Annotated in this window: 50 protein-coding genes and 1 pseudogene; 27 read left to right on the top strand and 24 right to left on the bottom strand. The window is 63.5% G+C overall.

The window, feature by feature from the left end:
* From E7T06_RS14390 to E7T06_RS14375, 4 genes are all read right to left on the bottom strand, one after another.
* Positions 1-633: pilus assembly PilX N-terminal domain-containing protein (locus tag E7T06_RS14390; protein ID WP_205750937.1), on the bottom strand; the 633-nt coding region annotated here is incomplete at its 3' end.
* Between the two features lie 190 nt (positions 634-823).
* Entirely contained in the window at positions 824-2290 is a 1467-nt protein-coding gene (locus E7T06_RS14385; RefSeq protein WP_136366477.1) for a type II secretion system protein, read from the bottom strand.
* Between the two features lie 31 nt (positions 2291-2321).
* Complete coding sequence (locus E7T06_RS14380; protein ID WP_136366472.1) at positions 2322-2666, bottom strand: hypothetical protein; 345 nt, start codon at positions 2664-2666, stop codon at positions 2322-2324.
* 99 nt (positions 2667-2765) lie between these two features.
* Positions 2766-4175 carry an IS66 family transposase gene (locus tag E7T06_RS14375; RefSeq protein ID WP_240741077.1) on the bottom strand — a complete coding sequence of 470 codons (1410 nt, stop codon included), beginning with the start codon at positions 4173-4175 and terminating at the stop codon, positions 2766-2768.
* 255 nt (positions 4176-4430) lie between these two features.
* Between E7T06_RS14375 and E7T06_RS14370 the strand changes: the two genes are divergently transcribed.
* The 4 genes from E7T06_RS14370 to E7T06_RS14350 all read left to right on the top strand — a co-directional run bounded on the left by E7T06_RS14370 (position 4431) and on the right by E7T06_RS14350 (position 11081).
* Positions 4431-5375, top strand: coding sequence for a transposase (locus tag E7T06_RS14370; RefSeq protein ID WP_136366471.1), 945 nt, complete (start codon positions 4431-4433; stop codon positions 5373-5375).
* Positions 5376-6352: 977 nt separating this feature from the next.
* Positions 6353-6949, top strand: coding sequence for a glycerol-3-phosphate acyltransferase (locus E7T06_RS14360; protein WP_136366469.1), 597 nt, complete (start codon positions 6353-6355; stop codon positions 6947-6949).
* Positions 6946-9084: a hypothetical protein gene (locus E7T06_RS14355; protein ID WP_240741076.1), complete on the top strand. Its 2139-nt coding sequence runs from the start codon at positions 6946-6948 to the stop codon at positions 9082-9084. The genes E7T06_RS14360 and E7T06_RS14355 overlap by 4 nt, the downstream gene beginning before the upstream one ends.
* Positions 9085-9293: 209 nt before the next feature.
* Positions 9294-11081: a stalk domain-containing protein gene (locus E7T06_RS14350; RefSeq protein WP_136366468.1), complete on the top strand. Its 1788-nt coding sequence runs from the start codon at positions 9294-9296 to the stop codon at positions 11079-11081.
* 73 nt (positions 11082-11154) lie between these two features.
* Here the strand turns inward: E7T06_RS14350 and E7T06_RS14345 are convergent, their stop codons facing one another.
* The gene (locus E7T06_RS14345) at positions 11155-12012 is read right to left on the bottom strand and encodes a 4-(cytidine 5'-diphospho)-2-C-methyl-D-erythritol kinase (RefSeq protein WP_240741075.1); all 858 of its coding nucleotides are present in this window, start codon (positions 12010-12012) and stop codon (positions 11155-11157) included.
* A gap of 784 nt (positions 12013-12796) precedes the next feature.
* Between E7T06_RS14345 and E7T06_RS14340 the strand changes: the two genes are divergently transcribed.
* Complete coding sequence (locus E7T06_RS14340; protein WP_205750935.1) at positions 12797-13936, top strand: transposase; 1140 nt, start codon at positions 12797-12799, stop codon at positions 13934-13936.
* 285 nt (positions 13937-14221) lie between these two features.
* On the opposite strand, the gene E7T06_RS14335 is transcribed toward E7T06_RS14340, so the two are convergent.
* Together E7T06_RS14335 and E7T06_RS14330 are read right to left on the bottom strand one after the other, a co-directional pair.
* The gene (locus E7T06_RS14335) at positions 14222-14962 is read right to left on the bottom strand and encodes an RNase H family protein (protein ID WP_136366466.1); all 741 of its coding nucleotides are present in this window, start codon (positions 14960-14962) and stop codon (positions 14222-14224) included.
* 116 nt (positions 14963-15078) lie between these two features.
* On the bottom strand, positions 15079-15285 hold the full coding sequence (locus tag E7T06_RS14330) for a helix-turn-helix transcriptional regulator (protein ID WP_136366465.1): 207 nt from the start codon (positions 15283-15285) through the stop codon (positions 15079-15081).
* Positions 15286-15335: 50 nt separating this feature from the next.
* On the opposite strand from E7T06_RS14330, the gene pyrE reads away from it, so the two are divergent.
* The 7 genes from pyrE (at position 15336) to E7T06_RS14295 (ending at position 22069) form a co-directional block, all read left to right on the top strand.
* Positions 15336-15908, top strand: a complete 573-nt coding sequence (pyrE, locus tag E7T06_RS14325) for an orotate phosphoribosyltransferase (RefSeq protein ID WP_136366464.1) — start codon at positions 15336-15338, stop codon at positions 15906-15908.
* A gap of 643 nt (positions 15909-16551) precedes the next feature.
* Positions 16552-17583 (top strand): LacI family DNA-binding transcriptional regulator, encoded by a 1032-nt coding sequence (locus E7T06_RS14320; protein WP_136366463.1) that lies wholly within the window; start codon positions 16552-16554, stop codon positions 17581-17583.
* A gap of 66 nt (positions 17584-17649) precedes the next feature.
* Complete coding sequence (locus tag E7T06_RS14315; RefSeq protein WP_136366462.1) at positions 17650-18663, top strand: sugar ABC transporter substrate-binding protein; 1014 nt, start codon at positions 17650-17652, stop codon at positions 18661-18663.
* A 184-nt stretch (positions 18664-18847) separates the two neighbouring features.
* Positions 18848-19828 (top strand): ABC transporter permease, encoded by a 981-nt coding sequence (locus E7T06_RS14310; RefSeq protein WP_136366461.1) that lies wholly within the window; start codon positions 18848-18850, stop codon positions 19826-19828.
* A gap of 4 nt (positions 19829-19832) precedes the next feature.
* On the top strand, positions 19833-20657 hold the full coding sequence (locus tag E7T06_RS14305; RefSeq protein ID WP_240741074.1) for an ATP-binding cassette domain-containing protein: 825 nt from the start codon (positions 19833-19835) through the stop codon (positions 20655-20657).
* A 301-nt stretch (positions 20658-20958) separates the two neighbouring features.
* Positions 20959-21612: a TetR/AcrR family transcriptional regulator gene (locus tag E7T06_RS14300; protein ID WP_136366460.1), complete on the top strand. Its 654-nt coding sequence runs from the start codon at positions 20959-20961 to the stop codon at positions 21610-21612.
* Between the two features lie 133 nt (positions 21613-21745).
* A complete protein-coding gene (locus E7T06_RS14295) occupies positions 21746-22069 on the top strand; it encodes a hypothetical protein (protein ID WP_136366459.1) in 324 nt (107 codons plus the stop codon).
* A gap of 80 nt (positions 22070-22149) precedes the next feature.
* Here E7T06_RS14295 and E7T06_RS14290 read toward each other — a convergent pair whose 3' ends face one another.
* From E7T06_RS14290 to E7T06_RS14260, 7 genes are all read right to left on the bottom strand, one after another.
* Entirely contained in the window at positions 22150-22797 is a 648-nt protein-coding gene (locus tag E7T06_RS14290) for an SRPBCC family protein (RefSeq protein WP_136366458.1), read from the bottom strand.
* 245 nt (positions 22798-23042) lie between these two features.
* Positions 23043-23918, bottom strand: coding sequence for a neutral zinc metallopeptidase (locus E7T06_RS14285; protein ID WP_136366457.1), 876 nt, complete (start codon positions 23916-23918; stop codon positions 23043-23045).
* A gap of 355 nt (positions 23919-24273) precedes the next feature.
* Positions 24274-27729, bottom strand: coding sequence for an efflux RND transporter permease subunit (locus tag E7T06_RS14280; RefSeq protein WP_136366456.1), 3456 nt, complete (start codon positions 27727-27729; stop codon positions 24274-24276).
* Positions 27726-29036, bottom strand: a complete 1311-nt coding sequence (locus E7T06_RS14275) for an HlyD family efflux transporter periplasmic adaptor subunit (RefSeq protein WP_136366455.1) — start codon at positions 29034-29036, stop codon at positions 27726-27728. The genes E7T06_RS14280 and E7T06_RS14275 overlap by 4 nt, the downstream gene beginning before the upstream one ends.
* Positions 29037-29041: 5 nt before the next feature.
* Positions 29042-30097 carry a TolC family protein gene (locus E7T06_RS14270; protein ID WP_136366454.1) on the bottom strand — a complete coding sequence of 352 codons (1056 nt, stop codon included), beginning with the start codon at positions 30095-30097 and terminating at the stop codon, positions 29042-29044.
* Positions 30098-30231: 134 nt separating this feature from the next.
* Positions 30232-31659 (bottom strand): TolC family protein, encoded by a 1428-nt coding sequence (locus E7T06_RS14265; protein ID WP_136366453.1) that lies wholly within the window; start codon positions 31657-31659, stop codon positions 30232-30234.
* A gap of 180 nt (positions 31660-31839) precedes the next feature.
* On the bottom strand, positions 31840-32424 hold the full coding sequence (locus tag E7T06_RS14260) for a TetR/AcrR family transcriptional regulator (RefSeq protein ID WP_136366452.1): 585 nt from the start codon (positions 32422-32424) through the stop codon (positions 31840-31842).
* 116 nt (positions 32425-32540) lie between these two features.
* On the opposite strand from E7T06_RS14260, the gene E7T06_RS14255 reads away from it, so the two are divergent.
* The gene (locus tag E7T06_RS14255) at positions 32541-32735 is read left to right on the top strand and encodes a hypothetical protein (protein ID WP_136366451.1); all 195 of its coding nucleotides are present in this window, start codon (positions 32541-32543) and stop codon (positions 32733-32735) included.
* Between the two features lie 84 nt (positions 32736-32819).
* Here the strand turns inward: E7T06_RS14255 and E7T06_RS14250 are convergent, their stop codons facing one another.
* From E7T06_RS14250 to E7T06_RS14225, 6 genes are all read right to left on the bottom strand, one after another.
* Complete coding sequence (locus E7T06_RS14250) at positions 32820-33260, bottom strand: hypothetical protein (RefSeq protein WP_240741073.1); 441 nt, start codon at positions 33258-33260, stop codon at positions 32820-32822.
* Between the two features lie 29 nt (positions 33261-33289).
* The gene (locus tag E7T06_RS14245) at positions 33290-34465 is read right to left on the bottom strand and encodes a DUF1501 domain-containing protein (RefSeq protein ID WP_136366449.1); all 1176 of its coding nucleotides are present in this window, start codon (positions 34463-34465) and stop codon (positions 33290-33292) included.
* Positions 34466-34609: 144 nt separating this feature from the next.
* Positions 34610-35875, bottom strand: a complete 1266-nt coding sequence (locus E7T06_RS14240) for a DUF1800 domain-containing protein (RefSeq protein WP_136366448.1) — start codon at positions 35873-35875, stop codon at positions 34610-34612.
* Between the two features lie 200 nt (positions 35876-36075).
* Positions 36076-36861 carry a transcriptional regulator gene (locus E7T06_RS14235; protein ID WP_240741072.1) on the bottom strand — a complete coding sequence of 262 codons (786 nt, stop codon included), beginning with the start codon at positions 36859-36861 and terminating at the stop codon, positions 36076-36078.
* On the bottom strand, positions 36858-37208 hold the full coding sequence (locus E7T06_RS14230; protein ID WP_136366447.1) for a hypothetical protein: 351 nt from the start codon (positions 37206-37208) through the stop codon (positions 36858-36860). The genes E7T06_RS14235 and E7T06_RS14230 overlap by 4 nt, the downstream gene beginning before the upstream one ends.
* Complete coding sequence (locus tag E7T06_RS14225; protein WP_136366446.1) at positions 37205-37777, bottom strand: sigma-70 family RNA polymerase sigma factor; 573 nt, start codon at positions 37775-37777, stop codon at positions 37205-37207. The genes E7T06_RS14230 and E7T06_RS14225 overlap by 4 nt, the downstream gene beginning before the upstream one ends.
* A 201-nt stretch (positions 37778-37978) precedes the next feature.
* On the opposite strand from E7T06_RS14225, the gene E7T06_RS14220 reads away from it, so the two are divergent.
* From E7T06_RS14220 to cobU, 5 genes are read left to right on the top strand one after another with little or no spacing between them, the layout of a single operon-like run.
* On the top strand, positions 37979-38737 hold the full coding sequence (locus E7T06_RS14220; RefSeq protein WP_136366445.1) for a metal-dependent transcriptional regulator: 759 nt from the start codon (positions 37979-37981) through the stop codon (positions 38735-38737).
* Positions 38734-39465 carry an adenosylcobinamide-GDP ribazoletransferase gene (locus tag E7T06_RS14215; RefSeq protein WP_136366444.1) on the top strand — a complete coding sequence of 244 codons (732 nt, stop codon included), beginning with the start codon at positions 38734-38736 and terminating at the stop codon, positions 39463-39465. The genes E7T06_RS14220 and E7T06_RS14215 overlap by 4 nt, the downstream gene beginning before the upstream one ends.
* A complete protein-coding gene (locus E7T06_RS14210; protein WP_346763211.1) occupies positions 39462-40076 on the top strand; it encodes a histidine phosphatase family protein in 615 nt (204 codons plus the stop codon). Before E7T06_RS14215 ends, E7T06_RS14210 begins: the two co-directional genes overlap by 4 nt.
* Before the next feature lie 9 nt (positions 40077-40085).
* Positions 40086-40874, top strand: coding sequence for an NAD(P)H-binding protein (locus E7T06_RS14205; protein ID WP_136366442.1), 789 nt, complete (start codon positions 40086-40088; stop codon positions 40872-40874).
* Positions 40871-41383: a bifunctional adenosylcobinamide kinase/adenosylcobinamide-phosphate guanylyltransferase gene (gene cobU / locus E7T06_RS14200; protein ID WP_136366441.1), complete on the top strand. Its 513-nt coding sequence runs from the start codon at positions 40871-40873 to the stop codon at positions 41381-41383. Before E7T06_RS14205 ends, cobU begins: the two co-directional genes overlap by 4 nt.
* 82 nt (positions 41384-41465) lie before the next feature.
* Here cobU and E7T06_RS14195 read toward each other — a convergent pair whose 3' ends face one another.
* Both E7T06_RS14195 and E7T06_RS14190 read right to left on the bottom strand, forming a co-directional pair.
* Positions 41466-41894 (bottom strand): hypothetical protein, encoded by a 429-nt coding sequence (locus tag E7T06_RS14195; protein WP_136366440.1) that lies wholly within the window; start codon positions 41892-41894, stop codon positions 41466-41468.
* Between the two features lie 56 nt (positions 41895-41950).
* A complete protein-coding gene (locus E7T06_RS14190) occupies positions 41951-42154 on the bottom strand; it encodes a hypothetical protein (protein WP_136366439.1) in 204 nt (67 codons plus the stop codon).
* 120 nt (positions 42155-42274) lie between these two features.
* On the opposite strand from E7T06_RS14190, the gene E7T06_RS14185 reads away from it, so the two are divergent.
* The 8 genes and pseudogenes from E7T06_RS14185 (at position 42275) to bshB1 (ending at position 50647) form a co-directional block, all read left to right on the top strand.
* A complete protein-coding gene (locus E7T06_RS14185; RefSeq protein ID WP_136366438.1) occupies positions 42275-43837 on the top strand; it encodes an NAD(P)/FAD-dependent oxidoreductase in 1563 nt (520 codons plus the stop codon).
* Positions 43834-44778, top strand: coding sequence for a carotenoid biosynthesis protein (locus E7T06_RS14180; protein WP_136366437.1), 945 nt, complete (start codon positions 43834-43836; stop codon positions 44776-44778). The genes E7T06_RS14185 and E7T06_RS14180 overlap by 4 nt, the downstream gene beginning before the upstream one ends.
* Entirely contained in the window at positions 44771-45451 is a 681-nt protein-coding gene (locus E7T06_RS14175; protein ID WP_136366436.1) for a lysophospholipid acyltransferase family protein, read from the top strand. Before E7T06_RS14180 ends, E7T06_RS14175 begins: the two co-directional genes overlap by 8 nt.
* Positions 45452-45546: 95 nt before the next feature.
* Positions 45547-46554 (top strand): glycosyltransferase, encoded by a 1008-nt coding sequence (locus E7T06_RS14170; RefSeq protein WP_136366435.1) that lies wholly within the window; start codon positions 45547-45549, stop codon positions 46552-46554.
* Positions 46555-46648: 94 nt separating this feature from the next.
* Complete coding sequence (locus E7T06_RS14165) at positions 46649-48067, top strand: NAD(P)/FAD-dependent oxidoreductase (RefSeq protein ID WP_136366434.1); 1419 nt, start codon at positions 46649-46651, stop codon at positions 48065-48067.
* Positions 48057-49247, top strand: a complete 1191-nt coding sequence (locus tag E7T06_RS14160) for a cytochrome P450 (protein WP_136366433.1) — start codon at positions 48057-48059, stop codon at positions 49245-49247. The genes E7T06_RS14165 and E7T06_RS14160 overlap by 11 nt, the downstream gene beginning before the upstream one ends.
* 140 nt (positions 49248-49387) lie before the next feature.
* Positions 49388-49909 (top strand): annotated as a pseudogene (locus E7T06_RS21865) (GrpB family protein).
* Positions 49910-49918: 9 nt separating this feature from the next.
* Entirely contained in the window at positions 49919-50647 is a 729-nt protein-coding gene (bshB1, locus tag E7T06_RS14145; RefSeq protein ID WP_136366430.1) for a bacillithiol biosynthesis deacetylase BshB1, read from the top strand.
* Between the two features lie 195 nt (positions 50648-50842).
* Here bshB1 and E7T06_RS14140 read toward each other — a convergent pair whose 3' ends face one another.
* Positions 50843-52012 carry an MFS transporter gene (locus E7T06_RS14140; protein ID WP_136366429.1) on the bottom strand — a complete coding sequence of 390 codons (1170 nt, stop codon included), beginning with the start codon at positions 52010-52012 and terminating at the stop codon, positions 50843-50845.
* Between the two features lie 254 nt (positions 52013-52266).
* Here E7T06_RS14140 and E7T06_RS14135 point away from each other — a divergent pair, with 254 nt between their 5' ends.
* Complete coding sequence (locus tag E7T06_RS14135) at positions 52267-52644, top strand: hypothetical protein (RefSeq protein WP_136366428.1); 378 nt, start codon at positions 52267-52269, stop codon at positions 52642-52644.
* Positions 52645-52762: 118 nt separating this feature from the next.
* On the opposite strand, the gene E7T06_RS14130 is transcribed toward E7T06_RS14135, so the two are convergent.
* Positions 52763-53062, bottom strand: coding sequence for a transposase (locus E7T06_RS14130; RefSeq protein WP_136366427.1), 300 nt, complete (start codon positions 53060-53062; stop codon positions 52763-52765).
* Between the last annotated feature and the right edge of the window lie 57 nt (positions 53063-53119).

Here is a 53119-nt window from a genome sequence, read left to right as displayed (position 1 = left end):
CTGTACCTGAGCCGAGTCTCTACTCGAAGTCGTCCAAACATTGGGGCCAGCCCACAGCGTGGCGGTGTTGGTAAACTTTAGGTCTTTATCAAAAAAGACGGCAAACTGGAACAATGGCACCAAACGGCTATGAAAAGTCAGGCTGGCAATGGCTTCAGGGGTGTTGTTTGGGCCGATGGCTTGCCCAGACACCGTAAAGTTGGTTTCTTGGGCACTCAGGTTCTCGAAGAGTTCCCCGGCTGGAATTTTGATCTCTCTGGAAGTGCCCTTGGTCACGTAGCTCGTCACGTTGCGAGCGCCCACAACGTCGGTTTTGCAAGCAAAGTCGCCTAAGCCGGAAGTCACGTTGGGCAAGCAACTGGCGGGCGTGGTGCCGTCCGGCGTTTCGAAGCCCTTGAACTTGACCCGAATCTGCTCGGCACGGGCATTCAGCGAGGCTTCGGCGGCGTAAAAGCCCGCGCTGGCGTTGGCACTGCTGCGGCTGGTTTTGGTGTTGCTGACCGTAACTAGAGAATAAGTCGTGAGAACGACGGCCAGAATAGCCACCAAGCTGAGAGCCACCACCAGCGCGTAGCCGGAGTCGCGGCGCTGCATGGCGCTAGGTCGGGCATGTGGGAGAACAGATCGGTTCATACGGCTCCTGTATTTGCAGAGGGCGTGCTTGCGGCGGGCGTGTGCCTGACGGGTGCGAAGATGAGCTGAGTCGAGCGCGTTGGCAGCGTTGGGCTGAACTGCATGAAGAACGGCGCTGTGTCTTTGGGACGCTGCTTGTTTTGAACACGACGTGTTGATCTGGCGGGGGCCAGCAGCAATGGGGCAGACATCAGCGGGCCTGCTCGATGTTGCGGGGAAAGACGGTGGCCGTAAACGAGCGAGGTTTGTTGCTGCCCTGCCCAGCGCTGCCCGAAGTCATGGTGACGGCCACCGATTTGATCCTTGCCCAAGGGCCAGTCAGGGTCATGCTGGTGGCCGTTGCCAGAGGATTGACCAAGTTGCTGTTGACACTCAGGTCGGTAACGCCGTAAGCCACCACTTGCGCCTGAGCGTCGGTTTGGCCGCCTATTGCCAGCAGGAGATCGCTGCCCACCACTTTGTATCTGCGCTGATCTACCAACACCAACAAGCTGCCGTTGGTGGCGGTGGAGTCGCCGGGAACCGTGCTGCCGAGGCTGACGCTGGTGCGGTAGATGAAGCTTGCACCCGAACCGCTGGTCATGGGGGCCAGCATCGCTGTAACGATCACCGGATCGACTTTGAGGGTTTGGGTAGTGGTGGCCGGGCGGAACAGCAGGGCAGTTTGGGCTTGGTTACCCTGTGCGGCAAAGTAGGCCCGCCAATCGGCGATGTTGGTGGGATCAATGCCTGCGGTGGGCGCGTTATAAGCGCAGGAACCTGTCGCCGCCCCCGGTGTGGTGGCCGCAGGCGGTGGCCCACTGACCTGAATGATGCTGCCACTAACGGCACACAGGGGCAGGCGCTGCACTCGTGTAACCCCCCGGCGCACGGTCACTGTTTTGCCCGAACTGTTGAACTCTAGGCCCGACACGCCCAAGTCCAGCGACAAGTCTTCGCCTGCCTGACGCACATCGGCGGAGAGAATATCCAGCGCCGATTGCACGTTTTGGCTGGCCATCACGCGCCCGGTGTCGGCTTCTACCAGTTTGTTGCTGCTGGAAAAGGCATTGAAGGCAATGGTCAGAACCACCAAAAACAGCCCCATCGCCACCAGCAGTTCTACCAGCGTAAAGCCTGCGTTCTTGGCTCCCGCTTTTACTCCAGTCACGGCCCTCCTGTTCACACGCTTACTCACTGCCGAACGACGTGTAGTACTACAGTCGCAGTTGTGCAGGCTTCTTCGATTCCATCGACTTTGCCCTCGCGCAAGAACCGATAGAAGCGCCGTGTGCGTCGCAGCTGTATGGCAAGTGCGACTGTAGTAGTAGTAGGTGTCTGCCTTGTGCAAAACCTTGTTGCCATACTTCACCTCCAGACGGATGTACACGGCGCTGCTGCTGCACACCATGCTGAGAGGAGCGTCGGGGGGGCAGAAGGTAGACACGGCAGTGAAGGGGATGTTGCCGCTGGTGACGGTGTCGGTGCGGGTAGTTCTGAGCGCACCGTAATTGCCCGCTTGCCGGTAGCCTTCCAGCACCACTTCACTGACCCGGATCGCCTCGGCGCGGCGGCTGACATCGGTGTTCAGGGCGGTATTGGAGAGCATGGCGCTGAGAAGGGCGGTAAGGGCGATACCCAGCACCACAAAGGCCACCAAGACCTCGATTAGGCTCATGCCTGCGGTGTGCGGCCCAGAAATCGGCGGCTTAGGAACCACTGGTTCTCACCCCGCCGCCGAGAGCCACATCCACGTGAAGAGTTCGCGTGCCCTCTCTGAGCGTCAGTCGCCCATTGGGTGCTGCCAACCCGCGCGAGGTAAAGCACACCACCACAGGGTTGGGGCCGGGAGTGAGCGTAGAAAGCAGCACCGTCCGGCCATAAGAGTTGAGGGTCAGAGGAACCGTACCCAAATCCGTCCATTTGCTGGCATTGGTTTCGCTGCACCGCACCGCACTTTGCAACACCAATTGCTGAGAGCTGTTGAGGATCATGCGGCGGGCCTGTGTATTGGACACCGCGCCGCTGCGAAGTTGAAACAGGCTGGCATGCACGGTACGGGCGGCGTCGCGGGCAGGGTTGCGCGTAGATAAGTAACTGTCTGTGATTAGCGATGCCCTGGTTCCCTAGCCGAAAGACGAGCAACCAGGGCGTCAGCGGGTCAGGCTGATCAGAACCGCGACGGGGTCTTGACCGCGCAACCGCGCGGTCTCCACGGCGGACTTGATCCGCATATACGTCTGCGCGCCCACGGCGTTCTTGCTGCACTGCGAGACTTTCCTCGCCATCACGATGGTTCGCAGACTCCGTTCCGCCGCGTTGTTCGTTGGTGGAATATCCGGATCCTTCAGAAACCGCCACAACCGATCCAGCACGTGTTGCTTCAGGAGGCCCAGTCGGAGTCGCTCGTTCGCTTTCGACTTCAGCGGTGCCCGGTTGAGCAGGGTGTCCAGGCGCAGGGTGAGTCCCTCACCCTGCTGCGCGTATTCCTCTCGCGTGCACACGCCCGTCGTCACGTCCCGGTGCAGTCGAATGCCCTCCCGGAAGACCTGTGCAACCCGTTGTCCGTACAGTTCTCCACGCCCGGGGCGGCACTGCTCCGCGGCGGCGACCTCATCCGCGTTGCGGATCAGGTGCGCCAGGCACTTTTGCTGCCGGACGTCCTGCAGGAAACGGCTGTCATACGAGGAGAAACGGTCGCTGACCAGCACGCCCGCGAAGTTCTGTCCCAGCCCTTGGCGGACTTCCACGTTGGTGTGCCGCAGATTCGCGCGGAAGACCACGGTGTCCGCGCTGCGGAACGCGCCCACCCAGGCATTCTGAGTGCCGATCCGCCAGCCGGTGTCGTCGTGATGCACGAACGGAGCGTGTTGCACGTGTGCTTGAAGAGCCTCGACGTGCGCGGCAAGGGGACGGCCGTCGGCGGCAAGCCGCTGTGCAGCTTGCGTGATCGTACCTTGCGTGACCTGCACGCCGCTGAGGAGAGTCATGACCCGACCGATTCGGCGAACCGGCAAGCCAAGCTCGTGATGCAGGGTCTGAAGGGTGGCGTGCAGGACGGGTCCGAGTCGATGAGCGGTGGCGCCTCTCTGATCGGCTTGCAGGGCGGGATGGTCGCCACGCACCGCGTGGTGACACTGGGGGCAGTCCATGACGGGCACGTGGTACTCGGTGATCTGCACGGCGTTCTGAGGGACAAGTTCCGTGATCCAGGCTTTGTCGTGACGGGTAAAGATCAGCGGTCCTGTGAAACCACACCGAGGGCAGGTGTTCGGTGTGTCGACCTGTACGGTCTCGGTGACCTGTTGCGGTAGGGGTGGCGACTTGTGCGCGAAGAGACCTTCACCAGGACGGCGTCCTGGTGATTTGGGTTGGGCCGTCCGCGTCTCCCGACTGAAGGGTGCGGCGTACTTGCGGGCCCGTCGTTCCAGCTCTTCAATCCGCTTCTTCAAGCGGGCATTCTCAGCCTGAAGCGCTTTGTTCTCCGCGATCAACTGGTAGATCTGCTCAGACTGGCGACGGATGATCTCGAAGAGATCTTTCTCAGTCACCTCGGAGCCCATGAACAGCATGGTAACGGCAAGGGCGCCCGGCCGGAAGCCGGGCACCCAGGGGGCCGCTTGTATGTTGGAGGCGGGACTGAGACTCGGTAGATCGTGGGCCGCGTGGTCAGAAAGACCGTTGATTCGCTGTGATCGCCGAGTCACACCCGTTCTGACCGACAGGCCGAACAATTGCTTGAACCCTGGAGTTCGCATGAGCAAGCTTGGCGCTGGCCAGAACCCTGTCCCACACGACAATTCTGGAGGTGTACCTGTATGTCAGACCAGACGTTCGTCGGTATTGATGTCTCGAAAGCCCGCCTCGATGTCGCGGTGCTGCCGAGCGGGGAAGTCTTCGCCATCGACAACACCGCACCTGGCCTCACCGAACTGCTGATCCGTCTCTCGGATGTTCAGCCCCAACTGGTCGTGATGGAAGCGACCGGCGGCCTGGAACAGGCCGCCATGTTGGCCCTGCATGAGGCCGGGGTGCCAGTCACGGTCTTGAACCCACGGCAGGTTCGTCATTTCTCTCGTGCACTTGGTCAGCGCGCAAAAACAGACCGAATGGATGCCATGCTGCTGGCTCGGTTTGCTCAGACCCTGCAGCCCGAAGCCCAAGTGCCCGGAGATGCGTCGCAACGCGCGCTGGAAGCATTGCTGGCCCGTCGACGCCAGGTCGTGGATCTCTTGACGATGGAGCGCAACCGACTGCACAGCAGTCGGGATCCGTATGTACAGGCTGATCTGCAAGAGATGATCCACTATCTCGAAGGCCGCCGAGAGCAACTCGACCATGCCCTCCAACACGCGGTGCAGGGCCATCCGAAGTTCCAGGCGACGTACACCGTATTGACGTCGGCCCCAGGGGTTGGTCCGGTCATGGCCTTCACGTTGCTGGCCCAACTCCCGGAGTTGGGCTCGCTCTCTAGGCAGAAAATAGCTAACCTGGTGGGGGTTGCCCCACTCAACCGGGACAGTGGCACAGCCCGTGGTCACCGAAAAATCTGGGGTGGACGTGCTGAGGTGCGTCAAGTGCTCTACATGTCGGCGGTCTCCGCGGTGCGCTGGAATCCAACGCTCAAGACCGTCTTTGATCAGTTGATCCACAAGGGTAAACCGACGAAAGTTGCTCTGGTCGCCTGTATGCGCAAATTGCTCGTTTACCTGAATGCCATGGTGCGTGATCAGATCCCTTGGCATGTTCAACCCGCTGCCTGAATCCTGGTCGACATCACGCCTGGCCGCCTTCAGGGCCGAGGAGGTGGGTCGTGCGTTGTACCGGCACGTTGTGTGTGCCGGTGCAACCACTGCCCACCTCCTCGGCCTTTCCCCCTGGGCAAGCAACCCCAGTGCCCAGCCGTGACCTTATGACCCGCACCTGAAGGCAATGCTAGCCTTGAGTGGCCAGCCTCTTTTGAGCCTCAAGAGCTCGTGCAGGCCCGTTGAGGGACCTTGCCTGGGGCTGGCTGCTCTTGTCTTGGGCCGCATCCCTCATGTCCCACTTGACGATCAACACAATTGCTAATCACAGACAAGTAACTTTGCACGCCCAGCGCCGTCAAGATCCCAATGATAGCCATGACGATCAGGAGTTCGGTGATAGTGAACCCTGCCGCCTTACTAACCGCGCGGGATTTTAAATGTGACTTCATGAGCTTTTCTCCTTAGGGCAGACAAGTGCTTCCAGAAAAGATCCTTTGGGTAATCGCTTGTCTCGATAGCTCAGAATCGCGCATGGCCTCTTACAGATATTTACTTTGCGCCCTGCAAATCCTTATCTTTTCCACGCTGAATCTTCTTCTTAACCTAAGACGAGAGAAAGGCAATAGAAATCACCCAATTGGGTGTGTCTCTTTCATTAACTGATGAGAAGATGTTCACCTAATTTGGTATGAATGCAACGCTATAGGGAATGTTTGTAAAATATTTAACAGATTCATTTCGACTCCAGCTTCATGAAGGATTCATAGTTATCTTGCCACCCGGACTATTAAGGCGGGTCTGGTCTGTAGACAGACTGGTCAGCTGTCTATCAAAGCCAGTTGTGACCCAGAAGCGTGGTGCTTTATGAAGGAGGGGCGCGGGTATCAAGCACGCTCTCTGTTGAAACCGCAAGCGCCTTGCCTCTGGCTCTGGCAAACGCTGGCAGTCCCACGCAGCCCCGCCCCAACCTCTTGCCCTAGAATGGGGGTGTTATGCCCGTCCTCGTTGCCGCCGTCGCCTATCTGCTGGGATCGTTGGTGGCGGGCATTCTCTATTCACGCGCCCTCGGCCAAGACATCCGAGACCGTGACCTGCCCGGCGGAAGCGGCACGGTGCGGCAATACGGGCGCTGGGCGGGCATCGCCGTCACGCTGGCCGACACCCTCAAGGGACTGGCCGCCGTATGGCTGACCCACATGCTGGCCCCCCCATGGACAGCAGTAGCCGCGTTTTTCGTGGTGCTGGGACACTGTTACCCGGTGTTTTTCAGGTTTCGGGGCGGCGTGGGCATCGGGCCGTTTATGGGGGCGCTGCTGGCGGTGGCCCCGGTCACCATTTTGGGCATCGTGGGTCTGGGACTGGTCATCATGCCGCTGTACAAAGCCACCCTGCAACAGCGTCTGAAACTGAATGCCGTGCCGTTTGCCACCGTGATCGTGTTGCCTCTGGGCGTGCTGCTGGCGCTGCGGTACGGCGGCCTGCCCGAACTGCTGGCGGGTGCGGCGGCCATGACCATCCGCACCGTTCACCTGATGATCGCGCCGCCTGTGCGTCCGGGCTTAGACAGTCAGCGCGAGACCAAAGCGTGAGCCGAAGCCGTTCCAAATTCGTTTATCTGTCCGGCCTGCTTGCCCTCCTGACCCTGCCCGGTTTGGCCGCCGCCGACGCGGTGTTGGAAGGCCGCACCCTGCGCTATGAAGACGGGCCGCGCCTGCTGTGGCAGCGCACTTATCCGGCGGCATTGGGCGACCTGACCGGGCCGCTGAACGTGGGCAACCTGACCTACCTCGGCGTGGGGCCGGAAGTGTACGTGCTGAATGCCGACAGCACGGTGCAGGCCCGAGTTGACCTGCCCGGCTTGGTTGCGTCGCTGGATGCCAGCAGCGGCACAGTGCGCGTGACCACGCAGGGCGACGGCTACACCGAGCGGTTTACCTTGGGCGACGCCGCACAGGGCGCACCGGTACAGGAGCGGGTGGTGCCGCCACCCAATCCTGAAATTACCGGTTGGCTGGCCCGCGCCGCCGACGCCGTCCCTCAGTCCGAACTGGCGCAGGCCGCTGCCCAAGACCCCACCAATCCCTTTCTGGCGCTGCGCCAAGCCAGACTGGTGGGCATTCAGGGCGATACTTTTTCGGCGCTGAGTGCGGTGCGGCGTGCCCTGAGTGCCGAGATGCCTTTTCCGGCGTGGGTGATGCTGGCGGGGCGGCTGGACACTGCGGGCTTTCCGGCGGCGGCGAATTTGGCGTTAGACCGCGCCAAGCGGGACGCGGCCGAGCGAGGCTTCGACCCCGAAATCAGTGTGAGCCGGGACACCCTGAGCGCCTACGGCAATCCCAGCGGCTACGTGGGCACGCTGCTGGCCCAAAGCCGCCTCACGCGGGCGGGCGCGTGGCTGGCTTATCTGCGGGAACTGCATCCCCGCTTCGAGGGTGGCCCAGCGCTGTACCTGCGCTACGCCGCCCTACTGGACGCTCAAGGGCGCGGCGGCGAGGCCGAGGAATGGCGGCAATTTACCCGCACCTTGCGGTCAGGTACGCTGTACAACTTGGGGCCAGACGGCACAGGCCAAGTGCGCGACGCGGCCCGGTTGGTTACGTTGGCGTTGCTGCTAGCGTTGGCGGCCTCTTTTGCGGCGCTGGTAGCGCGGGCGTGGCGCGTGCAGGGCGAGGACACCCGGCCGCTAGGGGGCCGGTTCCGCTCTTTGCTGCGCCGTCCGTTGTCGCGGGCGCGGCGCACCACACTGGCCTACGCCTCGTTTGGGGAGCGGCTGGCCTTGGTTACGCTGGCGCTGGGGCTGGTGGCAGCGGTGGGCGGCTGGCAGTGGACGAATCACACCGGGCAAGGCCTCCGGGCGGCGGCGCTCACATCGGGGACGTATGGGGGCGGCTGGGTCACGGCCCGCCTGAGCGACCTGAACTTACGCCCCAGCCCCGACGCGGCGCTGTTGGCAGGCCTGTCTGCCCAACTGGACGGAGACGACGGCGTGGCCCGCGCCCAGTACACCCGCGCCCAAACCACTGGGGCTGGGCAAGAGGCCTGCGCCCTGAACAACCTAGGTGTCATTGCGGCCCAGCGCGGCGACGTGCCCCAGTCCCGCGAAAGCTACCGCGCGGCGCTGGCCATCCGGCCCGATCTGGCCGCCGCCGCCTTCAATCTGGGCCTCAATCCCGGCACCCCCAGCACGGCGTTTCAGCAGCAGTACCGCCCCGGCCAACCCCGCCTGTGTTACCCCGACCAGCGCAGCTTGGCCCGCGCCGTCAGCGGCGACCTCAGCGTGACCCTGCGCCGCGACCTGCAACAGCCGTTGGCCCTCCTGAACGACGCCCCCGGCCAGAGTGCCCGCCTCGGTGCGGCCCTGCTGGGAGCGTTGGCGCTGCTGGCAGCCATTGCCTTTACCCTGCTGATTCCACGCGCCGCCACCGACGCCCGCCTGCGCCGCCCCGCCGTTTACCGTGTGCTGGCGCTGCTGCTGCCCGGTGCCGCCCTCCTAGAAGGCGCGTGGGGCGGCGTGCTGCTGCTGGCGTGGGGCGCAACGCTGGCGGCACTGGCTCCACTGACTGGCCTGATTTCCTATGCAGGGCTACTGAATCCTGCCCAAGTCACTACGCGCAATCTGCTGCTGGCTGTGCTGATCGGGGTATACGCCCTCAATACGCTGGCGTTTGCCCTGATAGAGCTGCGCCACGCCCGTAATACACGCAGGGAGCGGGCAGAGCGGTAAGGGGCGGGCGAATGATAAAAGCGATTGCCCCTCACCACCATTCATGCTCCACAAGCCCTCGTCCTTCTTAGACCCTTCGACCCTAGACCCTTAAACCAGCGCCGAACCGGCTGAGATGCCCCCCGTTCCCTTCACCGTTCCTCCAGCCAACGGGTGCAAGCGGGACACCCCGGCAGATACAGATCAGCTTGGGCGGGCATACTCCCCGGATGCCTGTGGTTACTCTGCCTGTCCTCCGATTTCCTTTACTGCACCGCCGACGAACCCGCTCCGTGTGGGCCGCGCTGACCCTGCTGCTCGCGCCTGCCCTTGCCCCAGCCTCTGCCGCTTCGGTGGGGGCCGCCCAACTGACCGTGACCACCGACCAGACCGCCGCGTACCTGAACGGCGAGAGTACCAAGCTGACCAATTCTCCGCGTCTGATCGGAGGGCGCACCATGCTGCCTCTGCGCGAAATGGCGGCGTTGCTGGGCCAACCCCTAGTCATCGGCACGGGACAGATAGGAGCCGGGCAACTGCAACTCGGCAAATTGGTCATCGATACCCGCACCAACTCGGCCACCCTCGCAGGCCAGCTTCAGCCTGAAGGCAACGTAGTAAGCGCGGCGGGCACGCTCTATGTCACGGCCCGCCTGATTTCCGACGCGCTGAATGCCAACATGAGCGTGGACGATTCGGGGCGTACCCTGACCCTAACCGCCCTGCGCGACGGGGGCAATCCGCTGGCCCCGCAGGCCCGCTTTTCTACCGACAAGAACGTATACGCGCCCGGCGAACGGGTCATCTTCACCGATTATCCCTTCGACCCGGACGGCTCCGACATCGTGGCCCGGCGCTGGACAGGACGGCAAGACGCCTATTTTCAGCCCGGAACCTACACGGTGGGGCTGCAAGTCACCAATGCGCGGGGGCTGCAAAGCACGGCCTTTACGCGCACTATCCGGGTAGAGGGGCTGCCTATAGATTCGCCCCTGACCTACGCCCTGAAATATGCCGACCCCGGCGATACTTTTCCTGATCCGGCGGTGGTGAATTACCCGGCAGTGACGCCGCAAGTCGTAGACGGCCCCAGCATTCCGCTCCTCTTCAGCGACAACCCAGAGGCGCCCACTCAGAGCGGCGTGCTGTACCAAGACAGTGTATCGGGCCGCGCCCGCCTGCTGGCCTACCACCTGAACGCGCTGGGCAAACCCGCCCGCCTGTACGTGCTGGCCCGCAACACCGAAAACCGCCCGGTAGAAGTGAGAACCGAGCGACTAGGCGAAACCGCGCCCACCCGCATCGAAGGCATTTTGGGGCAGGTCACGCTGCTGGATTACTTTGCTTACACGGGCAGCCAAACTCTGACGCTGGCCCCCGGCCAAAGCGCTGCCGTGTACGCCAGCCCCACGCTGGGCATGGGCAGCGGCGTGAACCTGATGCAAGACGTGGCCACCACAGGCCGCGTGGAACTGACCTTCCTGATGTTGGAAGATACCTTGCCCGTCAGCGGCCAACTCGTACAGCAATTGCCTTATCTGCCCACCGATGGCCGCCATGTACGCGGTACTTTTCCAGACGCGGTGCGAACCTTGCGCGTGAACCTGACCAGCCTGCCTGCCCGAATCGTCATTGGTGACGGCATGCTTGACCCGGCCATCACTGGAACCGATATGCTGACCGGCCAAGCGGTGCGCTTGATGGGCAATTACGGCGTGCTGTACGACCTAGAAGTGAACGGCGCGGCAGGCACGGCGGTAGCCCTCAGCCCACGCGGGGGCCTCTACCGGGGAGCCATGAACGTCACCGACGGCCCCTTGATGCAGACCATCAAACTGCCGCGCACCGGGGCGGCCCTCGCGCCCAACCAACCCGTGATGCTGTGGCGGCCCCAAACAGACCGCCTGAACATTGATTTTGTGCCTGCCAGTGGCAGCAATCTGCCGATCAGTCTGGTGTTTTATAAGACGAAAGTGCAGAGCGGGTTCGGCGGGATCATCAAGACGTATCAGCCGTAGGCGATTGATCGTGGATTGTGGAACGTGGATCGTGGGGCAAGCGCCAAACCACGATCCACGTTCTACATTCTGCTTACAGCGTTTGCGTCGCCTGCACCCACCATCCCGGCTTGTGCCGCGCAATCGCCCGCGCCGCGTCGTGGGCTTGATCGTCGGTGGCGGCCAGTGCAAAACAGGTGCTGCCCGATCCACTCATCAGGGGCGAGCGCAGGCCAGCTTCGGCCAGCAAATTCAGGGCCTCCTGAACCGGGGGGTGGCGCAGGGCCACATGCGGTTGCAGCGCGTTCAGGTAGGGCACGGGGCGTCCGGTGGTCAGGGCGTCCAGAATGGCTTCTATGTCCAGTGCGGGCGAGAATTCTTCTTCGTCGTCCAGCCAGCGGTAGGCGTCGGCGGCGCTGACTTCTACCCCCGGATTTACCAGCACGAGTGGCACACGCGGCACAGGCAGCGGCGTCAGGATTTCTCCTACGCCCTCGGCAATGGCCGCCTGTCCGATCAAAAAGAACGGCACATCGGCCCCCAGTTTCAACGCCAGTTTGGGCAAATCCACCCCCGCCGGAAAGAGCCGGGCCAAGGCCATCAGGGTGGTGGCCGCGTCACTGCTGCCGCCGCCCAAGCCCGACGCGAGGGGCAGCCGTTTGGTCAATGTGATCTGCACGCCTGTGCTTATGCCCGCCGCATCGAGGTAAGCGCGTGCGGCCCGGAACACCAAGTTTTTGGCGTCGGTGGGCAGGTCTGCACCTTCTACCGCCAGCGTCAGCGTCGGCGCGGGCTGAATCTGGAGGTCATCGCCCACGTTCAGCGGCACCATGATGGTATGCAGTTCGTGGTAGCCGCCCTGCCGCAGCCCGCGCACACTGAGGCCCAAATTCACCTTCGCCGGGGCGAAATAGGTGGTGGGCTGGGTGCGGATGGGGGCAACTTGTGTCATCAGGGTCAGCATCCCACACCGGGGCGGGGGGTGTAAGGGGCGGGTTAGGGGGGTTACTTCATGAGGGGGAGAGGTTGCGATTAGGGCGGGGTTTCTGGTTTTGTCCCACGTTGAATTCCCCCACCCCCACACTTGCAAAGCTCCGCAGGAGAGGGTGCAGGGGAGTTGTCGTTGCACTAGGCAGGATTGATCTTGTCGCATCCACACTTGGCTTGTTCGTTCATCTGAAGCGGAATTGCCAGTCGTCTTGAGAATGGAATTGGCCCGCCCACTGCGTGGACGACGGCCTCACACGCAGTTGGGCGGGAACGGTTTGAGGTTGCGTTGTCCCTCTCCCCTTGCGGGGGAGGGCGCTGCGTAGCAGCGGGAGGGGGTGAGTGAGCGTCAGCGATTGCCTTTCCCACATTCCACGATCTACCCCCACTCTTCCTTAGTACTACAGTTGCACTTGCCCTACAGACGCGACGCACATGGTGTTTATCGTGGTTCTTACGTCGGGGCAAAGTTGATGGAATCGAGGAAGCCTGCACAAGTGCGGCTGTAGTATTAGAGCGTGTTTATAAAGGGTCGGCAGTTTTTCCAAGCTGCGTGCAGAAGGATATTCGCTGTGCTCACTCCCCCCTCCCCAGCCCTCCCCCGCAAGGGGAGAGGGAGCAACAGCTCGACAAATACGGCATTTCTAGGATGCTGAGACATCTAAGCACCACTTTATAAACACGCTCTTAGCTGGACTTTAGCCATTGACAGAGGGAGCAGCCTACTGCTCCCTCTGTCAAACTTGAGCATGACACGGCTTCCGAAGTGGTTCACTGCGGTTCTGGAAGGATTCGCTCCGTTATTCTCGGCGCGCATCTGGCCGCAGGTGCAACTCTTGGTGGTCGGGGCGCTACTCTCTCCTGGAAAACGGACAGTGACCGCGGCGTTGCGGGTGCTCGGTTTGGCAGACGATCCGAGGTTCGGGACGTTTCACCGCCTTTTGAATCGGGCGCGCTGGTCCAGTCTCCAAGCCAGTCGCGTGCTGCTCGGTCTACTGCTGATGGCCTTGGTGCCCTCAGGGCCGCTCGTCCTCGGTTTGGACGACACCATAGAACGACGCACTGGAGCCAAGATCAGTGCCAAGGGCATTTACCGGGATCCAGTACGGTCCAGCCACGGGCATTTCGTCAAAGCCAGCGGGCTCCGCTGGCTGAGCTTGATGCTGCTGACCCCCATTCCCTGGGCCCAACGCGTCTGGGCGCTGCCATTCCTGACGGCACTGGTGCCGTCACAGCGGTACCACGAAGAACGCGGTCACCGGCACAAGACCCTGACCGACTGGGCTCGGCAGATGCTGCGCGTGGTACAGCGGTGGTGTCCTGGACGGCCACTGATCGTGGTGGCAGACGGCGCGTATGCCAGTATTGCTTGGCTCCATGACCTCCAGCAGGGCCAGCCGATCACAGTCATCACCCGTCTTCGCTTGGATGCAGCTCTCTACGACCCCGCATCAGAACGCGGGGCCGGCCAGATGGGCCGGCCCCGGCTGAAAGGCAACCGCCTCCCAACCCTGGCCTCCCTGCTTCAAGATCCAGAGACGCGCTGGGAGCGCGTCCAGGTGGGCTGCTGGTATGGGGAGAACCGCCGCGAGGTCGAGATCGTTTCTCGAACCGCGGTCTGGTATCACACCGGTCTCCCACCCCTTCCGGTGCGCTGGGTGCTGATCCGTGATCCCAAAGGGAGATGCTCCACTCAAGCGCTGCTGTGTACGGATCTTTTGCAGACCCCCATCCAGATCCTGGAGCACTTTGTGCAGCGTTGGCAACTTGAGGTCACTTTGAAGAGGTTCGAGCACACCTGGGCGTGGAAACACAGCGGCAGTGGACTGATCTGGCCATTGCCAGAACAACCCCAGCGTTGCTGGGGCTGTTCTCTCGCGTCACCCTGATGGCCCACGAACGCTGGAAGAGTCATCCCGTCAGGGTTCGTCGAGCCGCCTGGTATGCCAAGACTCTGCCGACCTTCGTTGATGCGCTCGCTGAGGTTCGGCGAGCCTTGTGGAAGGTGCCGACTGTTCGCACATCTGCACCAGAACGCGAAGTGGTTCAAGTCCCACTTGAGTTCATCGAGCGCCTCACAGACGCGCTCTGCTATGCCGCCTGACCCTCCTCAATGGCCAAAGTCGAGTTAAGACCAAGCCCCCGAAAACTCAGCCCCTTCCAACCCCTTTCGCCTACCCAACCCCCTGAAACTGCACCAACACCCCTTGCCTATCTGCCGCTTGCCGCGCCTGTGTCAGTTGGGCATGTGCGCCCACCAACAAAGCCCGCTCAGGCCGTTGCCACAGCGCCTGCGCGATTTTGCTGGCGCGGCGTACCAGTAGTGTTTCTCCGGGTAGGGCCAACGTGACGGCGGCCAACAATGCCTGTGCGCTGGGCGGCACATCCGACAGAGGATCGAGGTTCACGTGGGCCGTCACGCGCTCGCTGCCTCGGCGCAGGCTGACGCGGGCTTGGGGGGCGCTGTGCCGCTGCTCTATCAGCACGTCGGCATGGGGCGAATCTAGCCCCGGCGTACTTAGGCCGCGCCGCGCATCGTTGGCGAGGTGATGGGCGTCTTGCATATGCCGCCGCGTGCGTGTCACGTAGTCCACGCGCAGCGCAATAGCCCGCGCTTCGGCCTCATCCTGCACTTCGCGGGCGGCGTCGGCCAGCAGCGAAGGCCCCCGCCCCCGCGCGACAGAGGCGATCACGGCTTCGTTGTCGGTATGCACGCTCAGCGGTTGGCCGTCCGGCGCGTGCCGCAAGGCTTCTAGCACGGCCCGCAGTTCGGCGGCGTTGTTGTCGGGCGCTTCCAGTTGGCCCTGAAAGCGGGAGGGCAAATTGCCGGGCCTCAGCAGCACCAACCCCCAGCCGCCCACGCCGCGCCCGTCCGGTAATTCGTGCCAACTGGCATCCACGAACGCATGGTTCATCAGAGGTTGTCCTTTAGGAGTAAGACCTGTGGAAGTACGAAAAGATGGCTCAGAAAGCAGAGTCTAGGGCGTGTGGCGCGGCCAAATGGTGTGCGCCGCCCGTATCAGCCCTAGGCTTAAAGGCTGATGTCGAGGACTCGCCCCAGCACCCGCTGAGCCTGCAAATGCAGACTTCGGGGATCGTATTCTCCGCGCTCTACGGCAGCCAACACTTCCGGCGACAGGCCCGCTTCCTGCGCCATCGTCTTCAGTGAAATGCCCAGCAGACGGCGGCGCACACCGATGGCATGGGGGGGTGCAGTGGGTGTGCCGGGAATGTCCATAGACCATTTTGCCGTACCTGCCCTGCCCGGAATGCGATACTGCTTTCATCATGGATGTACTCGCGCTGTACAAGGAAGCGGGCGCTTACCACGAGGGGCATTTTTTGCTCGCCTCGGGTCGCCATTCACCCAAGTTTTTGCAGTCTACGACGGTCTTGCAGTATCCGCACCTGACCGAGCGGATTGGGCAGGCTATTGCCGAAAAGCTGCGAGAAGCCCACATCGGGGCGCGGCTGGTAGTTGGCCCCGCGATGGGCGGCGTGGTGCTGGCCTACGAAGTGGCCCGCCACACCGGAGGCCGCGCCATCTTTTCGGAAAAAGTGCAGATGGAAGGCGGCAGCAACGCCATGAAAATCCGCGAGGCCTTCACCCTCTCGCCGGGTGAGCCGTTTGTGGCGGTAGAGGACGTGCTGACCACCGGCGGCAGCGTTCTGAAAGCCGTGCGGGCCACCGAAGCGGCAGGCGGGCGCTGTGTGGGCATTGCCTGCATCGTTGACCGCCGTAAAGAGGACGGCCCGCTGGAAGGCTATCCGCTGATCGCCCTTACGCGCCTGACCTTCGATACCTACGCGCCAGCCGACGTGCCGGACTGGTTGGCCGAGCGGCCTTTGCAGGAGATTTAGGACGCTGTAGACGAGGCTGCTGCTCTCGCATCTTGCGACAGATTTGATGCAGTCTTTCTGCTTGCTCCCACGTTCTCCCCCACCCCCCAGCCCCCGCCCCCACAGGGGTCAGGGGAGTTGGTCGCTCCGTTCGGGAGGATTGATCTTGTCGCGTTATAAGTCGGCTAGATCGTCCTACTGAAGCGGAACTGCCAGTTCATTCCGAGATGGAGTTGGCCCACTCGCTGCGCGGATGACGGCCTTACACGGATGGGGGCGGGGACGTTATGGGGTGTCGGGGTTTTTGCTCCCTCACCCTTGAGGGGGGACTCGCAGAGCTGCGAAGCAGAGGGGGTGAGTGAGCAACGCGATTGCCCTCTCTCCCCGGCCTCAACCGAGTACAAAAATTTTCCCGCTTCACCGTACCTGAAATCTAGGTACGGTTTTTTGCTGTCCTGTACAGACTTTTAAAGCTTCCCGTGCTGAATCATCCCGATCTTGTGGGGCTATCCCACCGCGGAGAAGCGGCCTTCATGAAGGTTGACATCAAGCTGATGAATGGCGCACACTCTCCTTGTCCTAATGTAATCGTTTGCAAGCACCGCTTCTCGTCTGGCAGCGGCCCACAGTTTCAAATTCGTCCATAAAGGTGTAATCGATTGCAATGTCGAGTATCCAAGATGTCGCCACCCTTGCCAATGTGTCTGCTGCAACTGCATCTCGTGCGCTGAGTCGCCCGGATATGGTGGCCCAGACCACCCGCGAACGTGTCCTGCACGCCGCGCAGCAGTTGGGCTACCAACCCAATATGCTGGCCCGCAGCCTGCGCCAACGCGAAACGCGCACCATCGGCGTCATCGTGACCGATATTCTGAACCACTTTCACGCCACACTCGCCAAAGGCGTGCAGGACGCCGCAGACCGTCACGGCTACACGGCTTTTTTGTTCAATACCGACGAAGACGCGGGCAAAGAGCGCCGGGCGATGGATACCTTGCGTGGGCATGTGCCGCAAGGCCTGATCGTAGTTCCTACCGCCCACACCCGCGAGAACCTGAAACTCGTTCCCAATTTGCCCATCGTGGAGCTAGACCGGGTCACGGGCAATCCGGGCGTGACCACCGTAACCGTAGACAACATCGGCGGGGCGCGGGCGGCCACCAAGCACCTCATCGGCCTCGGCCATACGCGCATCGGCATGATCGTAGGCAAGCTGGACATCAGCACAGCTGTGGAGCGGCACGCCGGATTTCGGCAGGCTCTTGCCGAGGCCGGACTGACCTACGATCCGGCACTGGTGCTGCCCGGCCAACACCGCGAAAAAGATGGACGGGAAGCGGCGCTGCGCCTGCTGAGCTTGCCCCTTCACCTTCGCCCCACCGCCCTGTTTGTGGGCAACAACGAAATGACGGTGGGCGCAGTACTGGCCGCCCGAGAACTGGGCCTGAACATTCCCGACGACCTCTCCATCGTGGGTTTCGACGATTCCCGCTGGGCGCAGACCATGACCCCGCCGCTGACTGTGGTGGCGCAGCCCGCTTACGACCTCGGCGTGCTGGCCTGCGATCACCTCGTCGCGCAACTGGGCCATCTCCAAGCTGGCCGCGCCCGCGCTTCTCCGGCCCGCGTGCAACTGCCCACCGAACTGATTTTACGGCAATCCACGGCTCCGCCCGTTTGCATTCCAACCGCTTAGCTGTTCTGTCCGCCCCGTTCTGGTCATTCTGGCCCCCGCCCTCTTTCACCCCACAGGAGAACCACCATGCGCCACTCTAAGCTTGCTGTTGTTGCTGCCACCCTCGCCCTGTCCGCCACCGCCGCCGTCAGTGTGGCCCTCGCCCAAAGCAGCGCCCAGCCCATCATCGGCCTGATCACCAAAACCGAAACCAACCCGTTTTTTGTAAAGATGAAGGAAGGCGCACAGAAGGAAGCCACCCGCCTAGGGGCCAAGCTGCTGACGGGCGCGGGCAAAGCTGACGGTGACAACGCCGGACAAGTGACCGCGATTGAAAACATGGTGGCCGCCGGAGCCAAAACCATCCTGATTACGCCCAGCGACGCCAAAGCCATCGTGCCTGCCATTGCCAAAGCCCGCGCCGCTGGCGTAATGGTCATTGCCCTCGACAGCCCCACCGAACCCACCACCGCCGTAGACGCACTGTTTGCCACCAACAACTACCAAGCAGGCGTGCTGATCGGGCAGTGGGCCAAAAAAGCGATGGGCAGCAAGAAAGCCGTGATCGCCGCGCTTGATCTGTTCCCCGGTAACCCTGTCGGCGTAGCGCGTCACAACGGCTTCTTGGCGGGCTTCGGTACGGCGGGCATTACTGCCACCACCAAAAATCTGGTCATGACCGGGGTCGCTTGCTCTCAGGATTCCTTCGGTGATCAGGCCAAGGGCCAGACCGCCATGGAAAACTGCCTCCAGCGCAACCCCAATATCAACCTCGTATACACCATTAACGAACCCGCCGCCGCTGGTGCGTACCAAGCCCTCAAGGCCATCGGACGTGAAAAAGACGTACTGATCGTGTCGGTAGACGGCGGCTGCGCGGGCGTGCGGAACGTGGTGGGCGGTGTCATTGCGGCCACCAGCCAGCAGTACCCCCTCAAAATGGCCTCTATGGGCGTCGCCGCAGGCGTGAACTACGCCAAAACCGGCAAGAAAGTCAGCGGCTACACCGATACGGGCGTGACGCTGGTGACCAACAAGGCTCAGGCAGGCGTCAAGAGCAGCAACACCACCTTCGGCCTCGCCAACTGCTGGGGCAAGTAAACCGGATCGGGAGTCTGGGGCCAAGTGAGGGCAGCGATTCGCCTTTCTTAGGCCCTTAGACCCTCGACCCTGAGACGCCCCTCTACCCAATCACTTCGCCACCTCCCAGAAGGAAGCCGACACAGACCTCATTCTGGGCTGGCTTCCCCTTCCTATCCCTATTTATCTCCTAGAGGTTCCCGCCATGACCCAGCCTGCTACTGCTCCGCCCACTGCCAAACGTCCGGCGTTGCCCAGCCTCACTACGCTGGGGCCGCTGCTTGCGCTACTGCTGGCCTGCATCTTTTTTGCCACGCAGTCCGACCGTTTCCTGACAGCCACCACGCTGTCTTTGGTTCTCAAGCAGATTTCTTTCGTGGCGGTCATCGCCATCGGCCAAACGCTGATTATTCTGACTTCGGGCATCGACCTGAGTTGCGGCGTGATTATGGCGCTGGGCAGCGTGGTCATGACCAAATTTGCCGTAGAACTGGGGATGCCGCCCATCGTGGCGATCCTCTGCGGGCTGGCGATTACCACGGCTATCGGGGCGCTGAACGGCGTGCTGATTACCCGGCTTAGGCTGCCGCCGTTCATAGCCACGCTGGGCATGTACGGCATCGTCTTTGCAGTCACCCAAATTTATTCCAACGCCCAAACCGTCACCGATCTGCCCCCCGCACTCAACTTTTTGGGCCAGACCTTCAACATTCTGGGCACGCCCTTTACTTACGGCGCAGTGCTGATGCTGATTTTGTTTGGTGTGGCATGGTTTTTTCTGACCCAAACTGCGCCGGGCCGCCATGTGTACGCAGTGGGCAACAACCCCGAAGCCGTGCGCCTGAGCGGGATTCCCACCACGCGCCTGCTGATCAGTGTGTACGCAGTGGCGGGGCTGCTGTACGGCGTCGCCGCCCTGATTCTGGTGGGCCGCGTGGGTGCGGGCGACCCCAACGCCGGACAAACCGAAAACTTGGAAAGCATTACCGCCGTCGTGCTGGGCGGCACCAGCTTGTTCGGGGGGCGCGGCAACGTACTGGGCACCTTCTTGGGGGCGCTGATCGTGGGCGTGTTCCGGGTGGGCCTCACGCTCAGCGGCGTCAACAGCGTGTACCAGATTCTCATTACGGGTGTGCTGATCATTCTGGCCGTCGCCACCGATCAGTTCTCCAGAAGGAAGGCGTAACATCATGACCCTTCAAACGAATTCAGATGTGGCCCCCCGCTCCTCGGTGCCGCTAGTCATGGAAGCACGCGGTCTGGTCAAGCGGTACGGCCAAGTGACCGCCATCAACGGGGCCGATTTCGAACTGCGGCCCGGCGAGATTCTGGCCGTTATTGGCGACAACGGCGCGGGCAAAAGCAGCATGATCAAAGCCTTGTCGGGCGCAGTGGTTCCCGATGAAGGGCAGATTTTCCTAGACGGCCAACTGGTGTCGTTCCGCAGTCCCATCGACGCCCGGCGGCAAGGCATCGAAACGGTCTACCAAGATTTGGCGGTGGCTCCGGCCATGACCATTGCCGAAAACCTCTTTCTGGGCCGCGAAATTCTGAGGCCGGGGCCGATTGCCAAACTCCTGCGGATCATCGATAAAAAGAAGATGCACGAGGAAGCGGTGCGGCACATGCAGGGGCTACAATTTGCCATCAAGAGCATGAGCCAGCCCGTGGAAACCCTGTCGGGTGGGCAGCGGCAAGGCGTGGCGGTGGCCCGCAGCGCGGCGTTTGCGCGGCATGTGGTCATCATGGACGAACCCACGGCGGCCCTCGGCGTGCGCGAAGGCAACATGGTGCTCGACCTGATCCGCAAGGTGCGCGACGGCGGTCTGCCCGTCATTCTGATCAGCCACAACATGCCCCACGTCTTCGAGATCGCTGACCGGATTCACGTTCACCGCATGGGCCAGCGGGCCGCCCTGCTGAACCCCAAAAAGATCAGCATGGCCGACACGGTGTCGGTGATGACCGGAGCGCTGAAGCCGGAGCAACTGAGCGCGGAAATGCTGGCGCACTGAGAACAAATTTTGTGGGTGGGGAGTGGGAAGGGCGTGCTGGCCGAATACTCTGAACTTTGGAAAAAGATAGAAGTTTCAGGGCGGCAGACTGACTGACACTATTGGCTAGTTCGCAAAATGAAGGCGTGACCAGACTGACAGAGCGTCGGTGTGGTCACGCTTTACTTTTTAGGTGGTTCAGGCATTTGTCCGAGCGACCTCCGCGAAGACGCACCTGCCAGCCGGACAAACCAAACGCCCGTTAGGTGACGCGGCGGCGTGCTACCCTACCCTCTACGCGCCTGCCGCGTTCTCCCCTGCCATGACGGATTCTTCCAGCCCCCCCCCAGCCCCCGCCGCGCCGCCTGCCGCGCCCACCAAACCGCGCCGCGAGCAGATTCATGAGGTCGCCAGCCGCCTGTTCTCGGAGCGCGGCTACCACGCGACTTCTATGCGCGACCTCGCGGGCCAACTGGGGATGCAGGGCGGCAGTCTGTACGCGCACATCGCCTCTAAAGACGAACTGTTGATCGGGATTGTAGACCGCGCTGCGCGGCAATTTGACGGCGCACTGTTTACGTTGCGCGGCGATTCGCTGCCCGCCCCCGAAAAAATCCGCGAGGCGATGCACCGCCATATTCGCGTGGTGGCCGACAATATGGAGAGCGCCACCGTGTTTTTTCACGAGTGGAAGCACCTGTCGCCCGAAGCCTATACCCGCGTGACCAACTGGCGCGACACCATCGACGCTTTTTACCGCGATCTGGTGATTCAGGGCATCAAGGAAGGCAGCCTGCGCCCTGACCTCGACCCCAAAATGACAGCCAACCTGATCTTGTCGGCGGTGAACTGGGCCTATACGTGGTATCGCCCCGGCGGCAGCATGACCCCGCGCGACGTGGCCGAACAGTACGCCGATATGCTGCTGACGGGTTTGCAGGCGGCTCCCGTGTCAGCTGGCCCGGAGCGCCCATGAACTGGATTCCGCTGCATTCCTGCCCTGCGTCAACCCCACCCGCAGGGCATCCACTCCGCGAAACCCAGCTTTTCTCCTTCTCGTTTCACTCGGCTGGCGTTGGGAACAACACCCAAGCGCCAACGGAGCAACCATGAGTAACCCCACCGTCACCGTTAAAATCCGCGACGCCCTGAAATTCGCACAGGCCCGCGCCGAAAAATTCAGCCGCACTCAACAACTGGAAATCGGCACCGACTTGTTTATTCGCATTGCCCCCGGTGGGCGGCGCTTCCTCCTATTTTGCCTCGACGGTGAACCCGATGGAGCCAACGCCCGCGCTATTGCCGCCACGCTGGGCCTGATAGATCCGCAGTACGGCTGGCATCAGGGGGCCACATTGCGCTCTCTGACGGTGGTGGAGGCTGGGTCGGCAGTAGTGGCGGAGGCGGCAGAGACAGAGAAAACGGAAGACTAGCCGACTCTCAAAAAATTAGGACGGGCAAAAACAAAACAGGGCAAGCACCGAATGGGCCTACCCTGCCTCACCTTAAAACCTCAGTTTTTCGGGTTGCTGCCTTCAAAGGCGGCCTTGAACTTCTGCAAGTCTTCGGCGATTTGTTGGCTGGGTTCTTCGCCAAACAGCTTGGCGACGGCTGCACCGAGCGGGCCAGCGGGCGGGCGATAGCTGAGGGCCACATGAATGCGCGTGCCGCCCGTAGGCATGCTCTCAAACTGCACGCTGCCTGCGTTGTCTACAGTGGCTCCGGGCAAGCTGTGCCAGCCGATGCGCTCGCCGGGTTTGTCGTTCACGATTTCTGCTTCCCACTCCACATGCGTGCCCAAAGGAGCCTTAGCCACCCAACGGCTGCGCTTGTCGTCCAGCACGGTCACGGTCTCCAAGTGGCTCATGATCTGGGGCAGGTTGTCCAGCTTGCGCCAGTAGTCGTACACCTGCTGAGCAGGACGGTCGATGACCACGCTGTGCTCTACAAAAATGGGCTTGGCGGCGCTGGCGTTTCCGCTCAGACCTGCGGCAGCCATCACGGGATCGTTGCCGGTGGCGGCGCGGTAGGCGAGGTAGCCGCCCACTGCGGCCATGCCGAAGCCGAGGACGCCGCGTTTTTTAAGGCCCATCAGCAGGAGTGCCCCGCCTGCTGCGCCGCTGATCATGCGGCCTTGATCCATGCCTTCAGTTTTTGTCATGTGTGAATCCTCCGTGGGTTGCAGTGTAGGTGCGCTGCCCGTAGGGGCGGGTGAAGTCTTGCCCAACACAGATTAAGGCCAAGCGGCATGAGAGGCCGTGTCGTCATACGAACTTGCTCTGATTCCCGAACATCCGCAACCCCACCGGATCTTCGTCCATCGCCGCCAGCTCGTACTTTTTGCTGCGCGCTCCACTAGGGTGATTCTCGCGGATCATCGCAATTTGATACCAGATCAGCAGAGGCTCAATTGGCCTTGAAAGTGTCGCACTGGCTGGCGTCGCCGCTGGTAAAGCCGCGCTTGAACCAAGTCACGCGCTGCTGGCTGCTGCCGTGCGTAAAGCTGTCGGGTACCACATAGCCTTGACCTTGGCGCTGCAACGCGTCGTCACCGATGGCGGCGGCAGTATTCAGCGCCTGCGTAATATCGGCGTCGGTCAGGTTGGCCGCTTCGGTGCTGCGGACCTTGTTGCCCCACACGCCCGCAAAGCAGTCGGCCTGCAATTCCAGCCCCACGCTATAGCGGTTAGATTCGGCCTCGCTACGGGCTTGGCGCTGGGCGCGTTCTACCTGATCGGCAATGCCGAGTTCGTTCTGAACGTGGTGGCCCACTTCATGCGCGATCACGTAGGCGAAGGCAAAGTCGCCGCCGCCGCCCAAGCGCTTTTGCATGGTGGCAAAAAAGCTGGTGTCCAGATAAATCTTATTGTCCAGTGGGCAATAAAACGGCCCGACAGCGCTGTTGGCGTTGCCACATCCACTGGTGGTGCCGCCTGTAAACAGCACCAGCGTAGGCTTGGTATAGGTGCGGCCCGACTGCTGAAACACACCCGTCCAGACCTGATTGGTGCTGCCCAACACCCGGTCTACGAATTGGTAGCTTTCGTCGTTGGCGGGCGCTTGGCCCTGCGTTTGAGACTGCTGTGTCTGAGATTGCTGCGTGGGCGTGGACTGCGAACCGCCGCCCAAAATGACGCTGGGGTCTACGCCAAAGAACATGGCAATCAGTGCAATGACAAGGCCGCCGATTCCGCCCACCGCGATGCCGCCGCCCGGCAGGCCACCGCCGCCCCGCCGATCTTGCACTCCGCCCCCACTGCTCGGAAGATTTTTCCAGTCCATAACGGCGTTCTCCTCTTTGATAGGGTGGCCGCGCACCCGCTCTCCCTGCACGCACGCTGACGGCAAGGCCGGGACACTGCGCGGCTGTATGAGGCGCATTCTAGGCCGGGGGGCAGGGGAAAACGCTGACCGCGCCTTTAGGTTGGCCTTTTGGATTGGGTTGGAGGCAGCTAAGGTGGAAGGTGAACCCCCCCGTTGCTAGCGCAACGCCCCCCCTTAGAGGGGAGGACTAAAGCAGTTGCGCTCCCCTTTAAGGGGGGCTGGCTGCAAAGCAGACTGGGGGGTCTACCCAAAAACTTAGCCAACAAAAACCCCCTCTCCACACAGAAAAGGGGGCCACAAAACGTAAGTTTCTTCAGTCGCCCGCAGGCAGCGCCCCCGCGCCGGAATCTGCCTTGCCCAGTTCCACCTTAGGCTGTCCGGTTCTGGGTTGCGGCGGCTTGATGCGCTTGCGTTCAAATGTCCAGAAGACGGTGGGCACGACAAAGAAGGTGAGCAAGGTGGACGTAATAACGCCGCCCAGAATCACGATGCCGAGGCCCCGGCGGAACTCTGCGCCGTCGCCTTTGCCCAGAATCAAGGGAATACTGATCACCAACACGGTCAGGGTAGTCATCAGAATGGGGCGAAAGCGCAGTTCGGCGGCTTCCACGAGGGCGGCCCGCAGCGTCATGGTACGCACGCGCTCGGTCACGAATTCGAGGTACAGGATGGAGTTTTTGGTAGACAGACCCAGCAGGATGACCATGCCCAGTACCGTAATCACGTCTAGGTTGACCTTAAACAGGCTGAGCGTCCAGAGTGCGCCCACGATGGCAATCGGCACGGGCAGCAGCAGATAGATGGGGTAGCGGAACGAGTTGAACTGGCTGCCCAGTACGAGGTACGTGAGCAAAATCGCCAGCACCAGCACGATGGGGCCGTAGAACACGAGGTCTCCGGTGAGGCCCGCACTGCCGAACGCGCTCGCGTTGCCCAGCGTGACGCCGCCCGTGAGCAGGCCCGCTTTAGTGGCTGCATCCACGATGGTTTTTTGGTAGCCGAAGGGGTTAGGGCCGTCTTTGATCAGGTTGATGTCCAGCGTAGCGGTGTAGGCCTTGTTCAGGCGGCTGAGGGTGGCCGGAGCCTGCGTCAGCTGAAACGAGCCGAGTTGAGACAGCGGAATATTGGCGTTGAGAGCTTGCGAATACACCGTTTGGGACAGCAGACTCTGTTCGTCTTGCACGAGAGCCGGATCGAGGCGCACCACGATGTCTATAGAGCGGTCTCCGTCGCGCAGGCTTCCGGCGGTGCTGCCGTCGTTGTAGGTACGCAGCGCCTGTGCCACGTCGCTAGCGCTCAGGCCGCTGCCCGCCAACCGCGCCGGATCGGGCGTAAAGGTGCGCTCCTGCCGGGTGGCGCTGAGGCTGCTCTTGAGGGTAGCGATATTGGTGTCTTGCGAGAGCAGGCGCACCACATCGCGGTTGCGCTGAATCAGGAGGGCCTGCGTGGGGGCCGTGAGTGCCAGCGTAATATCGGCGCTTCCACCGGGGCCGCCCTGCTCTGCCGACACCCGCAGTTCTGAACCCAGCAAGGCGCGGGCCACCGGTTGCAGCGCCTGCAAATAGCGGGCATTCAGCACTTCTATGCTGTCGCGCTGCGCCTTGGGAATCAGGGTCACGGTGAGGCTGGAAGAATTGGCGTTGCTGCCGCCCAGTGCGCCGCCGCTGCCTACGCTGGTCTGCACGAGGCGCACTTCGGGGCGGGCCAACAGGTTCTCTTCTATCCGGCGGGTGAGGCCGTTGGTGGTGGTCAGGTCAGTGCCCACCGGCAACTCTAGGTCTACCGTCAGAATGCCGCTGTCGCTGGCGGGCGTGAAGGCGAATCCGACGTTCCGCATGGCAATCGGCACGCTGAACAGGAAAAGGGCGGCCACCAGCATCACGATCCAAGAGCGGTCTAGGACGCGTTCCACACTGCGGGCGTAGGCGCGGGCCACCCCAGTGACGGCGCGGTTAGTGATGCCGTGCAGCGTGCCGGTCAGGGCTTCCAAAATGGCGTACAGCACAGTCAGGACGTAGCGCACCACAGCCAGCACCAGTGGGGCCAGCAGCACCGAGAGGCCCAGCGCGACGGGTACGGGCAACACTTGGGCCAAGCCCGCGCCCGCCGCTGCACCCGCCAGCAGCAGCCCAAGCCAGCCGCTAAAGCTGCGGATGCCCATCAACGCACGCCGCAGCAGTTCGGGGAAGCGGGCCAGAACACGCGGTAAGTCGCGCCAAGATACGGCTTTGGTTTCTTCGGTGTAGGCCATCCGCACGGTCAGGAACAGCAGACTTTCCAGCCAACTCAGCACGATGGCGGCGGCAATTCCTAGCGCAAACTGGCTAAAAAACTGGCCGATGATGCCGGGCATGAAGCTGAGCGGAATCAGGACGGCCAGCAGCGAAAAGCTGGCGGCAGTGACGGCGCTGAACACTTCGGAGCCGCCCAGCAACACCGATTTCACGCGGTCGTAGCCCATGTCGCGGTAGCGCTGCACGTTTTCGGCCACCACGATGGAGTCGTCCACCACGATGCCGATGGCGACAATGATTGCCAGCAGCGAAATGATGTTAAAGGTGAAGCCCAGCAAACTGAACAACAGGGGCGCGGCGCTGATGGAAATAGGAATCGCCAGAATGACCGCAAACGCGGCGTTGAGGCGGCCTAGGAACAGCAGACAGATGACGCCCACCGCCGCCACAGCGATCAGGAACTCTTTGAAGGTGTCCTTGATACTGCCCCGCGTCTCTAGGGTGGTGTCGTTGGCGAGGCTGAGGCTGTAGCCAGCGGGGAGCGGCTGGGCCTTCATGGCGGCCCGCACATTGTCGGTCACGGCTACAGAGTTGGTGCCGCTGGCCTTGCGAACGTCGAGCAGGACGGCGGGTTGCCCGTTCACGCGGGCAAAGCTGGTGCTGGCGGCGGCCCCGTCACGGATGCTGGCGACATCGGCCACGCGCAGGCCTGTAGACGGATCGACGATGATGCGGCCTACGTCGCTTACGCTGGTAGGCGTATTGCGGGTGGAGAGCTGGGTGGTGTTGCCGCCCTGCGTGACTGTTCCAGCAGGTGAGTCGAGGGCCGAGGCCCCAATGGCTCCCGTGATCCGGGCGGGCGTGAGGTTGTAACTCTGTAATCGGGCCGGATCGAGCAGCACCTGAATCTGGCGCTGTGGGCCGCCCGACAAGCCCACGTCGGCCACGCCGTCCACACGCTCTAGGCGCGGCACCAGCGTATCTTCGGCAAAAGTGGTCACGTCGGCGGGGCGGGCCGAACCCCCTAGCAGGGCCAGCGTCAGAATCGGCGTGGCGTTGGGATCGAATTTTTGCACCACAGGCGCTTCGGTGCCATCGGGCAGCGTGCCGCGAATGGCCGCCACCGCCTGAGACACGGAGTTGGCGGCGCTGTCGATGTCCACGCTATCGGCAAAGGTAATTACGACCGCCGATTGATTGCTGACGCTGGTGGTGTTGATGTCGATGACGCCCGCGATGGTACTCACGGCGTCTTCGACCCGGCGGCTGACTTCGCGGTCTACCTGATCGGGGTTGGCTCCCGGATAGGCTGTACTGACCGCCAAAATCGGAACCTCGAAATTGGGCAGGAGTTCTACGCCCAGCCGGAAAGTAGCCACCAGTCCGAACAGCACCAGCATGACGAAAATGCCGATAGAGAACACGTAATTGCGGACGCTGAAGCGGATAAAGGGATTGACGGCGGGTTCGGGCGTGCCGTCGGGGAGCGTGCCGCGTGAAGCGAGGTCTGCGCCGTCGGGGTCGTGGGTACTCATGGAGCGTCTCCTCCAGCAGTGCTTCCAGATGCGGCAGCGGTTTCTACCCGGATCGCCGCGCCGTCTTGTAGGCTAGGCGGCACCGGAGAAATGACCTGTGCGCCAGCCTCTAGCCCGCGCACCGCCACTTGACCACCGGATTCGGCCACCACCGTGACCGCCTGACGCCGCGCCACGTTGCCTGCCGCCAAATACACCGCATTTTCGCCGCTGTCGACCTGCACGGCCCCGCTGGGAATCAGGACGCCCTGCCCCAAAGTGGCGCGGTAGCGGGCTTGTGCGCTGGCTCCCACCGGCAACGCCGCGCCGCCCTGCACCCGCGCCGTGATGGGCACGAGGCGGTCTGCTCCGGCAATCCGGGGGCTGTCCTGCACGGTGGCCACATAATTGACGCCGCCGTAGCCGAGGTTCAGTTTGGTTCCCGCAGTCAGGGCAGCGGCGTCGGCGGGCGTGGCATTGAACTGCACCTTGATAGAACCGGGGTCGACTAACCTAAACACCGTGCTGCCCTGCCCCGCGAATTCTCCGACTTGTGCATTCAGGCTCGCCACCGTGCCCGCAAAAGGAGCGCGAACCGCCGTGCGGGCCAGATTTTCTTCGGCCTGACGCACTCCGGCCTGTGCGCTGCTGAGTTGAGCCTGCTGAAGCGGCACGCTGCCCTGAGCGTTCTGGCCGTTCTGAGACAAGGAATTGCGGGCCTGCGCCAACTGGCTTTGTGCCGTTGCCAGCTGCGCCCGCGCACTCTGCAAGTCGGCCAAGCTGATGCCTCCCAGCGTGTACAAGCTTTCGCTGCTCTGGGCGTTTTGCTGCGCCTGAGACAGCGTGGCCTGAGCTGCCTGCACCGCCGCATTCAGCGAGGTGGTGGCCTGCCCGGTGGTGGTGCGGGTCTGATTCAGATTGATCTGGGCCTGCTGCACCTGAAGGCGGGCATTCTCTAAGGCTTGTCGCTGTTGAGAATCGTCGAGTTGCACCACGACTTGTCCGGCGCGAACCTGCTCGCCTTCCGTGACCAGCACCCGCAGCACGTTGCCGCCGCTCTGGGCCGCCACATTGCTGTCCCGGTCGGCCTGAATGGTGGCGCTAGAGGTACGCTGCACACTCAGGGTTCCGGTGTTGGCAGCCACCACGCGCACACCGAGGGTGGTGGTTTTGGCGGGGGCGGCGTCCAGATCATTGCTGGTCGTCGCGGCGGCGGGTTTGGCTTCACCGTCTGCCGCCGTGTTGCCGCCGGGGGGCGTGCAGGCCACCAGCAGCGTCAGGGTCAGCAACGTCAAGGCAAGGGGTGATTTGGCAGAAAGAAGCCCCATTCGCCTCACCTCACCAGTCCGGTTACGTCATTGCCCGACGCCGTGGACAGCGCCGCCAGTGCCCGCCACAGGTTGTTTTGGGCCTGAATGACGACAAAGGCCGACTGCTGTGCCTGCACCTGCGCCTGCTGCACTTCTACGGCGGCGGCAGTTCCGGCTTTCAGGCGGGCCTGTGCCTGCGTCAGACTGGTTTGGGCATTGGCGCTGCTCTGGCGGGCCAAGGCCACCCGTTCCTGCGCGTCGCTGAGGCTGCGGTAGGCGTCGCGCACCTGCGTATTAGAGGCGCGGGCGGCGTCGTCAAGGCTGCGTTGCGCGTTGGCCAGCGAAGTCCGGGCGTCTTGCAGGGTGCGAACCGGGGTGTAATCGTTGTCGGCCAGCGTGACCTGCAAATTGGCAAAACTGACGCCCTGCGCGGCTTGCACGAGCGAAGGCAAGCGCTTGTCTAGGCCCGATTGCAGGCCCGCCAGCGTCAGCGTGGGCTTGGGCGGGGCAGGCGGGGCGCTCAATGTCAGGTCGGTCCCGGTGGGCAGGCCGATGGTGCGGGCCAGTTGCGCTTCCAAGACAGGCTGCTGGGCGCGGGCGTCGGCCAATTCCTGACGGTTCTGGTTCAGGCTGGTCTGGGCGCGGTTCACATCCAGTTGGGTCGCCACGCGGGCCTGAAGGCGGGCGCGGGCAATCGCCAAATTGCGTTCGTCCAGCGCCACCTGAGCAGCGTTCAGGTTCACCCGTCCGGCGGCTTCAAATGCACCCACGTACTGCCCCAGCACGGTCTGGGCAATATTCAGCTTGGTGCCGTCCAGCGTCGCGGCCTGCGCCGCCGCGTCCTGCTGGGCCTGCGTCAGCGTGGTGATGATAGACGTGGGATCAGCCTGCACCGCCTTCAGGTTGGCCTGCGCCTTTTGCAAATTGGCGCGGGCGGTGGTTACGTCGGGGCCGCTGGCGAGGGCGCGGGTCACGGCACTTTCTAGCGAGAGGCTCACGGCTTGGGCAGAAGCACTGGCCGCCAAAGAGAGGCCGAGGGTGAGCAGCAGGGCAACAGAACGGGTCAGGGTACGGGTCATGGGTGGCCTCCGAAAAAGGTGAGTGGTGAGTGGTCAGTGGTGAGTGGGAAAGGCGTGGTGGGCGAGAAATTTACGTTTTAGGTCACAGGGAATTTAGAGGCTTATTCGTCACACAATGTGCTGTCTAGCGCCCCCTAAAAACCCCCATTCAGCAAAGTCGGGTCAAGTTCGGTGCTGGCCTGTGCAAGCAGGAGCGAGGACACGTAAGCGTTGGCTGTGGCGGCGTTCAGCGCGTTCTGGGCTTGTGCGGCGCTCAGTTCGGCCTGCGCTACGTCCAGCGGCGTGACCAACCCAGCTTCCAAGCGGGCGCGGGTGGTGGTCAGGCTGGCCTGTGCGCGGGCCAACGCCGAGGCCGCTTCCTCTGCCCGGTCAAGCGCGGTCAGCAGGTCGGCTGCCTTTTGGCGCACGTCGAGGTCTACGCTTTGGCGGGCAGAATCGAGGGCCAACGCTGCGGCTCGCTGGCCTACAGTGGCGCTCGCTAGGGCGGTGCCTTTGCCGCTGCCGAACACGGGCAGGCTGGCGTTCAAGCTCAGGGCCAGTCCGGTTTTGGCCGTTTCGCCCGGATCGCGTAAGGGAAAGCTGATCTGCGCCGCCGCCACGCCCGATTTCACGTTCAGGCTGCCGCCCACGGTGCGCCCAGCCCCACCTTGCCCGCTCCCCAGTTGGCCGTACTGCACGCCCGCAGAAATATCGGGAATGGACAGATCGAGCTGTGCGGCGCGTTGCTGTGCCCCGGCGTCGGCCAGTTGTACGGTGGCGCGGATCACTTCGGGGCGGGCCACCAGAGCGCGGGCTACGAGGGTGTCTACGTCTGCGGGCGCGGCGGGCAGGGGCGGCACGGCATCGAAGGCGGCAGCGGTGGCAGGCAGCGTCACGCTTTGGCCGAGCAGATTCGCCAGCGCACGCGCCGCCAAGTTCACGGCGGTTCTGGCCTGTGCCAGCGCGTTTTGGGCACTTTGTAGGCCAGCGTCACGCTCTTGCAGGGCCAGTTCGGGAATCAGGTTGGCGGTGCGCTGGGCGCGGGCCACCTCCAGTTGGCGGGCGGCAAGGGCGGCCTGAGCCTCGGCCAACGCCGCACCAGCAGTGGCGTCCCGCGCTGCGCCGTAAGCCCGCACCGCCTGCACCAGCAGCGATACGCGGGCGTCGCGCAGGTCGGCCCCAGCGCGGTTCAGGGCGCGTTCGGCAATCCGCACGCCCTCGAAGGTGGCCGACCAAGGCAGCACGCTGGCCGACACCTGCGCGGTCAGCGTGGCATTGCCTAACCAGTCGCCGGAATCCAGCGGCACTTTGGCGAGGCTGGCGTCGGTGCCCACCGTGACATTTAGTCCAGCACGGGCGCGGGCACTGTCTAGGCTCAGTTGCGCCGAGCGGTACTGCAAATCGGCGCTACGCCACCCCGGAGAAGCCCGCACCAGCGCCAGCGTTTGCGCGAGGGTCAGGGCTGGGGCGGGAGCCAGAGCGGAGGCAGGGGCAGCTTCAACAGGAGCGGGCGTGGGCGGGGCAGTTTGGGCAAAAGCGGCGGGCGAACACAGCAGCAAAGCCGCAGACAGTAACACAAACATTGGCACAGACAAGGAAAATCGCATAGGGGCAGGCAACCTCGGGGGAAAGGGGAGCAAAATAGTGGTGAGAAGGGGACGCGGCGGAGCAGTTAACGAGTGCAGACTCACTTATCTTCAGACTTTACGGGAAAGACAGTCAAAAGGTTCCCACCTCACCCTCTGAAGGGTCAGCCCGGACGGTCACGGCTCTAGCCCCGGCCACAGCACATCCATCACGCCGCGCACCAGTCGCCCTGTTTCTATCGGCGGGCGGTGGGGGTCGGGCATCAGGTGTTCGAGGTGCAAGTACTGGGTCAGTGCGCCCATCCACAGCAGCGCCGTTACGTCGGCGTCTACAGGCCGAATCCGTCCCAGCGCCACTTCTGCCCGCAAGTAGGCCGCCACCGCCTGCGTATCCTCACGCATCGGGTTTTCCAATTTCATCAACATTGGGTTGGCCTGCCCGCGAGAAAACATCAGCATTAGGTTGGGCAGCAGGCGGGCGGCGGCCTCTAGGAGTTCTAACGCGGCACGTTCCAGATTGCGCCGCACGTCGCCGCAGCCCACTTGTGCATTCAGATTTTCGCGCCAAAGGGGAGCCTCGCGCAGCCCCACCACTTCCTCAAAAATGTCCTCCTTAGTGGGAAAGCGTTTAAACAGCGTGCCTTCAGAAATCCCGGCACGCCGCGCAATTTCGGCAGTGGTAGCCGAAAATCCATGTTCTAGAAACACTTCACGGGCCGCCGCCGTGATTTGTTCGTCGCTGATAATGCGGGGGCGGGCCATAAGTGAGTATTTACTCGCTAATGGGGCAGCCTGACCGTAGGGAGGGTGACAATTGCTGTGTGTGCCTTGAGCGGGCGCACACCCAACACCCCCGACACGGGCCTAGACTGCGGGGTATGACACAACCCAGCGGCGGCAAGCACTCTGGCGACTTCCAGCAGGGCGAGGTTGTTAGTGGAGAAGTGTTGATCAGCGGCGTAGACACCGGCCCCGCCGATGCCGAGCGCGAAAACCGGACGCCTACCGAGGATCACGCCCGCTTTCAACCGCTGGCGCACCCGGTGGAGGAACCGGAGGATGAGGACGGATAACAGGGGCAGGAGGACAGCAGAATGTGGAGCGTGGATCGTGGGAACAGCCAAACCACGATCTACGCTCCACGCTCTACATTCGCGTTACTTTTTCTCAGTTTCCTGCGGCCCAAATTGCCCTACCCCACCCGCCGCCTCGAACTCCGCCTGAACCGTCTCCAGCGGCTCCGTTGGCTTACTCTCCGCGTCTCCCGGCAACGTTTTGGCCCAGACTTCCAGCGCGTCGGGATAGGTGTCGCCGTCTGCGTCTTGTTCAGATTTCAGCAGGATAGAGAGGATTTCGGGGAATTTGGCCTTGCCACCCGCTTCGGCGTTGGCCTTAAACGTGGCGCGGATAGCCTCGCCAAAGGGGTTCCATGGTGCGCCGCCGGACTCCTTGACGTGGCAATAGCTGCACGACATCACGCGCCTGTCGAGGGCCGCCAAACCGCTGCCGTCATCCAAATGGAATTGGGTGATGGCTTGGAGGCGGTATTTGGGCAGGGCAAGCGCGGCGGGGGCGGTGAGGACGAGAAGGGCAATCAAGCCGCCTAGAACGTGCTTTTCGGTGAACCTCAGGCCAACCACTGCGGCCCTTTGAAGTCTCCCCCCAGAATGTCGCGGGCGTTGAGGCCCAGCCAACCCGTCAGTGCGCCCGCGTACACGCCCCGGAAATCCTGCTTGTATTTGATATCTCCCAGAGACAGGTCTTCCAGATCAGGACTGTCGCCGTGAATGCCGCCCTTGACGCCTTTACCCAGCGCAAACATCACACTGCCCTGCCCGTGATCGGTTCCGGCAGAGTCGTTTTCGGCCACGCGCCGCCCGAATTCCGAAAAGCCCATGACCACCACACGCTCGGCTACGCCCTGCCGCTCCAAATCGGTCTGGAAGGCAGCGAGGCCCGAGGCCAACGTCGCCAGCAATTCATCCTGCTCGCCGCGCTGCCCCGCGTGAGTATCGAAGCCGCCCAAGCTGACATACAGGATGCGCTGGCCCGTGCCAGACGCGATCAGGCGGGCCGCGTCCTTCAGTTGCGTGGCAAATTTGCCTTCTGGGTAAGTCGCCCCGGCCTTGTATTTGCCCACATTGGCCTGAACTTTTTGCGTGTTGCTCATCATTTGGCGAGTGGCCCGTACCAGATAGTCAGCCTCACCACTGCGGGGCGCGTCCAGCATGGCCCCGAACGCGCCTTCTAGGCCAGCGGGCAGCTTGACCTGAAAATTGTCTACGGCGTCGATGCTGGGCAAACTGAACTCGGCGGCGCGGAGGGCCTGCGGCGTGCTGGAGCCGATGTTGCTGGCACAAAAGGGATCACCGATCTTCTCAGCAATGCGGCCAATCCAGCCTTCGGCCTGCGCCTGCGTGGGGTCGGCGGTGTGCCAAATTGCCATGCTCGCAAAGTGGGAGCGGTTGGGATTCGGGTAGCCGATATTTTCCATCCACGCCAACTGGCCCGCGTCCCAGAGGCCCATCAGCGGTTTGAGGCTGGGGTGCATCCCTAGGTCAGGCCCAAGCGTCAGCACGTCTTTTTTGGGAATGGCGATGGTGGGCCGGGCCGCGTAGTACGCGCCGTTGCTGTAGGGGATCAGGGTGTTCAGGCCGTCGTTGCCGCCCGTAAGCTGAATAACGACGAGTGTTTTTTGTCCGGTGGCTTGTGTGGCTGCCCGCGCCAGAAAACCGGGCATTCCGCTGGTGGCGGCGACGGCGAGGGCCGAATATTTAAGAAAATCGCGGCGGTCTAGGGGCATGGGGGAACCTCGGATGTGGTGAGTTTGGCGGTGGAAGGTGAACCCCCCCGTTGCTTTGCAACGCCCCCCCTTAGAGGTGGGGATCTAAGAGCTTTTGCCCTCCCCTTGAGGGGAGGTGGCCCGTAGGGACGGAGGGGTTAGCTGTTAAGCGAGCTGAAATTCCGGGCTGATCAGCATCAAATAAGTTCGCTGCTTGGCGCTCAGGCCGTTTAAAGCCGCCGCCGTTGCTGCCCGCTCCGTGCCCAGCAGGGCCAGCGGCGTAGGCGGCGTATCCAGCGTGGGGGCGTTTGCGCCGAGGCTGAGGGCGGCGGCCAGTTGCATGCGCCCCAGCAGGGTGGTGTCGTTGATCCATTCGCGGCCCCCGTCCCAGCCCTTCACGGTGTCGGGTTGTAGCAGCAGTTGACCCATTCTTCCAGCGGTTTGCACCAGATTCAGCAGTTGCTTGGGTTCCATCTTGGGGCTGCCAAAACTCCGCACGGCAGCGGCAATAAAGTCCACCGGGCCACGAATCACGGCGGCGCGGCTGGCATAAAAAGCCTCACTGGACAGCAGTTCTTCCAGTACGGCGCGAATGTTGCCGCCCGTGCGGGCAAAGGTTTCGGCGCTGCCTTTTACGGCGGCTTCTGCGGGTGCGTCGGCTACAAAGGCGCGGTGCAGCTTGCGGGCCACGAATACGGCGGTGGCCGGATGCCCCGCCGCCAGCGCCAGCACGTCTTCGCCCGTCAGGTTGCCCGTTTTGCCCAAGTAGGTCTTGCGCCCGTTGTCGTGCTGCTTGGGGTTGAACACGAATTTGGACGCTTCCAAATACTTCTGGTTGCCGCGCCCGCCAGTGAATGTCCAGCCGCTCAGCGCCCGCGCCCCTTCCTTCACGTCGTCCTCGGTGTAGTTGCCGATACCCGTCGTAAACAGTTCCAACAACTCACGGCTGAAATTCTCGTTGGGCTTGCCATTGCGGTTCTGGTCGTTGTCGAGGTAACGCAGCATGGCGGGCGTGCGGGCCACGTCTAGCGCGAAGGCCGAGAAACTGGGCGTGGCCGCGTGCTTCCGCAGCACCGAGAGGTATTCGGTCAGCGCAGGCACGTTTTTCACCTTGTCGGTGCCCACCACAAAATGGTTGCTCCACAGCAGCGTCAGGCGTTCGCGCAGAGGGTGAGGGCCGTACAGCATCTCAAAGAGCCAGCGGGCGCGAATCAGTTGCAGGCCCGCACCCGGAGCGGCCGCCTGCGCCGGGTCGAAGGGATTGTTGGGGGCCACCGCGTCATCAAAGCTGAGCAGGGTGCGAGCGACTGTGCGGGCGTCGCTTCCCACCAGTACGCGAATTTGGGCGTCGGTGGCCCCGAACGAAGTGCGCCTCAGCAGATGCGCGGCGTCTTCGGCGGTCAGCGGGCGGGAATAGGGGGTGAGGGTCATGGGGGCGCTCCTGAAGGGCGGGGAGGGGGAAGGAGATCGTGGAACGTGGGAAAGGCGGGGCGGGCAGTGAATCTGGGGTTCTTATGTGTTGGAGTGGGGAGGTGGGGGAAAAGTTCCGGGGGTGGGGGGAAGGGCAATCGCGTTGCTCACTCACCCCCTCCCAACCTCCCCCCTCAAGGGTGAGGAGCTAAACCAAGTCCCTATCTCCCCGCATCAACCGGAGCGGCAAAAGTTCCCAGTCCCGCCTCATCCACCTGCCGCACGTTCGCCAATGCCGTTTTCAGGGCCGCATCGGGCAGGTTGCCTACCAGCCACACAAAGCGCACGCCCCCGCTGCCGGCCACCCGCACAGAAGCCACCCCCACCGCAGGGCGCACGTTGCGCGGGGCCACGATCAGGGCCAGCACGTTCACGCCGTCCGACAAGGTGATTTCGGTGCCGCCCTGCCCCTCGGCGCGGGCTTTGGCGGCGACGGGCGTAAAGCCAGCGGGCAAGCGCAACCCCGGCAAGGCGGCTTTCAGAACGGCGCTGAGGCCAACAACGGGCGGGACAGCTTGCACAGGCACGCGGGCCAACGCTCCATTCACCTTCAGGAAGGCGGCGCGGCGGGCCAAGGTGCCGTCTGGCATGCGTTCCTCGAAGGCCAGCGGCACATTCCATTCCCGGTCTATCCACAGGCTCCAGCGGGCCGCCGCGCCCTGCTTGGGCGTCAGGTCAAAGCGGGTGCTGGGGCGGCCTGCCACCGCCTCCGAGTCTCCCCGCGTGACCGTGAAATTGCGGGCCAACAACGCGGGCCGAAACGGGACGGCGGGCAGGGCGTTGGTGGTGCGCGTGGGCGTGGTGCGGGGCGGAAAAAATACACTGACTTCCACTTGCCCACGTGCCGTCCACTGGCGGGCTTTTTTGAGGGCGGCGGCGAGGTCGTCGGCATCGGTGGCCTGGGCGGTTCCTACAAACAACAGCCCCAGCAACAGCACTCGCCTCACCAGCCTTCTCCCAACGCATCCTGATAGACCGCGTAGGCGGCACTGGCGGGCAAATCCGCAGGCATCAGGGTGGGCCGCAGCACACTGATGCCTGCAATGACGGCGGCAGAAGCGAGGGCAGTGACAAGCGTGCGGTTGACCCATAGCGGGCGGGGAGCGGGCGCAGCAATCGCCTGAACCTGCGTTGCCTGAGTCTGCGCCAGCCTTGCGCGGTGGCCTGCCAAAAACCGCTCTGCCGCCCCCGCATCGGTCTCGTTCGGCGCTCTGGCTGCCGCGAACAGCGCGTCCAGTTCGGCGTCGCTGGCATTCCTCTCTGGCCCAATCATGTCCGGCTCAAACTGACTCATGGGGTCACTCCTGTTTTGGTCAGCAGCACGCGCAACGCGGCCCGCGCCCGGTTGATTCGGCTTTTCACGGTGCCCAGTTCCGCGCCCGTAATTTCGGCAATTTCGGCATACTCCAGCCCCGACAGTTCACGCAGGGCCAACGCCTCGCGCTGATCGGGCGGCAGCGTGTGCATGGCCCGAGCGAGGCGTTCGCGGAGGTCTGTATTTTCTCCCGACAACGCCAAATTGTGTGGCGCGGCGGGTTCCGGCACCTGTTCAAACGGCACATTCTGGCGGGCCTTCAGCGCCCGCGTGCAGGTATTCAGGGCAATGCGGTGCAGCCAAGTAGAGAAGGCGGCTTCTGCCCGGAAGGTCTTCAGGCCGCCGTGAACCGCGATAAACACGTCCTGCACCACGTCGTCTGCCGCGCCGGGGCCAACCATGCTGGCGGCAAGGCGGTGAATACGCGGCGCGTGGCGCTCAACTAGCACCTCGAACGCCCCCTCGCTGTGCGGCCCCGACTGCCGGAAGGCCTGCACCAGCGCCTCATCGGGCAAATGTTGGAGATCGGGAGAGTCATTCAAAGTCACCTCATAGGTTAGAGGCGGGAGGCGGGGGAAAAGTTCCGTAGGCTGACGTGGAAGGTAAACCCCCCCGTTGCTCCGCAACGCCCCCCCTTAGAGGTGGGGACAAAAGCTCTTGCGCTCCCCTTTAAGGGGGGCTGGCTGCGAAAGCAGACTGGGGGGTTCACCCGCGACTCAAATCTTCCCTTCCCCCGTTACCATAGGGGCATGACCGCCCGCACGCTTTCACCCTCTGCCGAGGATTACGTCAAACAGCTGTACGCCCTTGGCCTGAGTGGGCAAAAAGGCGGCGGCAAAGTCAGTACGCAGGCGTTGGCCGACGCACTCGGCGTGGCCCCAGCCAGCGTGACTGGAATGCTCCGTAAGCTCAGCGAGCAGGGACTCGTGTCTCACGCGCCGTATCAGGGCGCACGCCTGACTGCCGAGGGCGAGCGGGTGGCGCTAGAGGTGCTGCGGCATCACCGCCTGCTGGAACTGTTCCTACACCGGGCGTTGGGCGTGCCGCTAGACGAAGTACACGAGGAAGCCGAGCGGCTGGAACACGCCCTGAGTGAGCGGCTGGAGGCCCGCATTGCCGCGTGGCTGGGCGACCCCACGCACGACCCGCACGGCGACCCGATTCCTACGCTGGCGGGCAAAGTGCCTGCTCGCGCCGAGCGGCGGCTGTCTCAGTTGGCGGTGGGTGACAGCGGCGTGGTGGCCCGCGTGCCAGACGGCGACGCCGAGCAGTTGCGGGCGCTGGTGGCGGCGGGCCTGACCCCCGGCGTGGCCTTGCGGGTGCGGGTGGTAGACGCGGCACTGGGAACGCTGACGGTGGACATCGGCACGCCGGACATCCATCAAGTGGCAGACCACGCCCTCACACTGGCCCTCGCGGTGGCGGCGCAGGTTCACGTTCATGCTGGGAACAGTCATGTTGAACACAGCCATGCTGGGAACAGCCCTATCGGGAACACAGGCGGTTGAGAAGGAAGATCGGCCAACAAATTAGCGCGGCACACTTGGCCCTGACCTTCCTGACCACGCTGCCGCTGCCGCATGTACAGAAGGTGGAAGACGGCGATTTTGCGCGGGCCAGTGCCTACTATCCGCTGGCCGGGTACGCGGTGGGCGGCGCGGTGGCGCTGACGCTGTGGTTGCCGCTGCCCCTGCCAGACGGCGTGCGGGCAGCGTTGGCGGTGGGCGCGTGGCTGCTGGTGACCGGAATGCTGCACTTTGACGGCCTTGTGGACAGCGCCGACGCCCTGTTTGCCATGAAAAGCCCGGAGCGCCGCCTAGAAATCATTCATGACGTGCATGTGGGCGCATTTGGACTGGCGACTGGTGCCCTGAGCCTGCTGATGCTGTGGAGCCTGCTGGCATCAGATATTCCGGCATACGCGGCGGTGGTGGCAGCGGTGGCGGCACGGTTGGTGCTGCTGGCCCCCATGAACCTGTTTCCGGCGGCGCGGCAAGAATCTTTGGGCGCACGCTCACGCGAGGGGCGCTGGGGGCTGGCCCTGCTGCTGGCTGTGCCCGCGCTGCTGCTGCCGGGGGCGGGCGTGGCCTTCCTTGCAGCCCTGATCGCGGCGCTGCTGGTGGCCCGGTTCGCGGCGGGGCGCTTGGGCGGGGGCATCAGCGGCGATATTTACGGCCTCGTGGTGGTGGTGGCCGAATTGGTGGCGTTGGGGGCGTTTGCATGGGGGAAGGCTTGAGTCTAGATGCACCCCCACTCACGCTGCACCTGATCCGGCACGCGCCCACGCTGCCCAATGTTCAGCGGCGGTATCCAAAAGCCGGAGAAGACGCGCCCTTGTCGGACACGGGGCGGGCACTGGCGGCAAGTTTGGCGGGCACACTTCCGGCATCAGCACTAGCTTTCACTTCTCCGGCACAGCGGGCACGCGAAACGGCGGAGTTGGCAGGCTTTCCGCACGCGCAAGCGGCCCCAGCCCTGCAAGAAGCCAACTTTGGCGTGATGGCAGGCCACACTTGGGCCGAACTGGAGACGCAGTATGGGACGGCCCCACGAGACTGGATCGAGGCGTTGGCTGACCCCGATTCGGACTCTGGGCCACCGGGCGGCGAAACGGGCCGCGCCTTTCACGCCCGCCTACAAATGTGGCTAGACGCCCTGCCACACGCAGGAACAGTCATCGCTTTTACACACGCTGGCCCGCTGCTGGCCTTGCTGCGCCTGACCGTAAGTTTGAAAGCTGCCGAAATAGCGCCGGGGGGCAGGGGCACTCTTCACCGGGTCACAGCGTCTGAACATTCCGGCGGCGGGGACTGGTGGCTCTCGCATCTGAGTTCTCCTGCTGGTTAGGCTGGGAGCATGACTTCCATCCAAGCTCCCTTCTTGGTCACGGGCGGCACAGGGCAATTGGGCCGCCCCCTCGTGGCAGAACTGCTGTGGCAGGGGGCCGAGGTGCGGGTGCTGACACGCCGTCCGCCCGCTGCCGCGCCACCCGCAGGACTGACTTACGTTGTGGGTGATCTTGTGGCGGGTGCAGACTTGGCCGGAGCTTTGCGCGGCGTGGGCACGGTCATTCATGCTGCCCACGACCCCAGCAATCCTGTGCAGGACGTGACCGCCACCCGCAATCTGCTGCAAGCTTGCCGTGATAGCGCAACCCCGCCTGCCGTGCTGTACGTGTCGATTGTGGGCGCGGCTCAGGCCACCGCCTTTAGCTATTACGCGGGCAAAGTGCGTGGTGAAGCACTGGTGCAGAGCAGCGGCCTTCCCCACCTGATCTTCCGGGCCACCCAGTTTCAGGAGTTTGTGGCCGAAATATTGACCGGATTGACGCGCTGGCCGCTGGTACTGCTGCTGCCGGGGCAACTGCAACCAGTGGCTGTCGCAGATGTGGCCGCTGTGCTGGCCGACCACGCCCTGCGCGGCGCACGCGGAGAAGCGGTCTTGGCCGGGCCAGAAGTGCTGACGCTGCACGCCCTGACCCGGACATGGCTGGCCGCTCGAAATCAGCGCAAGCTGTTGCTGCCGCTGCCGTTCATGCCGCCTCACCCCTTTTTGCAGGCGGTGGGGCGCGGCGTTCTCACGGCACCGCAGGCGGCCTACCGGGGGCGCACTTGGGCAGATTTTCTGCGCGAATCTAACCGATGACCCTCATTTTCGTCACGGGCGGCGCACGCAGCGGCAAAAGCAGCTTTGCAGAGCGGCTGGCACAGGAGCGGGCAGGAAATCAGGTGACTTACCTTGCCACCGCACAGGCTTTCGATACCGAAATGGAAGACCGGATTGCCCGCCACCGCACAGACCGCCCCGCCGAGTGGCACACCGTAGAAGAACCGCTGGACGTGTTGGCCGCCCTTCAAGCCGCTCCCACGCCCGCCGTACTGCTGGATTGCCTGAGTTTGTGGGTCAGCAACCTGCTGCTGTCGGGGCTGGATGAAGCGGCGATTGTGGCGCGAGCCGAAGCCGTCCTGCACGCTGAGGCCCTGCGCGGCGGCCTGCTTATTGCCGTCACCAACGAAGTCGGCAGCGGTATCGTGCCGGGCAATGCGCTGGCCCGCAGCTACCGCGACATTCTGGGCCGCGTGAACCAACGCTTTGCCGCCGCCTCTGCCGAAGCGTATCTGCTGGCAAGCGGGCTGCCTTTGCGGTTGAAATAGGGAGGCAGGTGCAGGAGGAGGCACCGCTCAGGGACGCGGGAGCGGGGTCAGGACATATGTGGGATGAGTACTGTCAGAACGTTCAAGCCACCCGTTCGGAGTGTGTTCCTTCCGGCTTCACGACATGGCCGAATACTCCGCCCCGAATCCCTAACGGCCTGAAAATCCGTCTGTGAACGGGGAGCAGCATCAGTATGATCAGCACTGTAAAAGCGAAGGGCACTCTCAGCACAAGCTCAAGGCAAAGGGCGATAAGACAGATGACCCAAGCTTCTCTGACTCCCGCTGCCCGTAGTAAGCGAAAGAAAAGGACAAGGATCATAAAAAAACTTGCCCAAAAGAGTCGGGCAATCAGCAAGTGTGGCGGTGTTTGGACAACCTCGTAGTACACCGCCGCGCCGAAAAGCAAGACAGAATAGGAATAAAAGCAGAGCAGGAAAAGCCGCTCCCGGCGAGCAATTTCCCTCACTTGTTCATGGGTTGGGGCGAATGGAGCCGCCACGTTTGCCATTGAGCCAGCTTAGCGGAAGAAATGCAGTCCTAGCGCTCAATCTCGTACAAAAAGTCCTACTTCTTCTGCCCCTCTTTCGCCTTCTGCCAGCCATACGCCCGCACGGCGTCTATGGCAAACCACACGGCCAGAATGAGGCCAATCGCGCCTGTGACCCAGCTTTCGGCACGCAGGGCAAAAAAGGCGGCCACCGCACAGGCCAGCGCCAGCAGCAGGCTAAATAGGAACACAAGGTGGGGCGGCACGCGGCGTCCGAACATAGGGGCAGCGTACCGCGCCAACTGTCACGGCGTTCTGTCTAACCCGGCAAGCAGACGGGCGCGGCCTGAGAGATTCCTGACCGTTTGGCCGCGCCCGCCGTGCCAAACTGCGCCCAACAGATGCCTGACTTTGACGTGATCGTGATGGGAGCCGGACACAATGCGCTGGTGACGGCGGCGTATGCGGCCAAGGCGGGCCTGCGGGTGGGCGTGTTCGAGCGGCGGCATATCGTGGGCGGGGCCGTGAGTACCGAGGAACTGGTGCCCGGTTATCAGTTCGACTACGGCGGCAGCGCCCACATCCTGATTCGCATGACGCCTGTAGTGCGCGAGCTGGAACTGACCCGGCACGGCCTGCACTATCTGGAAGTCGACCCGATGTTTCACGCCTCGGACGGGGAGACGCCGTGGTTTATTCACCGCGACCCGGAGCGCACGGCGCGGGAACTGGAGAACCTGTTTCCGGGTCAGGGCGAGGCCTACAGCCACTTTTTGGACGAATGGACGCCGTTTGCCCGCTCCGTAGCTGACCTGTTCAACTCTGCGCCGGGGCCGCTGGACATGGGCAAGATGATGGTCAGCAGCGGCAAGGGGCGCGACTGGCAGGCCCAACTCTCGCGCATTTTGCGGCCCTACGGCGATGTGGCCGCCGAATACTTTACGGAAGAGCGGGTGCGTGCGCCGCTGGTGTGGATGGCCGCCCAGAGTGGCCCGCCGCCCACCGACCCCCTCAGTGCGCCGTTTTTGCTGTGGCACCCGCTGTACCACGAGGGCGGCGTGGCCCGGCCCAAAGGCGGCAGCGGCGGCCTGACCAAAGCGCTGCGGCGGGCCATAGAAGCCGAGGGGGGGCAAGTCTTCGTGAACGCCCCTGTAAAGCGAATTGTGGTGAAGGGCGGCAAAGCGCAGGGCATAGAGCTGGAAAACGGCGATATGTACACGGCCAACGCGGTGGTGTCGGGCACGCACATTCTGACGACGGCGGCGGCATTACCGGATGAACACGTTCCCGCAGCGGCGCGGCAGGTGCGCGTGGGCAACGGCTTCGGCATGGTGCTGCGCCTCGCCCTCAGCGAAAAGGTGAAATACCGCAACCACACCGAACCCGACAGCCGCGTGGGCCTCGGCCTGCTGATTAAAAACCAGCAGCAACTGATGAAGGGTTACGGCGAATATCTGGCCGGAGAACCTACCACCGACCCGCCGCTGATCGCCATGAGTTTTAGCGCTGTAGACGACAGCCTTGCCCCTCCCGGCGGAGAGGCGCTGTGGCTGTGGGCGCAGTATTACCCGTATCAGCTTTCTAGCGGAAGTTGGGAGACGCGCACCGCCGAGGCCCGCGAAAATATCCTGAACGCCTTTGAGCATTACGCGCCCGGCACCCGCGACACCATCGTGGGCGAGTTGGTGCAGACCCCGCAGTGGCTGGAAACCAATTTGGGCCTGCACCGGGGCAACGTGATGCATCTGGAAATGAGCTTTGACCAGATGTTCTCGTTCAGGCCGTGGATGCAGGCCAGCCAGTACCGTTGGCCGGGCGTGAAGGGGCTGTACCTGACCGGGGCCAGCACCCATCCGGGCGGCGGAATCATGGGCGCGTCGGGGCGCAATGCCGCCCGCATCGTGGTGAAGGATTTGACGCAGCGCAAATGGCAGAACCTAGGGGCGAGGTTGGCCTCTAAATGACCCCGCTGCTTCGGCGCGGGCTGCTGGCTTTTGCGGCGCTGGGTGTGGCTTTTGCTGGGGCGCTGGCCGTGCTGGCTGGACTCGTGGGTGGCTGGGCGGGCATTGCGGTAGGCGTGCCACTGGCGGGCGTGCTGGCGCTGGCGGGCGATCAGTTGGGGCCAGCCTTTGCGCCCACACTGCGAACCCGCGCCGCTGAACTGGCGGCCCAGACTCGCCCGTGGATGGCCTTCCTCGCCCTCTACGTCCTCCTCAAAGTGCCCGTTCCCCTGTGGCCCGCTGGCTTTTCCTTGCTGGGCCTGCTGAGTACCGGGGCGCTGTTTATTTCGGCGCTTCTGTACGTGCAGGAGAAGGAAAACGCGGCCAAAGCCTTAACGATGGCGGCGCTGGCCTTCGCGGTGGGCCTCGGCATAGAGGTGCTGGGCAGCCGCACTGGGTTTCCGTTCGGGGTGTATTCGTATGCCAGTGCGCCCGCGCCGACGCTGCTGACTGTGCCGCTGATCGTGCCGCTGGGCTGGTTCGCCTTCACGCTGGCGGGGCTGCTGCTGGCGGGGGGGCGGGCATGGCTGGCGGGCGTGCTGCTGGCCCTCTGGGACGTAGGATTAGAGCCGCTGATGACCGCTCAACGCTACTGGCTCTGGAACGATCCCGCGCCCGTGTGGGCCGGAGCGCCGATTCAGAATTTCGTGGGCTGGTGGGCGGTGGGCACGGCGATTGCTTGGGCGTTTACGCGCATTGCCCCGGACTTGTTTAGGCGATCAGAACATAGGTCTACGTTTGCCCTCGCCTACCCCGTAGAAGCCTTCTTTTTGCCGGGTGGCTTGGTGCTGGTGGGCCGGTACCTAGAGGCGGGCGTGACGTTGGTGGCGATGCTGCTGGGGCTGGGTTTGGCGCGGCTGCTGCGGCAAGAGCGCGGGCAGGCGGCAGGCGGCCAGCGTGCCTGAGCGGGAAACGCACGCTTGGGCAACGTGGATGGTCAGGCGCAGCATTCGGCGCAGCGTGCAGCACGAGTTGGCGGGCGTGTGGGTGCGCGGCACGCTGCCTTCTTTTGGCCCCAGCGGGGGCGCGGTGCTGGCTCCCAATCATCATTCTTGGTGGGACGGGTACGTGGTGCTTGAAGTGGCGGCGTGGGCTGGGGCAGACTTCCGGGTACTCATGACAGCGCATCAATTGGGCCGGTTTCCTTTTCTGCGGCGGGCGGGTGCGTTGGCGGCGGGGCAGGTGCGGGAGGCCGCCCGCTTGGCCCGCGCCGGAAGCTGGCTGGTGGTGTTCCCCGAAGGCGCGGTTCGGCCTGCTGGCCCGCTTCAAGAAGTCCGGGCGGGCGCGGCGTGGGTGGCCCGCACCGCACGCGTGCCGCTGGTTCCAGTGGCCGTGCGCGTGCTGATGCGCGGCGGCCAGCAGCCCGAAGCCTACTTGCGCTTCGGCTCGCCTGTCTCGGAGGCGTTGTTGCCCCAAGCTATAACGCGGGAACTGGCCCTGTTGGACGCCGAACTGGCCGACGCTGACCCCGAGGAACCGCTGGCCGGATACCTGCGCGTGTGCGGGCGGCGCGTGACCGCCAACGACCCGGTTGGTCTGCCTGCCCGAATGCTGACCCGGATTACGGGAGACAGGTGAAGGCGACACCTTCAAAGCGAGACGGGATAAAAACAGATTGGGGGCGGGTGTGCCGCTCAGTCGCTCTAGGCTTTATCTTCAGCAAACTTGCGGTGATGGCGGTCAATGCGGTCACGTTTCCCACCTTGCGGCCCCGGCCCGCAGGTGGCCCCCGCGTGTCTATTCTCATTCCCGCCCGCAACGAGGCGCACAACTTGCCGCGCACACTGCCCGGTGTGCTGGCGCAGGGCGCACACGAAGTCCTGATTCTGGACGACCACAGCACCGACGGCACGGGCGAACTGGCCTGCCAACTGGGAGCGCGGGTCATTCGGGGCGAAGCCTTGCCGGAAGGCTGGTTCGGCAAGCCTTGGGCCTGCGACCAACTGGCCCGCGCTGCTACGGGCGACATCCTGATTTTTACCGATGCAGACGTGACGTGGGGGCCGGGAGCTTTGGGCGCGGTGGTGCATCAACTGGAATCCACCGGGGCCGACCTACTCAGCGCCCTGCCCAAGCAAGACAACCAGACCCCCGGCGAGCGCCTGCTCACGCCGTTGGTGGATTTGGTGGTGCTGTCTTATCTGCCTTTTCCGGTGCTGAAGCTGCCCTTTCCGGCGGCGAGTGCGGCCAACGGGCAACTGATGGCTTTTCGGCGGGCGGCGTTCGAACGGGCGGGCGGCTACGGACTGGTCAAGAATGAAGTGCTGGAAGACACCCTGTTTGCGCGGCGTTTGAAGGCCCAAGGCGGGCGGCTGACGATGGCGCTGGGCGGCGACTGCATCGGCGTGCGGATGTATTCCTCGTATGAGGAATCGGTGCGCGGATTCGGCAAAAACTCGCTGCCGCTGCACCTCAACTCCCGCGCCTTGATGACGGTGGCCCTCGCCGGACATTTGGCGGTGTACACGCTGCCTTGGCTCTTGCCTTCCCCTGCTCTACGCCTGCTCCGGTTTGCTGGACTGCTGGAACGCCCGCTGACCAACCTGATCACAGGTCGCCGCAAGCCAGCAGATTTGGCCGAAGGGATGTTGGGGCCCCTCACCCCATTGCTGGCCTTGCCCGTGTATGTTCGGGCCATGCGGCGGCGGGTGACTTGGAAGGGACGGGCGTACAAGCAATGAGGGGGCGGTGGGACGAGTGTAGAGGGTGGAACGTGGATCGTGGAAAAGGCGCGACACCACGTTCTACCTCCCACGATCCACGTTCCGGGCGGCCATGACGCCTAAACATGTCATCGTTATCGGTTCCGGCTTCGCGGGCCTCGCCGCTGCCCTGCGGTTGGCGGGTGCGGGCGTGCGCGTAACTGTGCTAGACAGCCTAGACCGGCCCGGTGGCAAGGCGGCGCTGGGCTACCCGGAGTTTTCCAGCGGGCCAACGGTAGTGACCATGCCGCACCTATTCCGGGCGCTGCACGAGCGGGTAGAGTTGCCCTTGCCGGGGCTGACTCCGGCGCGGCCCACCACGACCTATCACTACGAGGGCGGAGCTGTGAAGGGCCGAACCTTTGCCCCCGAAGCCGTGTTGGTGGCGGGCCTCGACTCCACGCTGGAGCAACTGAGCAAGCGCGAGGCCCACAGCTACAAGCGCCTGCTGAACGCTTCTCGCCAGATGTACCGGGACGCCGCGCCCACCTTCATTTTTGGGCCACCGCCGAGCAAACTGGCGCTGGGCCGCTACGCCCTCACCCGTGGAGCGCGGGCCGCACCTTGGGCAAAATTGGCGCAGTACGTGAGGAGTGGGCCGCTGCTGACGCCGTTCTGGTTGCGCTTTGCAACCTATCTGGGAGCCGACCCTTACCGCGCTCCTGCCGTGCTGCACAATATTGCTTGGGTAGAGTTGGGCTACGGCGTCTGGCATCTGGAGGGCGGATTGGGCAAGCTGGCCGAAACGCTGCGGGCGCGGGCAGAGGCGCTGGGCGTGCAGTTCGAGTACGGCACCACCGTCACGCACCTGATCAAGCACGGCGGGCGGGTGCTGGGCGCACACACCAACCGGGGCGCAGTGGCCGCCGATGGCTGGATCAGTGCCGCAGACCGCGCCCTGACGCGGCAGTGGCTGGGGCTGGGGGCCGAAACTACCCCACGCGGCGTCAGCGGGTTTGCCCTGCAACTGCGTCTGAACACGGATGCGGGCCAGTCTCACCACGTGTTTTTTCCCGAACGCTACGCCCGCGAGTGGGCCGACATCCGCGCCGGACGGTTGCCCACCGACCCTACGTTGTACCTTCATACCGATGGAACGCAGGCTTTCTTGCTGGTCAATGCCCCGCCCCGCCCCGACGTGGCGAGCGATCCATACGCTTACGGCGCGTTCCTGCTGCAACAGCTCCAGCGGCGTTTTCCGGCCCACTTGCCCCCGCTAGAGGTGGACGAATGGCTGCCCCTCTCCCCTGCCGACTACGCCCGGACTGCCGTGGGCGGCGCACTGTATGGCCGCGCCCCGCACGGTCTAATGGGCAGCCTCCGCCCCGGCTGGACATTGCCGCAGGCCCGCAATTTGCGGCAAGTGGGCGGCACGGTGCATCCCGGCGGCGGCGTGCCGTTATCGGTTCTCAGCGGCTGGAACGGCGCGGGCGACTTGTTGGGCCTGCCTTACGACGAGCTCGGCGGAAAGGCGGCGCTGGATGAGGGCTGACCTCTCGGCCCTCCCCGAACCGCCCACCCGCCCCGGCAACGGCCACTTGCAAGACTGGGCGCTGCACCCGTTGGCCCTGATCGAAGAGGGTGCGAACCGGGCCAGAGCGGGCGGCCTGTTCCGTCTGCGGCTGGGGCTGCCTGCGGTGGTGGGCTTCAGTCCAGCCTGGAACCGGGCGCTCCTGACCGATCTGCACACCTTCCGCAGCGCCGGAAGCTTTTCAAAAGTGGTGCCGTATCTGGCAGGCGGCGTGATCCTCACCGATGCCCCCGCCCATGCCCCCCGGCGCGGCCTAGTGAATCCCGGCTTCAGCAAACGCCATATGGAAGTTCTGCGGGAGCGCGTGTGGGCTGCCTTGCCGCCCATCCCGACTGGAGAATGGGACGTGCTGGCTTGGGCCGACGCCGCCGCCCTGAAGATGCTGAATGCGGCTTACTTCAGCGGCGAGTTCGATCCCGGCCTGCTGCACGCTTTCTTGGCCCCGCTGCGCCACCCTTTTCCAGTTCCGGCCCTGCCACGCCCGCTGCTGTTTGCGCGTGTAGATGCAGAGTTACGGCGGCTGGCCCACAAGCGCCTGACCACCCCACGTCTGAACACTGGCGGCGGCGATGATCTGCTGGCGCTGCTGGCTCCCCTTCCCGGCGGGCTGGAGGAAACGCGGGTCAGCCTCGCGGCGGGCCACGACACCACCACGCACGCGCTGGCTTGGGCGGCGTGGCACCTCGCCCACAGCCCCGAATGGCACGCGCCCGCCCATCACCCCGCCGTGCTGAAGGAAGTCTTGCGCCTGTATCCCCCCGGCTGGATGGGCAGCCGCCGCCTGTCGCGCGACCTGCGCTGGACAACCTCGGACGGCCAAAGCGTGCGCTTGCCACGAGGCACACTGGCGCTGTACAGCCCCTACCTGAGTGGCCGGGACGCGGCGCTGTGGCCCCATGCAGGCGAATTCCGGCCTCAGCGGTGGCAGGCCGCGCCGCCTGCGTGGGCATATTTGCCCTTCGGCGGCGGCGAGCGCATCTGCCTCGGCATGCACCTTGCCCACCTGATGATCTTGGAAGCGTTGGCGACGCTGCCGCCGCTAGAACCTGTGCGCGGTAATGCCACCCCCCGCCCCGGCGTCACGTTGGGGCCAGCAGGCCCGCTGGTGGTACGCGAGCGGCTGGGGCATCCGCCTGCATAGCTTGACTGGCGCTGCATACCGCGCTATATTCTTTGTTATCAGCGTCCTTCGGGGCGCTCTTTTTGTTGTGGGCCAGCGTGACGCCGTGAGTGGAGCGATTGCTGTTCTTAGACCCTCAGACCGCCCCCTACACTGACCCCATGACGCTCGGACTCAAGCGCGGAACCGTCGCCCTTCGACCCTCATCCGCCGAGTATCCCGCGCTGTTTGGGGAAGAACGGGCCAGAGTCCGGCAGTCGCTTGGTGCGTTGGCGTTAGACATTCAGCATGTAGGCAGCACCAGCATTCCCGGCTTGGCGGGCAAACCGATTCTCGATCTCGCTGTGGGCGTCCAACACACAGAATAGATGGACGCCTGCGTCCCGCTGCTGCAAAGCGTGGGCTACACGTCTTTTGGAGACCGCGAAGGCTGGGGCGAGTATTTTTTTGCCAAAGGGAACGACGATGCACGCACGCATTACCTTCACCTGCTGCCCATCAGTCACCCGAAATGGGCCGACTACCTGCTGTTTCGAGACGTTTTACGGCGGCGGCCTGATTTGCGGGGCGAGTACGGCCAGATTAAAACGGCGTTGGCTGAGGCGCACGCCGAGAATCGCGCCGAGTACACCGCCCAAAAGGGAATCTTCGTGCAGCGCGTGCTTGCAGAGTTTGCCTGCTAGCCTGCCGCTATGACCCTTCACACGCCTCCTTTTGAAACCGTGTACGGTGCGGTACAGCCGCTCGATTGGCTGTGCCTCGCCCCCCATCCCGACGACGCCGAGATTGGCGCGGGCGGCACGCTGATTCGGCTGGCGCGGGCGGGACGAGCGGTGGGCGTGCTGGAACTGTCGCGGGGCGAGAGCGGCACGCAGGGCACACCGCAGGAGCGGGCGGCGGAATGCGTGGCCGCCGCCGAAATCATGGGACTGGCTTGGCGCGGGCAACTGGGCCTGCCCGATGGCGGCCTCGCCGATACCCCCGCCGGAGCGCAGGCGTTGGCCGCCACGTTGCGGGCGGTGCGGCCCCGCGTTCTGGTGGTGCCGCACCACGCTGACCGTCACCCCGACCACTTCGGCACCTACTCGCTGGCCAAACGCGCCGTGCATCTGGCCGCGCTGAAAAAAGCCGACGTGGCGGGTGACCCCCACCGAGTCTCCCGCGTGCTGCTGTATCAGGGCAACGCCGACATTCGGGCCACTCTGCTGGTGGATGTGGGGGCCGTGATGCCCGACTGGGAAGCCGCCATCCGCGCCCATACCAGCCAGTTCAGCGGCGCGTACATCTCGGAAACGGTGACGCCCGAAATTATAGAGCGGCGGAAGGGACGCCTGACCTACTGGGGAACGCTGCTGCGGGTGCGCTATGCCGAGGCGTTCGAGACGGAAGAGCCGCTGTTGGTTGACCCGGAGAGGCTGTGAGGGGAGTGTGGTGGGTGGATCGTGGAACGTGGGAACAGCGTAGGTGGGGAGAAAGATCAGGGTTTTTAGCTCTGAAGTTTGGCAACCTACCTAAAGATTAATTTCACATCTCCACGATCCACGATCCACGATCCACGATCCACGATCCACGATCCACGATCCACGGTCCACGGTCCACGGTCCACGATCCACGCTCTACCCACTCACAGGTTTGGCCCCCAATTTGTGCCCCGGCCACAAGTAATACAACTCGGTCAGCACGAAGACTGCCGCGCCGAGGCCGAACACTCCGGCTGGCCCCGCCAATTGCCACGCCGCGCCGCCCAACAAGGGGCCGATGGCGTTCCCCAAACTTTCCGTTGCCATCACGGTGCCCCATGCGGCGGCGCGGTGTCCGGTGGGCAGGGTGCGGGCCACCAACCCATTCCAGCCCGCAATGAATGCGCCATAGCCGACGCCCAAAATCAGGGCCACCAGCGGCACACGGTCACGCAGACCGGGCAAGGCGGCTAGGGCAAAAGCCAGCGCCAGCAGCAGCAATCCGGGGGCGAGGGCGCGGCGGGGATGGGTACGGTCGGCAAGGCGGCCCGCCAGCCACAGGCTAAGGCCCAAGCTGATTCCGAACAGGATTCCGGGCAGAATGAGAGCAGACAGCGGCAACGCCAACCTTGCCAGCAGCGGATAAATGAGCGTGATGACCAGCCCCGGCGCGAGGGTTTGGGCAAAGGCAGCGGGCAGCAGCACCCCCACCCGTGACCACCCCGCCCAAGGGTTCCGCGCCGCGCCAACCGGCGAATCTTGCTTGGGCAATTGTAGCGGCCAGAGCGTGAGGGCCAACATCAGCGCAGCCACTTGCACGCCCAGCAGCACCGCCCACGCCGTCTCAGGGCGAGTTTGCATCAGCGGGCCAACCAATAAAATACCCGCCAAAATAGCCGGAGTCGCCACCAGATTGCTGACCGACAAGGCCCGCGCCGTGCGTTCTGGCCGCGCAAACGCCTGCGACGCGCTCATGACGCCGGGCCACAGCGCCGCATACGCCACGCCCCACGCCACGCCGCCCAGCACCAACCACACGGGCGACGGAAAAAAGTGCGTGCCCGCCACAACTCCCAAGCCCAACACCGCGCCCAATGTGAGCAAACGCCCCAGCCCCCAGCGTTCGGTCACCAGTCCTAGCGGGCCTTTGGCGAGGGCGTCGGCCAAATAGTGCGTGCCTACCATCAGGCCAATCAGACCTGTAGAAAAGCCGAGGCTGGGGCCAGCAACGGGCAGCACCGACACCACAAAGCCCGTGCGAACCATTTCGGACGCCAGCAGCAGCGCCAACAGTCTCCACACAGTTAGGGGGCGCGTCCAAAGCATTAGGGGCGATTGTAGCGGCATCATCTCCGGCTCTGACAAAACGAGCAGGCCGATGGAGGGCAGACCTGCCGTAAGCACGCTGTTTCGTAGGGGAGCGGTTCTAGTAAGGGAGCGGTGTCAGTAAGGGAATAGTAATGACCATCTCGTTAGACTCGGTGTAAGAGAGCTGCCGCTGTGCCGAGCAGCCGTTTTTCATGCCCACCGCCTTCCCTATCCTCACCTTTCCCCGTTCTGCGTCAAGGAGTTGCCCACCTATGAGCCTGTTCGATCCCATCGATTCCGATTACCAATCGTTTCTGTTCGTGGAATCCGTGGTGTTTCCGCAGGTCTTGGCGCTCCCCACGCACGAATACGTGCCGGAAGGCGAACTGTATACCTTCTGCTTTGCCAACGGCTACGGGGCACTTGTGGTGCGCCTGAGCGGGCATACGATGGCCGACGCCTTCGACTTGTGCGTGCTGGACTGCACGCAGCAGCCGCCTCAGCCGACTTTCCGTACCCCTGTCGCCGCTACCGTGTTGTCGGGCTTGTCGCATGAATCCGTTGCGCAGTTGTTGGTACGGGCCGAGCGCTTGCCCCGCCACGCGGCCTTGTCTCAGGCGCACCCGTCGCTACTGGACGAAGTGTTTTAGGCGGCGTATACATAGGTCTAAAGGTCTAGGGTCTAAGGAAGGGCAATCGCTTTGCTCACTCGCCCCCTCCCAACCTCCCCCCTCAAGGGAGAGGGAGCAAAAACCACGACACCGCCACCTACAGCAGTTCGCGGATGTACCACTCGAACACATCACCATTCACCGCGCCCTCGATCACGACCGGTGCCACCGGCCCACTGCACTGCATGGCACAGATGAGCGTTTGATTCTTTCCCCAGTTGCGGGGAACCTGTCCCACAGCACGTTCATCGCTGGGCGCACGTCCATACCGCTTGGTCAAGGCAGTATGGAAGCCACACTCGTCAAGGAAGACGACCCGGGTAGGCGCGTTCAAATAAGGCGCGAGGTCGTTCAAGAACTGCGTTCGCAGTTCTTCATTCCGTTCTTGAGCGACCAATGTTTTTTTTCTACGGTGGCAAAATCAGCTTATCCCAATCTGCTTCAAGTTGAGCGA

It is taken from the genome of Deinococcus sp. Arct2-2, from assembly GCF_004801315.1.
Taxonomy (GTDB): Bacteria; Deinococcota; Deinococci; order Deinococcales; family Deinococcaceae; genus Deinococcus.
The sequence above is the reverse complement of the archived record's forward strand: the minus strand, read 5'-3'. Positions and strand labels throughout refer to the sequence as shown.

What these genes read in the sequence shown, in the direction of transcription:
- E7T06_RS14385 (WP_136366477.1), bottom strand. Translation starts at nt 2,290, where the DNA reads ATGAGCCTAATCGAGGTCTTGGTGGCCTTTGTGGTGCTGGGTATCGCC.
- E7T06_RS14375 (WP_240741077.1), bottom strand. Translation starts at nt 4,175, where the DNA reads ATGGGCTCCGAGGTGACTGAGAAAGATCTCTTCGAGATCATCCGTCGC.
- E7T06_RS14370 (WP_136366471.1), top strand. Translation starts at nt 4,431, where the DNA reads ATGTCAGACCAGACGTTCGTCGGTATTGATGTCTCGAAAGCCCGCCTC.
- E7T06_RS14360 (WP_136366469.1), top strand. Translation starts at nt 6,353, where the DNA reads ATGCCCGTCCTCGTTGCCGCCGTCGCCTATCTGCTGGGATCGTTGGTG.
- E7T06_RS14350 (WP_136366468.1), top strand. Translation starts at nt 9,294, where the DNA reads ATGCCTGTGGTTACTCTGCCTGTCCTCCGATTTCCTTTACTGCACCGC.
- E7T06_RS14345 (WP_240741075.1), bottom strand. Translation starts at nt 12,012, where the DNA reads ATGACACAAGTTGCCCCCATCCGCACCCAGCCCACCACCTATTTCGCC.
- E7T06_RS14340 (WP_205750935.1), top strand. Translation starts at nt 12,797, where the DNA reads ATGACACGGCTTCCGAAGTGGTTCACTGCGGTTCTGGAAGGATTCGCT.
- E7T06_RS14335 (WP_136366466.1), bottom strand. Translation starts at nt 14,962, where the DNA reads ATGAACCATGCGTTCGTGGATGCCAGTTGGCACGAATTACCGGACGGG.
- E7T06_RS14330 (WP_136366465.1), bottom strand. Translation starts at nt 15,285, where the DNA reads ATGGACATTCCCGGCACACCCACTGCACCCCCCCATGCCATCGGTGTG.
- pyrE (WP_136366464.1), top strand. Translation starts at nt 15,336, where the DNA reads ATGGATGTACTCGCGCTGTACAAGGAAGCGGGCGCTTACCACGAGGGG.
- E7T06_RS14320 (WP_136366463.1), top strand. Translation starts at nt 16,552, where the DNA reads ATGTCGAGTATCCAAGATGTCGCCACCCTTGCCAATGTGTCTGCTGCA.
- E7T06_RS14315 (WP_136366462.1), top strand. Translation starts at nt 17,650, where the DNA reads ATGCGCCACTCTAAGCTTGCTGTTGTTGCTGCCACCCTCGCCCTGTCC.
- E7T06_RS14310 (WP_136366461.1), top strand. Translation starts at nt 18,848, where the DNA reads ATGACCCAGCCTGCTACTGCTCCGCCCACTGCCAAACGTCCGGCGTTG.
- E7T06_RS14305 (WP_240741074.1), top strand. Translation starts at nt 19,833, where the DNA reads ATGACCCTTCAAACGAATTCAGATGTGGCCCCCCGCTCCTCGGTGCCG.
- E7T06_RS14300 (WP_136366460.1), top strand. Translation starts at nt 20,959, where the DNA reads ATGACGGATTCTTCCAGCCCCCCCCCAGCCCCCGCCGCGCCGCCTGCC.
- E7T06_RS14295 (WP_136366459.1), top strand. Translation starts at nt 21,746, where the DNA reads ATGAGTAACCCCACCGTCACCGTTAAAATCCGCGACGCCCTGAAATTC.
- E7T06_RS14290 (WP_136366458.1), bottom strand. Translation starts at nt 22,797, where the DNA reads ATGACAAAAACTGAAGGCATGGATCAAGGCCGCATGATCAGCGGCGCA.
- E7T06_RS14285 (WP_136366457.1), bottom strand. Translation starts at nt 23,918, where the DNA reads ATGGACTGGAAAAATCTTCCGAGCAGTGGGGGCGGAGTGCAAGATCGG.
- E7T06_RS14280 (WP_136366456.1), bottom strand. Translation starts at nt 27,729, where the DNA reads ATGAGTACCCACGACCCCGACGGCGCAGACCTCGCTTCACGCGGCACG.
- E7T06_RS14275 (WP_136366455.1), bottom strand. Translation starts at nt 29,036, where the DNA reads ATGGGGCTTCTTTCTGCCAAATCACCCCTTGCCTTGACGTTGCTGACC.
- E7T06_RS14270 (WP_136366454.1), bottom strand. Translation starts at nt 30,097, where the DNA reads ATGACCCGTACCCTGACCCGTTCTGTTGCCCTGCTGCTCACCCTCGGC.
- E7T06_RS14265 (WP_136366453.1), bottom strand. Translation starts at nt 31,659, where the DNA reads ATGTTTGTGTTACTGTCTGCGGCTTTGCTGCTGTGTTCGCCCGCCGCT.
- E7T06_RS14260 (WP_136366452.1), bottom strand. Translation starts at nt 32,424, where the DNA reads ATGGCCCGCCCCCGCATTATCAGCGACGAACAAATCACGGCGGCGGCC.
- E7T06_RS14255 (WP_136366451.1), top strand. Translation starts at nt 32,541, where the DNA reads ATGACACAACCCAGCGGCGGCAAGCACTCTGGCGACTTCCAGCAGGGC.
- E7T06_RS14245 (WP_136366449.1), bottom strand. Translation starts at nt 34,465, where the DNA reads ATGCCCCTAGACCGCCGCGATTTTCTTAAATATTCGGCCCTCGCCGTC.
- E7T06_RS14240 (WP_136366448.1), bottom strand. Translation starts at nt 35,875, where the DNA reads ATGACCCTCACCCCCTATTCCCGCCCGCTGACCGCCGAAGACGCCGCG.
- E7T06_RS14230 (WP_136366447.1), bottom strand. Translation starts at nt 37,208, where the DNA reads ATGAGTCAGTTTGAGCCGGACATGATTGGGCCAGAGAGGAATGCCAGC.
- E7T06_RS14220 (WP_136366445.1), top strand. Translation starts at nt 37,979, where the DNA reads ATGACCGCCCGCACGCTTTCACCCTCTGCCGAGGATTACGTCAAACAG.
- E7T06_RS14205 (WP_136366442.1), top strand. Translation starts at nt 40,086, where the DNA reads ATGACTTCCATCCAAGCTCCCTTCTTGGTCACGGGCGGCACAGGGCAA.
- cobU (WP_136366441.1), top strand. Translation starts at nt 40,871, where the DNA reads ATGACCCTCATTTTCGTCACGGGCGGCGCACGCAGCGGCAAAAGCAGC.
- E7T06_RS14195 (WP_136366440.1), bottom strand. Translation starts at nt 41,894, where the DNA reads ATGGCAAACGTGGCGGCTCCATTCGCCCCAACCCATGAACAAGTGAGG.
- E7T06_RS14190 (WP_136366439.1), bottom strand. Translation starts at nt 42,154, where the DNA reads ATGTTCGGACGCCGCGTGCCGCCCCACCTTGTGTTCCTATTTAGCCTG.
- E7T06_RS14185 (WP_136366438.1), top strand. Translation starts at nt 42,275, where the DNA reads ATGCCTGACTTTGACGTGATCGTGATGGGAGCCGGACACAATGCGCTG.
- E7T06_RS14180 (WP_136366437.1), top strand. Translation starts at nt 43,834, where the DNA reads ATGACCCCGCTGCTTCGGCGCGGGCTGCTGGCTTTTGCGGCGCTGGGT.
- E7T06_RS14170 (WP_136366435.1), top strand. Translation starts at nt 45,547, where the DNA reads ATGGCGGTCAATGCGGTCACGTTTCCCACCTTGCGGCCCCGGCCCGCA.
- E7T06_RS14165 (WP_136366434.1), top strand. Translation starts at nt 46,649, where the DNA reads ATGACGCCTAAACATGTCATCGTTATCGGTTCCGGCTTCGCGGGCCTC.
- E7T06_RS14160 (WP_136366433.1), top strand. Translation starts at nt 48,057, where the DNA reads ATGAGGGCTGACCTCTCGGCCCTCCCCGAACCGCCCACCCGCCCCGGC.
- bshB1 (WP_136366430.1), top strand. Translation starts at nt 49,919, where the DNA reads ATGACCCTTCACACGCCTCCTTTTGAAACCGTGTACGGTGCGGTACAG.
- E7T06_RS14140 (WP_136366429.1), bottom strand. Translation starts at nt 52,012, where the DNA reads ATGCTTTGGACGCGCCCCCTAACTGTGTGGAGACTGTTGGCGCTGCTG.
- E7T06_RS14135 (WP_136366428.1), top strand. Translation starts at nt 52,267, where the DNA reads ATGAGCCTGTTCGATCCCATCGATTCCGATTACCAATCGTTTCTGTTC.